The organism is Nostoc sp. ChiVER01, assembly GCF_034531155.1.
GTDB lineage: Bacteria > Cyanobacteriota > Cyanobacteriia > Cyanobacteriales > Nostocaceae > Nostoc.
In genome coordinates this window covers 260,201-317,871 of record NZ_JAVRBS010000005.1, presented here as the reverse complement: position 1 = coordinate 317,871, position 57,671 = coordinate 260,201, and the positions used below count along the sequence as shown (strand labels likewise).

Here is a 57,671-nt window from a genome sequence, read left to right as displayed (position 1 = left end):
CGAAAACGAGGAAATTTCTAACCATTTAGATGAAAGGGTGACACGAGTGCATCCAGACGATCTTGACTTGGTAACACAAGCAGTTCAAGACCATTTTGCTCAGAAAACGCCCTTTTACGCTACCGAGTATCGAGTTTTATGTAAAAACGGTACTTACAAATGGATTTTAGATCGAGGTCAAGCACTCTGGGATAAAGATGGTAACGTAGTGCGGATGACAGGTACACAAAAAGATATTACTGAGCGTAAACAAGCAGAGGAGACACTAAGTAACCTGTTGGAGGAACTAGAAATCAAGGTTGAGGAACGGACAACAGAGTTAACAATAATCAACCAATCACTACAGGCAGAAATTACTGAGCGCCAGCGAATAGAACAAGCATTACGAGAAAGCGAACAGCGATTTCGTGCTACATTCCATCAAGCTGCTGTTGGCATCGCCCATGTAGCAATAGATGGAAGGTGGTTGTTAGTTAATCAGAAGCTTTGCAATATTCTCGGTTATACATCTGAAGAACTACAGTTGCTAACTTTCCAAGATATTACTCATCCAGATGATCTTGATGCCGACCTGAAATATGTTGATCAGATTTTAGCAGATAATATTCAAACTTATGCCATAGAAAAGCGCTATTTCCGCAAAGATAGCTCCATTGTTTGGGTTAATCTCACTGTATCTTTAATGCGCGAACCTAGTGGGGAGCCAAAGTATTTTATTTCTGTGGTCGAAGATATTAGCGAACGGCAAGCCGCACTGCGCGATCGCCAGCAGTGGGAGGAGCAAATTCAAGCTTCACTCTTAGAAAAAGAGGTGTTATTAAAAGAAATTTACCATCGGGTCAAAAATAATTTACAGGTTATTTCTAGTCTGTTAAGCTTGCAATCTGCTTATATCAAACATCCAGACGATTTAGTAATATTTAAACAAAGCCAACAGCGAATTGCATCAATGGCTTTAGTTCACGAAAAATTATATCAGTCTCAAGACTTGGCAAAAATTAATTTTGGTGAATATATTCAAGATTTAGTAGCAAGTTTATTTAGTGCTTATGAAGTCAATGGAGATGCGATCGCTCTGAGAGTAAATATCGATGAGCAAGTATTTCTCGGCTTAGATACAGCAATTCCTTGTAGTTTGATTATCCATGAACTTGTATCTAATTCTTTAAAATATGCATTTCCAGCAGGTAGAAATGGTACGATTTATATTGGAATGAGCGAAAATACTGAGCATGAGATTACACTTATCGTTAGTGATGATGGAATTGGTTTACCATCAAATTTCAATTTTAAAAATATGGCATCTTTAGGCTGGCAGTTAGTAGATGCTTTAACCAATCAAATTGCAGGTAATATCGATATCCAAGGTGCTAACGGGGTAGAGTGCCAAGTGAAATTTACAATATAAAATGACTAATGACAAAAGCAAAAATTTTAGTTGTAGAAGATGAAGCTATTGTTGCTAAAGATTTGCAACATCGACTGATAAAATTCGGTTACACGGTTCCTGCTATAGCTTCTTCAGGAGAAGAAGCTATTAATAAAGCAGTGGAAATATCCCCTGATTTAGTACTAATGGATATTAAGCTAAAAGGATCGATGGACGGAATAGAAGCTGCCGAAGAAATCTATAAACGTTTGGATATTCCAGTAATTTATTTGACTGCTTATGCAGATGAAAATACATTAAGCCGAGCTAAGATAACTGAGCCTTTTGCTTACCTAATCAAGCCTTTTAAAGAGAGAGAACTACAAATAAATATTGAAATTACTCTGACTAAACATGGTTTGGAAAAGCAATTAAAGGTAAATAAAAAATGGCTAGATGCACTTTTAAAAAGTATCAGTGATGGTGTAATTGCTAGCGACATGCAAGAATTGGTAACTTTTATGAATCCGGTTGCTGAAAATCTAACCGGATGGAAACAGGAAGAAGCTTGTGGTAGAAATTCATCAGAGATATTTAATATTGCTAATGCAGAAACTCATGACTATATTGAAAGTCCGATTGGAAAAGTCCTTCAAAATGGTACTATCATCAGTATCCCAGCAGAAACTATTCTGATTACTAAAGACGGTAGACAAATACCGATTGATGACAGTGCTGCACCAATAAAAGATGATCGAGATAATATTACAGGTGCAGTATTAGTTTTTCGAGATGTTACTGAGCGCAAACGAGCAATTGAAGCGCGTAAAAAACAAATTGAGCAAGAGCAACTTCTGGTGCAATGGGAAGAGATAAATCGACTCAAAAATGAGTTTTTAAATCTAGTTTCCCATGAACTGCGATCGCCTCTGAGTAATATAAAGTTAATGATTCAAATGATCCAATTATCTCCTGTTACTGAAGAAGCCCAACACTATCTAGAACTAATGGAAGGTGAGTGCGATCGCGAGCTAGGATTAATTAACGATCTACTAGACTTACAAAGGCTAGAAAGCTCATCCTATACGGTGATGACACCTGATTCCTTGATCTTACAACAGTTATTACCTTGGGTTATTGAGCCATTTAAAATCCGTGTTCAAGAACATCAGCAAACTCTACAGATAAATCTCCCTTCAAATCTCCCACCATTGTTCTCAGATGGCATTAGCTTGGAACGAATTTTAGTAGAATTGGTTAATAATGCTTGTAAATATACCCCTGCGGGTGGTGAAATTGTCCTAAGTGTACGTCACAATTCCTTGGAAGTGCCTGCAAAAACTATTATTACTATCAGTAATTCAGTAGAAATTTCTGTAACAGAGTTACCACGAATCTTTGAAAAATTTTATCGCACTCCCAATGCAGACATCTGGAATCAAGGTGGATCGGGATTAGGTTTAGCTATAGTACAGAAATTAGTCGAACAACTGCAAGGAAACATTCAACTAGAAAGCAATAATGGATGGACAACATTTACTGTGACATTAACTGATTTATAGGTTTTTAGCTTCTATTAAAATTTTTACAATATATAGCTAAAAGCATACATCTATACGTCTATACGTCTATAAAACCATTTATGTGTCATAAAAATTCTAGTAGATAGTATGAGATAATTAATCCAAATTATTAAATTCAGAAAAATGTCATTAGATATATCTTCCACACCTCAAGGGTTTAGTGCATTTATTACTAATTTAGGAATACGAGATTTAACTGATGATTTTGTATTTATTAAATCATCAGTTCCTTGTGTTGCTGATGGAGTCTTTACTCAAAGTCTTTTTGCTGGGCCAAGCGTGACTATTAGCCGTAATAATTTAAAAGATTCACAAGCACAAGGAATTGTTGTTATATCTAAGAATGCAAATGTCGCTAATGGTTCTGTTGGCATCGCTGATGCCCAAGAGGTTCTGCAATTAGTTGCAACTGAAACTGGAATTGCTACACATAATATTGTGATAGCTTCTACAGGTGTAATTGGCAGACGTTACCCAATTGAAAAAATCCGGGCAGGTTTATTAGGATTGGGCAAAAAACTGACTAATGCTGATTTTGATGCCGCAGCCCGTGGTATTATGACCACCGATACAGTACCAAAATTAGCAACACGGCAAATAGGCAATGCCAAGCTGGTAGGAATTGCCAAAGGTGTTGGTATGATTGAGCCTAATATGGCTACCCTCTTAACTTTCTTTTTTACTGACGCGGCAATTTCTGCAAATAGCCTTCGTTCTATTTTTCGCTCTACTATAGATAAAACCTTTAACTGCTTGAGTGTAGACACTGACACTTCTACTAGTGACTCTGCTGTGATTTTAGCTAATGGAATAGCCGGTGAAGTTTCAGAAGCAGATTTTGCCAGTGCATTGCAAGAAGTTGCACAAGAATTGGTGCTGAAAATTGCCAGAGATGCAGAAGGCGCTACCAAAATTATTGAGGTAACTGTAGATTCAGCGATTAATTATGCACAAGCCAAAACAGTAGCTAAAGCAATTGTGAATTCACCATTAGTCAAAACCGCCGTTTATGGAGCAGATCCGAATTGGGGACGAGTTGCTATGGCTATAGGCAAATGTGAAAATGAACAGCAAATAAATCCAGAACGAGTTGTTATTAGTTTTGATAACGTGAAAGTTTATCCTAATAGCTTAACTGATGAAAATCTGGAACAGTTGCGGCAAATAATGTCCCAAAATAACGTAAAAATTCATGTTAGCCTCAATATTGGTGACGCCTCTGCAACTGTATGGGGTTGCGATCTTTCTGAGGGCTATATAGAAATTAATGGCAAATATTCAACTTGATTAACTAGAAAAGACGCGAAATTTTGCGTCTTCACATAGGTTGATACTACGGTTAATCGGAATCCAGCACGCCAGCAGTTTTGTAGGGTGTCTTATGCCGTAAGTAACGCACCATCCTATATTTTCGGTGCATTATGGACATTAGCCCTAACGCATCCTAACAAATTCAAGCCTGGATGAGGTTTTCCTACTTGTGTGGGTAGCCCAGCCAGCAATGAGAGAAATGGCATCAGTCAAAATGCGCTTATGTGCCTTATCTCATGCAATTCTAGGGTGATGGCATTAGTCCTCATCTAAAGATGGATAAATGGCGCAAGTACATTAAGAACTAATTGCTTTGTCAAAAAAGTTGACACAAGTAGTCGTTATGTATTATAGTATATTACATAAAGAATGAGTTAGATTAAAAAGGTTTCCTAGCCAGTACAGGGCGGTAAAAATAAAATTACCATTTGTACTCAATTAGTTAATATTACGAGAAAAATTTTTCAAAATCTCATACTTAACCTTAAATAACTCGATTAACGCTACATAACTAATAAATATGGATTTTGACTATTTTAGAAGTAATGAAGGCACTCCGACAAATAATACCCGACAAAGCTTGCTTGCTAGTGGTTGGCGACCGTTTAACCGAGAATTAGACTGGGAGTTTTTGTGGCAACTGTTGTATAGTGACTCCCGCGAATTAACTCAAAAAAGTTTGAATTTAGTGAGTAATGTTGCTGATGTTTTGGGACGAAATAATTATGCTTGGTGGGCTAACTTATTAAATGTTGTATCTGAAAATACTCGCTACGAAGTCGAAAAGTTTTGGAATTACATCACGCCAGATCCTCAATCACCAGATCATCGATATAAAGATGTTTTGAGTACGGAAACGCCTATCGTTCAATTCGTTAGTCGTAGTAGCATTCCCATTGATTATGTTCTTAATCGACTACAAGAAATTACTGTATTACGAGTTTTAGGAGTGTTAGGTAATCCTGACATTATTACCCAATATTACTCAGAAAGAGATTTTTATTTTCCTGTTGATAAATTTGTTAGCTGGGAACGCTTAGACGTTATCAATACTGTTTATGCTTACTGGTCGAAGTATGACGTTTGGTTACAAATTGATCCCTACGATCGCGGGCGACGACAATATAGTTTAATGGCGAAAAATCTTGCGCCATTAATTAACAAAGCAACTTACGACTTAGCAGTGATGCTGAGTGGATATCAAAGTCGTGTAGGCAAGGTTCACAGTCAATTTAACATTCGCACATTTCCAGCAGATATCCAAAACTTTACTGATTCTGTACAACAAGCGATTCTGAATCAAAACCAGTTAGCAGTCGTTGTACATGGGCAACCAGGTACTGGTAAAACAGTCTGGACACAAGCAGTAGCAAAAGAAATTCTTGTACCTTTGGGATATGTAATTTTTATTTTAGATCATGATGCGATCGCTAACTTTGTGCCACCGACTTACATAGAGCGTATATGTATTGTTATTAACGAAGCTGATAATCTAGCGCAAAATCGTGCTTCTGAGGTAGCGCAGTACAATAACAAAACCGAACACATTCTGAGTTTGCTAGATGGCACTTTATATCAGAGTGTAATTGATGAGTCTGGTATTCAGATGCAGCAACGCTTAGTTGTGTTGATGACTTGTAACACTACTGAAAGATTAGACCCAGCCATGTTACGTAAGGGCAGGGTAGATTTAATATATGAGTTTACGCAACTATTTATTTGAATTTGAAGTTTCAGCAGTTTTGCCAAAGTTTTACCTGTTTTTGGGATACGAGTTGATGCTCTTTGCGCCAAGCTTGGGGAGGTAAACCGTGATGCTGGCGAAACTGGCGGGAGAAATGAGACACATCCTGATAGCCCAATGCTTTCGCTATCTTCTCGACTGTCTGATCGTTATTTTGAAGTAGAAAACGTGCTCCCGCCATCCGGCGTTTGACAATCCAACAGTTTACAGTCTCGCCTGTTTGCTTTGCTACTCTGTTAGTTAAATAAGCAGGTGAGTAACCAACAGCAACAGCCACATCACACAAAGTAATTCCTAGATGATAATTAGCTTCGATAAAGTCAAAAACTTCTTTTAATTGAGGAATGTAGGGAAAAATTGACTTGGGAGGGATCATGACTTCTGTATCAGGGGCTTCTCTACCAGAGGCTGACGCTCCTAATGTCGCTACCGCTTCGCTATTGCCGACACCTTCAGCGATCGCTGTGGTATTATCTGCAAATATTGATTGTGGAGCTTTTTCTAATTTCATAGCCCACCAGTATTGGAGAGTGGCTTGTTTTTGCAGGCGAATAGCGATCGCTCTTAGTAATTCGTCTAGTGTAGAGGGTTTAGTAAGATAGTCGTCTGCTCCCAATTCCATAGCTTTGCGAACATCTGCTTTGGTACTACTACCAGTCAGAAAAATGAAAGGAATAATTGCTGTAACAGGATCTTGGCGTAGCGTATTTAAAACGCTATAACCATCCATATCAGGCATTGTGATATCGCAAATTACTAAGTCGGGTATATGCTCTTGTGCTTGTTGGATACCAGCAAGGCCGTTGTCAGCACCTATCGTATCAAAACCTTTAGCCTCAAGACCCATTAAATAAAGATTGCGGGTAACGTTATCATCTTCAATAACGAGAATTTTCTTTGGTGATTCTTGCATAGCTTTGTATTATCATAACTGTTAACAGAAGCTGCTTACTATACTCTTTAGTGAGTATGTAAATAAGCGTGAGATTAATTATTTCGTTCCGAGAGTTATGATTGTTAAGCTATTAATTAAGAATTATCTTAATTTCAACATTCACAACTCGGAACTACTAAACTCTGATTTGATTAATGGCAACATCACAGTAAACGTAGTACCCACATCCACTTGACTTTCGACAAAGACTTGACCGTGATGTAAATCTACAAGGGTTTTAAGAATTGATAACCCTAATCCAGTACCAGGTATATGATCAATATTAGTCCCACGGTAAAATGGCTCAAATATTCGTTGTTGATCTGCTACTGAAATACCGATCCCCCTATCTTTGACCTGAAAAATTACTTTCTCATTTTTGCAAGAAAGTTTCAAATCGATTGCAATGTTCGAGGTAGAATACTTTATTGCATTGTCGAGTAAATTCTTCAAAATCGGCTCTAACAGTTTTTTATCTATGCAAGCTGTTAAAGAGTTATCTTGACTGACAAAATTAATCGGAATTTGGCTAACACTCATCTGCATTTGGGCAACTAAATCTTTACAAAACTCAACTAACTCAAGTGGTTTGGGTTCACAGTTTATTTTTGCTGCTTCTGCTTTAGAGAAGAACAAAATATCATCCATCATCTGGCTGAGTTGTTCGGTAGCTTTTTGAATGTGATCTAGTAATGGTTGTATTTTCTTTTGTGTACGTTTGTCTACTTCTTCCTTTAGTAAGCTATTAGAAAATGAAACAATATTTAGTGGTGTACGGAATTGATGGCAAACCATAGAAAGAAAACGCGCTCTCAGTTCGCTAAGTTGTTTGGCTTGTTCTAAAGCTTGGTTAAGACTTAATTCTGCATATTTGTAATCGGTAATATCGATGCCTGCAACCATTTCTACTGGTTTTCCACCAAAATCCAGCCCTCCATCTAGCATTGCAACCGCGCAAGCTAGCCAGCGCTCCGTACCGTTTTTTGTCAGAATACTCATCTCCTGATATTCAAAGTTAGTTGCTTCACCCTGCTTACGTATCTGCCTGCCTTTTTTGCTTTTAATCAGTCTGCGAATATCAAAGCCTGTTAGCAGTTCCTCTCTTGTGTAGCCAGTGAGTTGCTCTACTGCCGGATTTATGTAGCAAAGTCGCGTGCCTTGAATCAGAAAAGTGCTAACATCTGTTGTTTCTGCTAAAGTCCGAAATCTAGCTGCATTCAACCGTAATGCTTCTTCAGTCTGTTTGGATTGAGTAATATCCCAAATACTCCAGACTCTACCAATAATTTTGTTATCGAGCCACTGAGGCTTGGAATAGTGTGCAAAAACTCTTCCATCATTCAACTCCAGAATGTCGTAGCTCTCGAAATCAGATTGGCTAGACACTTCCCAAATCAGCCGACTAAAGGCTTGGGGATCTTTAAGTTGGTTTTCAAAAAAGGCTTTGCATCGAGGGCATTTCTTAGATAATATTAGGGACTCCGGGATCTGCCACATATCCACAAATTTCTGATTCAAGCTCAGAATATCTCCCTCAAAGTTAACTGCAACAATACCAATGGCAGTAGATTCGAGAGTAGAACGAAGCAAAGACAGAGATGTTTCTAGTTCTACTTCTTTTGCCTTGAGTTGAGAAAATTCCTGTTGCAAATTGTCTTTGGCATCCCTTAATTCATCAGTCCACTTTTGCACGCTCAGTTCTACTATTTCATCACTTATCTCACGAGCAAAAGCACAGCCAAATTCCATATCTTGTTGTTTGACATGGCTAATAGATATTTCTACCAGGAATATCCGACCTCTTTTTGTTCGGTAACGAGATTTAAAGGTAAGGGAATTTTGTGAGCTAATATCTGACCAATTGTGTAGAGCAAAATCCACATCTATATCATGCAGCCTCATGGAAAGTAATTCTTCACGAGAATACTCAGTCATCCGACAAGCGGCATCGTTGACGTAGAGAAACTGTGCGTTTTCTCCTAAACAGAAGGCAGCATCTACAGCGTGATTTATTAAAAAGTGAGCAAACTTCATCTCTACTTCTGGTTGTAGCACCCATTGATTATTTGCTCTAGCTAATGTAGAATCGCCAGAATTCATATTCCTACTTCCTCCTGGTAATCAATCAGTACCATAGCCATTAATGAGTTAATAGTCATAATTTACTAAAATCTTTGGCGCACCGTTAGGTTGTTCAAGAATAAGATTAGTTAGTAAATTAAAAAATATTACTAATCCTGTTAACAAAACTTATTATACCAATAAAAAGCGAATTATTAAACCAATCTTCGGTTAAAAAAAACTAAATATTTAAAATTTATTCCTGTCCCAAGCAGATTTTTATAGCAACGCAAAATATAGACGAATCAAATCAAGATTAGCCAATAAACTTTATTACATAAGAATTCAAAACTCCTAATGTATATAAGTAGAAAAAATAAATATTTTACATTTAAACTAGTCCTGCACCAGAGCCAAATTAACTTTATCGTTCACCAATCATGCGTTTTGACGAACTATTGGTGTCGAGTCGTTTAATTTTCAACATAAAGAGATTTGCACTGCTGGGCTTGGCTTAAATGAACAAATTTTATTGATCAACTTATTTTCTTAAATTATCTTAACCTACTCTCTCAGGGATTTAACTACAAATCGATATCTTTAGTCATCCGTCCTCAGGAATACATTTGTATTAGAGAGATCGCGGTTTTTTGCGTATTGTTTGTAGTTTTTAGTTATACATAAAACAAATGCATTGATAGTGTACGTATTTTAGGATAATATCATACATCATAAATCATCATTTTTATCAATAGCTCACCTATTTAGTATCTAGCCATCTCTCAAAAGAAAGATAACAGTTAAATAATTATGTATTTCTCGTTACAAAGAATTGCATCAATAAGTTGTTAGTGGCAATATAAAGGTTCGCCAAACTGTTGTAGTTAAGCTCATGCTTTAACTCGGATAGTTTGTAACGGCGAGTTGAAGAGTGAATAATCAAGCTTTTTTCTGGACTGTTGACAGCTTCGGGGTGAGGCTCCAAAACTAGGAATTACTCACAAAAAACGCCCGAAACCCTTTCAAAACATGACTTTTAAGGTTATTTCGCTTGGAGAAAGTCGTGTAGGGTAGGGGAAATCTAAAAGCGAAAGAATTGACAACTAAATCAAAAAATTTTCTATTGTACATTTGATAATGTGTATTTGCAGCGATGCCTATGGCGGGCTACGCCTACGCAGTTTTCAAAATGACTAAGTTGGAAATGTCACAATCACGATAAAAGCAAAAGAATTAACATTTTTATCAAAAGATTTTCCATTGCAAATAGGTGTTGATTATAGTAAGCATCGCAAATAAGCACCTCTGCAATCGGATAATTAATGAAGTCAGCGTTATTAAACTTAACTATATTGAGTTTTGTAAAGTTTATGAGAAGCGTTTGAATTAAGGTTATTTGCTAGTTTATAGACCTTTATATGGTTTAGTTTTTCCCCACCAACCTACTTAAGCACTATAGTCATCATAGTAAAAACGAAAGATTTGACACCCTCATCAAAGAATATTTGATTGCACAACAGTCTTTATGTCCCTTATTCTGGTGACAAGAAGCACAGTATTGATTGCTGTATGCTTTCGGTAAAAGTTTTTGGTAATGCGCTCACAAGCATCAATCAGCAGCGATTAACCGTTTCTATGAACGACCAAGCTAGGTCATAGCTGTGAAAGCAACAGAGTCGTTTGTATCAAATATTTCTATCCCTGTGATTGTAAACTAGAAAGCCTTTGTGTAATTTTATGTAACTGCGTGAAACTAATGAGTCAAAACTATACTGGTTCAAACTCTCCTCTAATCACTACTGAGCCATACAAAGAATATCCAGCAAACAGATATGTAGAATCTGTGTCTGACGTTTCTCGTCAGGTTGATAAATCGGAGGATAACAACGAAATTCAGCCTTTCTTAAATGACGAAACACCCGCAGCGCTCTCAGTTGCCGATGCGATCGCTCAGATGCTGGTAAATTTGGGAGTAAGCAACGCCTTTGGTGTCGCAGGTGGGGCGATGGCAAGCCTTTGGGGGGCGCTATCAAATAGCAACATCGACGTGTTGAACTTCCGCCATGAATCAGGAGCAGCATTTGCAGCAACCGAAGCATACTTTGCCAATAATCGCCCTGCTGTAGTTTTTACCACAGCAGGGCCGGGGATCACTAATGCTCTCACCGGATTATTTGCGGCTCGTGGTGAAGGTGCAAAGGTGATTTTGTTGTCGGCTTGCACCTCAGCACCGCAGCGTGGACGTTGGGCAATTCAAGAAACCAGCACTTACACATTGCCCAGTGGGGGAATTTTTACCCCAGGAGCCTTATTCAACTATGCAATCACTATTGAATCTGCGGCTCAACTACCGCAGATTTTCCGCAAACTTGCTTTAGCTATGGCGCAACCAGGCGGATTTGTTGCCCATTTGAGCGTCCCTACCGCAGTGCAGACAAGTTTAGTTGATGAGAATATATCCTTGCCTCAACTAGATGTTACTCCATTTGGGATGACTGCTTCTAAAGAAGCGATCGCGAAATCTGTAGAGTTATTATCATCTGGTCCCTTTGCCATCTGGGTTGGTTTCGGTGCGCGTGACGCAGCAGAGGAAATCCTTGAACTCGCTGAAAGAACGGGAGCAGCCGTTATGTGTTCACCTCGTGCTAAAGGTATCTTCCCGGAAGATCATCCCCAGTTTGTCGGTGTCACAGGTTTAGGCGGTCATGCTTCCGTCTTAACTTATATGGAACAACAACCTCCACTACGCACACTCGTATTAGGAACTCGCCTTGGTGAACCGACTTCCTTCTGGAGTTCGGCGCTAGTTCCAAAAGAAGGTTTTATCCATGTAGATATTGATCCTGAAGTGCCAGGTGTAGCCTATCCCCACGTTGAAACTTTCGCAGTTCGGTCTGATATCAAAGCTTTTGTGGAAGAGTTATTGCAGCAATTACCAGATGCTCCTGATTCCACAATGCCACTACCTCGTCCACAACCCAAAGCAATTGAACCTGCACCAGAGGTAGATTATCCAGTGCGGCCAGAAGTATTGATGGCAGCAATTCAAAAGATGATTGTTGAAGATACCGATGCCATAGTCATGGCGGAGTGTGGTAACTCCTTTACTTGGTCAACTCATCTATTGCAATTTTCCGAAGCCAATCGTTACCGAGTCAGCACCGGAGTTGGCGCAATGGGTCACGCCGTCACCGGAGTATTGGGTGCAGCATTGGCGAGCAAGAGCAAAGCTGTAGGTATTGTTGGCGATGGAGCAATGCTGATGAATAACGAAATCAGCACAGCTGTGAAATACAAAATTCCTGCAATCTGGATTGTACTCAACGATGCGCGTTACAACATGTGCCATCAAGGGATGAAAATCTTGGGATTAAAAGGCGCAGATGCAACACTTCCACCAACAAACTTCGCCATGATTGCTCGTGGTATGGGAGCAGAAGCGCTTGTAGTCGTCAGAGAGTCAGAGATCGAAGCAGCATTACAACAAGCGATCGCATCAAACGTTCCCTTTCTGCTCGATGTCGTGATTGATGCTGATCGACCAGCACCCTCTGGTGCACGTAATAAAAGTTTAGCAGCACAAGGAGTCAAATCAAATTCGGCTAAAAATCCAGCCAAGCAAATCTCATTTCCAATGGTTTAAAAGTTAAACCTGACAATTTCTTTCAATTGTTATAGACACGAAAACATCTCAATAAAGTAGACTTTCCAATCCATTTTGGATTAGTCCATTTAGTAAAAGACATAAGGATGAATCTAGAAATGGCAAAGACTTCAATTCCAGCTAAAAAACTATACCCAATCAACTGGAAATTTTGCTTTTTAAACCTTAAGTCTTTTCTTAACTTCATCCAATATTAATATTCGAGAATGTTTTTGTGTCTATATCTTTACATTTTGTAATGCAAATTACTTTCTCTAACCAATACCAAACAATATCGAGAGGTGAAAATGCTGTTATTTGAAACTGTTAGAGAAATGGGTCACGAACAAGTTCTCTTTTGTCATGGTAAGAATCCTGAAATTAAAGCGATTATTGCTATCCATGACACGACCTTGGGCCCAGCGATGGGAGCTACAAGAATTTTACCTTATCTTAACGAAGAAGCTGCTTTAAAAGATGCGCTTCGTCTGAGTCGTGGGATGACATATAAAGCCGCCTGTGCCAACATTCCGGCTGGTGGCGGAAAAGCAGTTATTATTGCTAATCCTGAAAATAAAACAGATGATCTCTTAAGAGCTTACGGACGTTTTGTTGATAGTCTAAATGGGCGTTTTATTACCGGACAAGATGTTAATATTACCCCTGACGATGTACGGACAATCAGTCAAGAAACTAAACATGTTGTTGGGGTATCAGAAAAATCTGGCGGCCCTGCTCCCATAACATCACTAGGAGTTTTTCTCGGAATTAAAGCTGCTGTAGAGTCGCGTTGGCAAAGCAAAAGACTTGATGGCATGAAAGTTGCAGTTCAAGGTCTTGGAAATGTAGGTAAAAATCTCTGTCGGCACTTACATGAGCATGATGTCAAGCTTTTTGTAAGTGATGTAGATCCAGTAAAAGCAGAAGAAGTAAAACGGCTTTTTGGCGCAACTATTGTAGAACCCGCCGAGATTTACTCTCTTGATGTAGATATCTTTTCTCCTTGCGCTTTAGGAGGAATTCTTAATAGTCATACAATTCCTTTCTTAAAAGCTTCTATTATTGCTGGTGCAGCGAATAATCAGTTAGAGAATGAGCAACTACATAGTCAAATGCTTGCCAAAAAAGGGATTATTTATAGCCCTGACTATGTAATTAATGCTGGAGGGCTAATCAACGTTTACAACGAAATGATTGGCTATGACGAAGATAAAGCTTTTAAGCAAGTGCATAACATTTATGACACCCTACTAGCAATTTTTAATATTTCTAAAGAGCAGGGAATTACTACCAACGATGCTGCTAAACGATTAGCAGAAGACCGGATTCAGAGCGGTAAGCGAAACAAGACTAAAGCAGCGATCGCAGCTTAATTATTATCTTAAGGAGTAATAAGTGGAAAAGAATACCTTTGCAACATCAGCTTATATTGCTACTTCACCAGAGAGCGCCTTTGAGTATCTTTGTAGTTTAAAGAACTTAGACGAATGGACGCTTTATAGCCGGATGAAAGAGCAAATTGACGAAGATACCTGGCTTGGAACTGCGTCTGGTTATCACAAAAACCTCTATTATCATGTTAAGAAATTAGAAAATCCGCTTTTCTACGGTATTGAGTGGCATTGTGGATTAGAGTATCAGAAATATTTTCAGGTTTACCCTGTTTTGTTATTTCCCACTGACTACATTGAGCCGGGAACAGATGAAAAAGGTGTATACTTCCATTGGTTGAGCTTTGTCGATCCCAAACGACAAACTCAGATGATTATGCAGGGAATTCACACGGTACATACTTCCGAGTGTCGTTCTCTCAAAGGTAATTTGGAACGCAAAGCTGGTCTAACCTCAGCAGCCAAAGGTCGCTACTTTATCGATACAGATACCATCTATGTTGATGCCCCAATTGAAATCGGCATTGAATACTTAAAAGACCTACGGAACATAGATGAGTGGGCACATTTACTGCGCCCAAATGGTGATATTACTTCTGAATCAGGTGAATTCAAAGATGAATATGACCAGAAAGTAAAAGTTTCCGTCCGGGTTCATAGTCTGAGCAAATACTACTTACTAGAACAAGAACACTTTTATCCAGACTACGAATATTATCAGCGTTCTGTAGCGTTACTCATTCCAACCGCATACTCATTCGCTGACCCCGAAGCTTCAGGTTTCATCCTACATCGAATCACATTCTGGAAAACAGATGGAACCGTCACTCACGGCAAACTTCAAATTGAAGACTTTGGCGCTGAGAGCATGAACATCAAACGTTTACTAGAAGCCAAAGCTGGCAACCTCAAATCATTTGACCGAGGAATGAGCTACCTCCCAAAAACTCCAGAAGCACTAGTTACCAACTAAAATCTCAGCGTCCCTTTGCGTTCCTCTGCGTTGAAAATTCTTACCTCAATTCCCTGCAACACATGAAACTGAAACAACTTACCATTACCTTCCTCACTTTTTGTGTTGCCGCTTTTTCTGGAATCAAAGCTGCCTCAGCCGCATCCTTTTCAGTAATCGCCGACGGTCTATATAGCCCTGGAGGTCTAAGCTTTAGCCCTGATGGTAATCTCTATGTCACAGAGGCGGGAATAGGGGGAAGTGGAGGTTGTGTTCCACCGTCAAGCGGTCAAGGTGATTCATTATGCTATGGCAAAAGTGGGGCAGTTACCAAAATTGAGAATGGTAAAACCGAACGCATACTTACAGGACTTCCTTCCTTAGCATTACCAGATGGTACTGGAGCCGCCGGGCCTCGTGATATCAAATTTGATGCTCAAGGTAAACCTTATATTCTGATTGGGTATGGCGCTAATCCGACCTTTCGCGATCGCAATTTAGGTAACACAGACCTCGGTAAAATCATCGCTCCCGACTTTAACACCAATTCCTGGAAGAGTGTTGCCGATTTAGGTAACTATGAACTCGCCAACAATCCCGATGGTGGTGATGTCGATAGCAATCCTTTAGGTTTCCTGATAGATGGCAATAAATTAGTTGCAGTTGATGCCGGTGCAAATGACTTACTCAGCGTTAATACTGATGGTAGAAATCTGCAATCTATTACCGCATTCTCTAAAGATGTATTGACTAATCCAGTCTTTCCACCTTCTGGAACACCATCCAATGAACCAGCACAAGTGCCATCTGAAGGTGAAGTGGTGCGATCGCAGTTTGCAAGCCAAGCAGTACCTTCAAGTGTGGCAAAAGGCCCTGATGGCGCTTATTACATCAGCCAATTTACAGGTTTTCCATTCCCAGAAAATGGGGCAAAAATCTATCGAGTTGGTGCTGATGGCAAGCCAACAGTATATGCAGATGGCTTTACCCAACTGACAGACTTGGAATTTGATACCAAGGGCAATTTGTATGCTTTGCAGTACGCCAATCAGTCAGCTTGGAAGGGTGATTTTGATGGTTCTGTGATCAAAATAGCTCCCGATGGGACACGCACAACTCTTTTGAGTGGGGATGGATTAGAGTCGCCTAGCGCTTTGACTATTGGTGCTGATGGTGCGGTATACGTCACAAACCGAGGCGATCGCGCTGGAGATGGACAAGTTCTCAGAATTGAAAATATCAAATCTGTCCCTGAACCGAGTTCTGCTTTAGGCATATTAGCGATCGCTGCCTTTGGCGTTGGTTGCTTGCACAAAAAGAGAGCTATTAAACCTCCTATAAATGGAGCCGTGGCGCTCAAGTAAAGAGTTTCAAACCAATCCTGCCTTCCTCAAAGACTGCACGTTGTCTTTAAAACCATAAAGTTTTCCACTTAACTTAATTCTCAATCTCTAAAGGTATGAAACTCAAGTCATTTGCTCTTACATCTCTTACATTTTGTTTTACTGCTATTTGTGGAACAGCATCTGCACAAGCTGCAAGCCTAACGCCAATTGTTGATGGAGTTAGTAATGCACGGGGTGTTAGCTTTGGCCCTGACGGCAGTCTCTACGTAGCAGAGCCAGGTATTGGAGGAAACGGAAATTGCCAACCATCTCCGAGTACCCTATTTCAGCCTATCTGTGCTGGTAACACTAGTTCACTGGTCAAAGTTGCACCAGATGGCACCAAACAGCGTCTATTTAATAACTTTGAGTCTCTAGCAGAGCAACCTACTGGCAACCAAGGCGCTGGTATTGAAGATATACAATTTGATTCTCAAGGGAATGCTTATCTTCTGACTGGCTTTGCTGGTTATCCAGGAAACCGCGATTTAGCAACACTTAACCTTGGTTCTAAATCCTCTATCCCACCACAGCAACTTGCAACTTTCCCGCCATCAACACCCGATAAGGTTTTAAATACATCGCTTCTAGCACAACTGTACAAAGCTGACTTGAAGACGGGATCTCTGACCAGTATTTTTGACTTTGCTAAGAATGAAATCACCAAAAATCCAGACAAAGGGGATGTAGTTACCAATCCTTATGACCTGGCTATTAGTGGCGATAATGCTTATGTCGTTGATGGGGGCGGAAACACTGCTTACAAAATCAAGCTTGACGGAAGTAAGTCCGAGGCGATCGCAATTCCTAAAAATATTATTAGTAAGTCAGATTTGCCACCAGGATTACAATTACCTCCTGGGCTATTACAGGAGCTTCCAGGAGGAAAAATAGCAATTCAATCAGTACCCACAGGTGGCGCAATTGGCCCTGATGGAGCTTTATACGTTGGCGAATATACAGGTTTTCCTTATCCAGCAGGTAAATCACGGATTTTCCGCATTGGCGATGATCTCAAACCAGAAGTTTTTCTGGATGGATTTACGCACATCACAGACCTAACCTTTGATCAAAAAGGCGATTTGCTCGTCTTACAGTTTAGCGACAAGTCCCAGTTAGGGGGTGACATCACAAATCTACCTGGTTCTCTGATCCAAGTTGCTCCTGACGGCACTCGCACAACACTTGTTGCAGCAGGTCAAGGGCTAGATTCGGCTGATGGAATTGATGTTAGTTCTGATGGCAAGATTTATATTACCAATCGCGGTGTCGGCCCAGGACGAGGGGAGGTTGTTCGGGTAGATGGTCTTGTTCAAAAAGTCCCCGAACCTGGTTCAGTAGTCGGCTTAATAGCACTTGCTAGTGTAAGCGCAACTGCTGCTTTCGCCAAGCGCAAACGCCAAGACAAGTCGGGTGAATTGCTACCCAAAGCAGAGATAGTCTAATTCCTCTTTACCTGGTATCAGGTACTTACAAAATAGGCTGCTGCCTCACACAGAAAGTTGCATTTCAAATAGGAGGCAGCAGCCCGAATCTTAGGGTTCCCGAACTAGGACTGGGAACAAAATTAGTCTAGGAAAGAGTATACACTCATACAACCAGGACTTCAAACTCATGGGATTAGTCAAAAATTTCTCAATCGGCATTCTTGGTACTGGGTTCATAGTGTTGGCAGCAGCAGCCCAAGCCAAGGCTGTAACATTAACTTACGACAGAAGTATCGGCGAACCAGGCTTCGGCCCTGGGCAACTGTTTGTTCCCCAAGGGATAGCGGTGGATAGCCAAGGGAATACTCTTATATCTAACGGACGCGGTGTTAACCCGGATGGTACTCCTAACTATAACCTCGGTGACAAAATTGAAAAATTTAGTCCAAGCGGTCAGTATATTGGAGCAATTGGCTCCGGCGGCACAGGGCCTGGGCAGTTTGACGAGCCAACAACTGTAGACTTTAATCCCGTAACAGGGGATTTGTATGCAGGTGATGTTTACAACAACCGCATCAATCAATTCGATTCTCAGGGTAACTTTATTAGATCCTTTGCAAATGGAGAATTTACCCCTCGTATAAATGATAGGCTTTTCTTTGGGCCATCTGGTGTAACATTTGACAAAACTGGCAATGTTTACGTTGGTGATTTTAACGGCGAAAGAATCCTTAAATTCACACCTGACGGAAAGCAAATTGGTGTGATTGGTGGCACTGTGGGCACTGGACTTGGAGAAACTCAAGGTGTAGCAGGTATCAGAATTTCCCCAGTCAGTGGAAATATCTTTGTAGCTGACCAGTATAACAACCGCGTTAAAGTACTCGATCCAAATGGAAAACCTCTGTACACATTTGGTTCAGCAGGTAGCGGGCCTGGACAACTTCTTCAGCCAATTGGCATTGAAGTGGACGACCAAGAGAATGTTTATGTAGCTGATTCTATCAACAGCCGTGTTCAGGTATTTGATAAAAACGGTAAATTCTTGACTTCTTACGGTAAACCAGCCCTAGATGCATCAGGCAACCCAGTCCCGCCTCCAGCATTAACTGGCCCTCCTTTTGGCAATCCCCTTGACCTCACTCCAGGCAGATTTAACTGGACAGGTGGTACAAGCCTCAAAGATGGCAAGCTTTATGTGGGCGATTTCTTCCAAGGTCGCGTCCAAGTGTTAAACGTAGAAGGCACAACTAAAGTACCTGAACCTAGTTCAGCATTGGGTTTAGCATTGCTCGGATTTGGGGCTGCTACCATCACATTGCGGAAACGTAGACAACAAAAGCCAGTCTTGAGTTTAGAGAAGTAACTGCAAAAACAGTGCTGAGTTCTGATGCTTGAGTAACAGTTTCGTCGGGTGCGTTAGCCAAGGGTATAACGCACCATCTCGATAAATTCGATACCGTATTCTCGGCGGTAACATACCCTACGAAAGTTTCTACGAAAATTTCAGGTTATTAAATCCGGAACAAGGGAGATAAAAACTGGATAACACTAATAAAGTCAATATTATTAAGGTGCTTTCAGCGCATTAAGAGTTCATGCAAATTCTGATTTATTCATACAATTATCATCCAGAGCCAATTGGTATTGCACCTTTGATGACTGAACTAGCAGAAGGGCTGGTAAAGCGAGGGCATCAAGTGCGGGTAATCACAGGTATGCCTAACTACCCTCAGCGTCAGATTTACGATCGCTATCAGGGTAAGCTATACGTTACTGAACATAAAAATGGTGTCAAAATTCAGCGTAGTTACCTGCGGATTAAGTCTAAACCTAACCTTGTAGACAGGCTATTGCTAGAGTTGAGCTTTGTTTTTACAAGCTTACCACAAGCCCTTAAAGGCGAGCGACCTGATGTAATACTCTTAACAGTGCCGCCGTTACTAGTTTGTTTACCTGCAACCTTAATAGCTTGGCTATATAATTGCCCAGTAGTGCTGAATGTGCAAGATATCCTCCCGGAAGCTGCTGTGCGTGTTGGGCTAATTAAAAATAAGTTGATGATTCAAGCTCTGGAAGCTTTAGAAAAATTTGCCTACCGAACTGCACATACCATTAGTGTGATTGCCGATGGCTTTGTAGATAATTTAAAAAATAAAGGTGTACCTGCTAATAAAATTGCCTGTATTCCAAATTGGGTGAATCTAAATTTTATCCGCCCTTTGCCGAAAGAAAATAACTCTTGGAGAGCTACCCATCAACTTAATGATAAATTTGTAGTGCTTTATTCAGGTAATATTGCTCTGACCCAAGGTTTAGAGACAGTAATCGAAGCAGCATCTCGGTTGCGTCATATTAATGATATTGTCTTTGCGATCGCAGGTGAATCTCAAGCTCTCGAAAGGTTACAAAAACATTGTCTTGCTTGTGGTGCAGATAACGTTTTGCTGTTACCCTTGGAACCGCGAGAAGAACTCCCACAAATGTTAGCAGGTGCGGATGTGGGGTTGATTGTGCAAAAAAGCAATGTGATTTCTTTCAATATGCCTTCTAAAATACCACTGCTGTTAGCTAGTGGTCGCCCAATTGTTGCTTCAGTTCCCGCAACTGGGACTGCTGCCAAAGCTATCAAAGAAAGTGGTGGCGGTCTTATCGTTGAGCCAGAGTCAGCAAATGCTTTAGCAAGTGCGATATTAGATTTATATAAACAGCCGGAATTAGCAGCGCAATTAGGGCGCAAAGGAAGAAAGTTTGCAGTAGAAAACTATTCCTTTGAGCAAGCACTAGACCGTTATGAAGAGTTATTTTATGATGCGATCGCCAAAAAAGCAACAAATTTGGATCTCTTACCCGAATTGAGTTCTAAGGAATCACTTGTTGATCAAGACTTTTTGGTACATACCTTACCCCTTGTAGGCGAAAAAACTAATCATATCGGACTAATTAAAACCATGTCCCTTGTGCGCGTAGTCTCTCAAGGACAAATGACAAATGACAAATGACAAATGACAAATGACAAATGACAAATTCAGATCAGCTTAAAAAAACTGACCAGAGCTTGATCGCCCTACTTAGCGATCGCATATCATTATTAGCAGCATCAGAACAACCTTCTTTAGATAAACAACTGGCTGATGTGGCTCCTCTACTTGCTGAAGCTGGTATTCCTGAGTCTGTTTGGGCGAGTGTAGTAAATAGTTGTCATGCTACTCTGATTCCTAAAGCTGCAACAAATCATGTCAGTTCCCGACAAATTACCATCATCGGTGGACGCGGCAGGATGGGAAGATTATTTAAAGAGCAGCTTTCACTAGTAGGTCACAATGTTAGCGTTCTCGAACATGAAGATTGGGAATACGCAGATAAACTGTTAAATCAGGCAGAATTAGTAATAGTAAGCGTTCCTATTGAACATACAGTTGATGTTATCAAGCGTGCAGCGAAATACCTTAGCTCAAATACAGCTTTGTGTGACATTACGAGCGTAAAAACTCAGCCAAATCAAGCGATGCTCGAACATCATTCCGGCCCAGTCATAGGTTTACATCCAATGTTTGGGCCAAATATAAAATCGTTTTTGGGACAAAAGGTGGTAGTGTGTCCAGGTCGAAATGATGAGTCGTTTCAATGGTTATTAGACTTTCTTAAAACTAAAGGTGGAGAATTAATTTTTTGTACGCCTGAAGAACACGATCAAATGATGGTGATTGTTCAAGCAACACAGCATTTTTGTAGATTTAGCCTTGGTGTTTTCTTAGCACAACTAAAAGTCGATATAGAGCAAAGCTTAACAATGTCAACACCTAACTATCGTCAAGAAATTGATATTGTTAAACGTTTGTTTTCTCAAAATCCTAATTTATGTGTTGATATTATGCTAGCTACAGAAGAAAGGTGTAATGCAATTAGCTATTTGGCTAATACCTACAATCGGTTGGCGAAACTGGTAGCTAGGAAAGATAGAAACGCATTAATTAAGGAATTTGAAACTACTCAAAGATTTTTTGAAGAAAAAATCAACACTTTTTTACAGCCTTTAAACACAACGGCTATCCAACGAGATTTAAAACCTCAAATCCACACAAATATTAGCATTTGATACCATTTTTAAGTGAGGCAGTGCCAAATCTTCTTTCTTTACTTTGTGTCCTTCTCTAACGAGACGCTGCGCGAATGCGCCCTTCTCTACGAGACGCTACGCGAACGCGGTTCGTTCCTTATATAGTTTGGCGCATCTTCATACAGAATTGGTATGAGTAACAAAAACTATGTTGATAGAAATCTTTCACGATCCCGTTTGCCCCTGGTGTAGAATAGCTATAAAGCATCTGTTTGATGCATTGGCAAAATGGTCAGAAAAAGAAGTAGATATCCGGTGGCATCCTTTTATTCTCGACAATACTATTCCTGCTGACGGATACGAATTTCACAGCTTTATGCAAAATAGAAAAGGTATAAAAGCCCAAGAACTGCAATATCTGTTTGAATCTACGCAATATGCAGGTGAAGCGGCTGGAGTCAAGCTAAATTTTGAAAAAATCCGTTTGGCTGTTAATACTAAACTTTCGCATCGGCTGATTACACTTGCACCAGCAAAGGTAAAAAACGATGTTGTAGAAGCCATTTATAAAGCTTATTTTGAAGATGGTTTGAACATCGGAGATATTGAAGTTCTGATTGCCATAGGTAGAGCTTACCAAATGGATTCTAGGGAATTACGTCTGCAATTGAGTGATGATGCTGCAATTAAAGCTTTCGTAGCGGAATCAATATTTGCACGACCAAATGGCATTAATAGCGTGCCGTTCTTCATTATTAATAATAAAGTCAAGATCAATGGTTCTCACTCAGTAGAAACATTTGTTCAAGCTTTGAATCGTGCCACACTTGTAAATATATCAGCAAAAACATGGTAGTTGACATTAAGCAAAAAAGTAGATTCAGTCTACAACCAATTCATCAACGTGTTTCGGTTACTTTCAACTATGAGGTTTATTTCACCAAAAACTTATTTGAGTTGAAAAACCCCACCTTAGCCCAAGTGATTACAGCAGATGGGGAGACAAAGCCGAAGAAAGTTGTAGCGATAGTAGACGCAGGTATATTGCAGCATCACCCGGAATTGGTTAACCAATTAGTAGCGTATACCAAGTTTTATGCAGAGATACTAGCGATCGCAGCCGAACCAATGATAATTTCGGGAGGAGAAGCTGCTAAAAATGATGGCACTTTAGTAGAGCAAATCCAGCAACAGATTGAAGCAGCCGGATTATGTCGCCATTCTTACGTGTTAGCGATCGGCGGCGGGGCTGTGTTGGATTTGGTAGGATATGCAGCCGCAACTGCTCACCGGGGAATTCGTCTGATTCGGATTCCGACGACAGTGCTAGCACAAAATGATTCTGGGGTTGGCGTAAAAAACGGCATTAACGCTTTTGGTAAAAAGAACTTTCTTGGCACATTTGCGCCACCTTATGCAGTTATCAATGATTCTGCCTTTTTGACAACCTTAGATGATCGCGATTGGCGTTCTGGAATCGCAGAAGCAGTCAAAGTGGCGTTAATTAAGGATGCTAGCTTTTTTGATTATATCCACTCTCACAGCGCAGCCCTGGCACGGCGAGACATGGATACTATGCAACAAGTTATTTATCGTTGCGCCCAATTGCACCTAGAACATATTGCCAATAGCGGCGATCCTTTTGAAATGGGTTCGTCTCGTCCCCTGGATTTTGGACACTGGGCGGCTCATAAACTGGAGCATTTGACAAATTATCGCTTGCGTCATGGTGAAGCAGTTGCGATCGGTATTGCTTTGGATAGCACTTATTCCTATTTGGTAGGATTGCTGGATTGCTCACAATGGCAACGGATATTAAGTACTTTGTCGGCGTTGGGTTTCACGTTGTATGTGCCAGAACTGGTTGAGAAGTTATCACAAGTGGAACATCCTAATTGTTTGTTCCGGGGTTTAACTGAGTTCCGCGAACATTTGGGGGGAGAATTGACTTTGATGCTGTTACAAAGGATTGGGAAAGGAGTTGAGGTTCATGAGGTGGATTTGTTTTTGTATAGGCAGGCAATATCGCTGTTGAAGGAGTTTTAGGATGGATTTGAAACGCAGAGGTACGCTGAGGGAAGCGCAGAGGAACGCTGAGGTTGTAAGAGGATTTACTACTTTTGAGGGAGGCGGTTGTTTTGAAATGTTGTTTTGAAATATGGCTATCAGGAAATGTACTAGAGAAGCAGTATAAAAAGCGAATAAATTGACATTTAATCGAAAAATTATTCAATGTCTTCTCTGCTTGATATCTAGTATTCTTAAACAAGAAGCGAAAAAGTTTTTCATTACATCTTTTAAAAGAATACGCAGATTTGGATAGTTTGAATTAAATTGACATCGGATTATCTGGATTTGTTTTTAATTTGAAGATAGTTATCAATAATGATTAGCTTTTGACTAATAACTCTTCCAGAGAATTTTCCCATGATCTTTGATTCCCGTTCCTACAAAACTCTTGGCGGTGTACTTGTTTCTCGCTCCATCACAGAAGTTAAGATGGACACTGCTCTCGAAGACATTCTATTCCACTTAAATTCTCAGCGTGGAGGTTTGTTAAGGAGCAGCTACGAATATCCAGGCAGATACAAAAGATGGGCGATCGGATTTGTCAATCCACCATTGGAATTGACTACACAAGATAATGCTTTTACTTTGATAGCGTTGAATGAACGCGGTCGGGTACTTTTACCATTACTCTTAGAGTGCTTATCTAACTCAATACAACTTGAGAAAGTTAGCCTAGACAATAATAGTGTTATAGGCTTTGTTAAAACTACAAAAAAACTATTTGCTGAAGAAGAACGCAGTAAACAACCTTCAGCATTTACAGTTGTCCGTGAAATTTTACACACTTTTTCTAGTCAAGAAGACGAGCATTTAGGATTGTATGGTGCATTTGGTTATGACTTAGTTTTTCAGTTTGAACCAATTACTCAACGTCTAGAACGTCCAACAGACCAACGAGATTTAGTACTTTATCTACCTGATGATTTGATAGTTGTTGACTACTATCAACAACGCGCATTTCGTCTACAATATGAATTTGAAACAGCGCATGGCAAGACTAATGATCTGCCTCGAACTGGTGAATCTGTAGACTATCGGGGAAAACATCTTCTGCCAAATCAAACTGCTGACCATAAAGTAGGTGAGTATGCCCAAAAAGTTGAGGGTGCGCTCGATTATTTTCGCCGAGGCGATTTATTTGAAGTAGTTCCTAGTCAAAACTTTTTTGAAGGATATGAAGAGGAACCTAGTAAACTATTTGAAACTTTAAAAGAAATAAATCCTAGTCCTTATGGGTTTATTTTTAATTTAGGTGGAGAATATCTGATTGGCGCATCTCCAGAAATGTTTGTGCGGGTTGAAGGTAGGCGGGTAGAAACCTGTCCCATTAGTGGCACTATTAGCCGAGGACAAGATGCTCTTGACGATGCCGTGCAAATTCGTCAGTTACTCAACTCCCACAAAGATGAAGCTGAGTTGACCATGTGTACTGATGTCGATCGCAATGACAAATCCCGAATCTGCGAACCTGGTTCAGTACAAGTGATTGGTCGTCGTCAAATAGAATTATATAGCCACCTGATACATACAGTAGATCATGTAGAAGGGACACTGCGATCGCAATTTGATGCCTTAGATGCCTTTCTATCGCATACATGGGCTGTTACAGTCACAGGCGCACCCAAAAGAGCCGCAATAGATTTTATTGAACAGCATGAACGTAGCGCCCGACGTTGGTATGGTGGCGCAGTTGGTTATTTAAATTTCAATGGAAATTTAAATACTGGATTAATTCTGCGGACAATCCGATTAAAAGACTGCATCGCCGAAGTGCGAGTTGGTGCTACTGTCCTTTATGATTCGATACCGCAAGCAGAAGAACAAGAAACAATTACCAAAGCTGCTGCTTTATTTGAAACAATTCGCCGTGTAAAAGAAAACAGTCAAAAAATTGATGAATCCAGTTCTATAAAATCAACTAAAATCCTTCCAAATGGGGCAAATGGCAAACGCATCTTGCTAATAGACTATGAAGACTCATTTGTTCATACCCTAGCCAATTACATTCGCCAAACTGGTGCAACCGTTACTACACTGCGTCATGGTTTCTCAGAATCGCTATTCGATACAGAACGCCCTGACTTAGTTGTATTATCTCCTGGCCCTGGTAGACCAAGTGATTTTCGGGTTCCTCAGACCGTCGGTGCGCTTCTTCATCGCAAAATTCCTATTTTCGGAGTTTGTCTAGGATTGCAAGGCATTGTTGAAGCATTTGATGGAGAATTAGGAGTCCTCAACTATCCCCAACATGGTAAATCCTCAAGGATTTTCGTCACCGATTCTAATTCCGTAACCTTCAAAAATTTACCACAATCTTTTCCAGTCGGTAGATATCACTCATTATTTGCCCTACCGCAACGTTTGCCAAAAGAACTTAAGGTGACAGCGATTTCTGATGACGACGTAATTATGGGCATTGAACATCAGACACTTCCCATCGCCGCCGTTCAGTTTCATCCAGAGTCAATCATGACTCTAGCCGGAGAAGTCGGTCTAGAAATCATTAAAAATGTGGTGCGTGCATACACGCAATCATTAGTTATTAGTTAGGAGTTGAGAGTTGAGAATATGGAGAAATTCTTAACTCAAAAACTCATAGATAACTCATAATTAACAACTTCTAACTCTTAACTCCTCTCCCCACTCCCCTAGCATTTTATGACTAACCAAGTTGCCCCTCCCCGCCATATTCTTGAAGAAATTGTGTTGCATAAAAGGCAAGAAGTTGCACAAATGCAGCAAGAATTGCCTTTAGCTGCCTTGCGACAACAGTTAAATTCAGCCCCGACTGTGCGGAACTTCTTGGCTGCTTTGCAAGAAAATCCTAATCAACCTAGCTTAATTGCCGAGGTAAAAAAGGCATCACCTAGCCGTGGCATTATCCGCGCAGATTTTGATGCAGTAGCTGTTGCTCAAGCTTATGAACGAGGTGGTGCAGCTTGTTTATCAGTTTTAACTGACCAAAAGTTCTTTCAAGGCAGTTTTGATAATCTGCGAAGGGTGCGTAAGCAAAGCTCGCCGGAGGCATCGCAAGTAGCATTACCCCTACTGTGCAAGGAGTTTATTATTAACCCCTATCAAATATATTTAGCACGAACAGCAGGTGCAGATGCAGTCTTATTGATTGCTGCCATTTTATCAGATCAAGAACTTCAGGGTTTTTTGCAACTAATTCATGATTTAGGCATGAATGCGCTGGTAGAAGTTCACACCTTGGATGAACTTGATCGAGTGTTAAAGCTTGACGATTTACATTTAGTAGGAATCAATAATCGCAATTTAGAAGATTTTACCCTTGATATAGGCACAACACAGCAACTTTTAGCACAGCGCCAACAACAGTTACAAAGTTTGGATATCACCGTCGTCAGCGAGTCTGGACTGTATACACCTGCTGATTTATCTCTTGTCGCTGAAGCTGGTGCGCGTGCGGTTTTGATTGGAGAATCTTTAGTTAAACAAAGCGATGTAGAACAAGCTGTGCGTATGCTAAGACTTGATGCTCCCTAACCTTACTGAAAAATTAAAGCAAGTCTTTCTAAGGCGGTTGAGTGGATGTTTGGGAAAATAGGTTTCTTGCAGAATGCGGGTAAAGGGGACATTTAAGGGGCAAAATTCCCTTTTCCCTTCCCCCTTAACCCTTTCCTTATTCCCTAACGGAGCTAAAAGACTCGACGACAAAAAATCTAGCCTGGGTATCGCTAATTGCTAAGTGTAAATTATTCCAAAACTATTAACCAATCATTAACTAATTTTCAACATGACTTCTATCTCAGCTTCCTTTCAAACTTTACGCGATCGCCAACAGTGTGCTTTAATCCCCTTTATCACAGCAGGCGATCCTAACTTAGAAACCACCGCCGAGGCTTTACGTATCTTAGATCGCAATGGTGCAGACTTTATCGAGTTGGGCGTTCCCTACTCCGACCCTCTAGCAGATGGGCCAGTGATTCAAGCAGCAGCAACCCGCGCTTTGCAAAATGGCACAAAATTAGAGCAAGTGCTAGAGATGTTGCACATAGTGATTCCCAGCTTAAAAGCGCCGATAATTCTATTTACTTACTACAATCCCATTTTGCACCGGGGTATTAAGTCGTTTTTGGTGCAAATTGCCACTGCTGGAGTGCAAGGGTTGGTAGTACCGGACTTACCCTTAGAAGAGGCAGAAGAATTAATCCAAACTGCTGCATCTTTTGGAATTGAGGTAATTTTACTCGTAGCTCCTACCAGTTCTAGAGATAGAATTGAAGCGATCGCTCATCAATCTCAGGGTTTTATTTACCTGGTGAGTGTTACAGGTGTTACAGGTATCCGCGCTCAAATTCAAGACCGCGTAAAGTATTTATTAAAAGATTTGCGAAGCGTCACCGATAAACCCATCGGCGTTGGTTTTGGCATCTCAAGGCCAGAACAAGCACATCAAGTAAAAGAATGGGGTGCAGACGCAGTAATTGTTGGTAGCGCCTTTGTGAAACGTTTAGCTGAAGGTAGCCCAAACGAAGGACTGCAAGCTGTAGAAGAATTGTGTCAGGAACTCAAAGCAGCAATTACTCCAGTATCCCTGCAACAAGTTGTTTCTGCAAAATAAAAAAGCTCTATTTTTTCTTTCTCTGCGTCCTTGGCGTCTTGGCGGTTCGATAAAGAATAACGAACCGCAAAGATCGCAAAGGAAAAAATACAAAGGAAATCTTAGCTATGAAACTCCTGCTGAAATCTGTCAAAATACTAATTTATAGCTTACTTCTAGTTAGCACTTGTGCTATTACAGTCTTCGCCCACGATCGCATTGACCACGGACAATACCAATACCATTGGAATCACAATGTTGGACAATACGCTCGCCCAGCTGTAAGAAAGAACGTAACTGACCTGACATCAGCAGAGAAAGCAGCCTTTGTCAAAGCTATCAAAACCTTAAAAACTACAATTCCCGCAGGTAGCAAGGTCAGTATTTACGACCAATTCGTTGCCATACATATAGGCGCAACACGCTTGATTCATAACCATAAAGGACATTCCAATGGTTCTGTTCAAGAACTTGCTCATGAAAATGCCGCATTTTTCCCTTGGCATCGAGAATATATTCGCAGATTTGAACAAGCACTGCAAGCAGTAGACCCAAATGTTACTCTCCCATACTGGGATTGGACAGACCCCAAATCACTTGATGTAGTTTTTAACGATGATTTTCTTGGTTCTAATGGTCAAGGAGTAACCATCAAAATTCCAAATCAAGGAAACTTTACAGGCGGGACTGTACCTGGGGCTTTTTCTGCTGCAAATGGCTGGGTTATGAATCCAGCATTAAACATTGACCTAGATACCAACACATCATTAGGTACATCACTTGTTCGCTTTCTACGGCTACCTCCTGCCACCGATTACCCTGTGCCCAAAAAAGATGTTGAGCGTGCCCTAGCTCTTAATGATTATTCTCTATTTCGCGCTGCTATGGAAGGATTTATCTCTGTAGATGAGCAGGGTAAAGTCACCCCAGGAGGATTTATCCACAACTACATTCATGGTTTAGTTGGTGGGGTGCAGATAGACGCAAGCACAAGACCCATAAAGTTTAAAGGCTTGGGTACTATGAGCAATATACCAAGTTCGCCTTATGACCCAGTGTTTTGGTTGCATCATGCCAACGTAGACCGCCTCTGGGCCCAATGGCAAGAAAACGGTCATCAAGGTAGCAATTTTTATCCTCCCGATGGTCATAGTCAGCCTTACGGACACAACCTTAAAGACCTAATGTGGCCTTGGGACGGCGGTATGTCTACCCCCAAAGCTACCGCGTTAGGAGATTTAGTATCCCTATTACCAAATTTTGACTCTAAAGATTTGGTGCGCCCTATAGACGTTTTGAATCACAGGGAATTGGGCTATACCTACGAAACCCGTGAAAGGGAAACGCGAAAAGAATTTTATCTGTGGGATAAGTTCTAAAAAATTAGAACGAAAGTAAAAAATATTTGAACATAAAGGATTTTCAACTGTGGTAAGCATCCAAGACATCAACGCTATCATTTCAACTACGCCTGTGCTACCTGACCTTTTAGGCAGGTTTGGAAAATTCGGCGGTAAGTATGTCCCTGAAACCTTAATGCCTGCATTAACTGAGTTAGAAGCGGCATTTAATCAATATTGCAATGAGCCGAGTTTTGAAGCAGAACTGCAAAACTTACTGCGCGATTATGTGGGACGACCCAGCCCATTATATTTTGCTGAACGCCTAACAACAAACTACGCTAGATCAGATGGCACGGGGCCGCAAATCTATTTAAAGCGCGAGGATTTAAATCATACAGGCGCTCACAAAATTAATAATGCTTTAGCTCAGGTGTTGCTAGCTAAACGCATGGGTAAGCAAAGGATTATTGCAGAGACAGGTGCAGGACAACACGGCGTAGCAACTGCAACTGTATGTGCTAGGTTTGGTTTGAAATGTGTAATTTACATGGGCGTCCAGGATATGGAACGCCAAGCCCTGAACGTGTTCCGCATGAAATTAATGGGGGCAGAAGTTCGTCCAGTGGAGGCAGGTACAGGAACTCTTAAGGATGCAACTTCTGAAGCAATTCGGGATTGGGTGACAAACGTAGAAACAACCCATTACATCCTGGGTTCTGTTGCTGGGCCTCATCCCTACCCAATGATTGTCCGTGACTTCCACGCGATAATTGGTATAGAAACTCGCGCTCAGTCCCAAGAGAAATGGGGAGGATTACCAGATATTCTACTGGCTTGCGTGGGTGGAGGTTCCAATGCGATCGGCTTGTTTCATGAGTTTGTACATGAACCTTCAGTGCGCCTAATCGGAGTGGAAGCGGCGGGTGAAGGTGTAGATACAGAAAAACACGCTGCTACCTTGACAAAAGGAAAGATAGGTGTATTGCACGGTGCAATGAGCTATTTACTGCAAGATGATGATGGTCAAGTCATCGAAGCCCATTCAATTAGTGCCGGATTAGATTATCCTGGCGTTGGCCCTGAGCATAGTTATTTAAAGGATCTTGGTCGCGCCGAATATTACAGTGTTACCGATAAACAGGCACTAAAAGCGTTGCAAAGGCTTTCGCAACTCGAAGGGATTATCCCAGCCTTAGAAACTGCTCATGCGATCGCATATCTCGAAACCCTTTGTCCTCAATTAGAAGGCAACCCCCGCATCGTCATCAACTGTTCCGGCAGAGGTGACAAAGATGTGCAAACAGTCGCAAAAGTCCTTATTCCTTAATTTTGACAAAGATGTGCAAACCGTCGCAAAAGTCCTTATTCCTTAATTTTTTCTTTTTGTCATTAGTCATTAGTCATTTGTCATTCGTGAATGCCCCATGCCCCATGCCCAATGCCCATCAAGAATATGATCGCAGTAACGCAAACTCCATCCGATAACATCTCTATCCCTCCTGAGTTCTACAACTGGCCAGCTTTATTACAACAGTTATTAAATCGGCAATCCTTGACAGTTTCCCAAGCTGCGGATTTGATGCAAGGTTGGCTCACCGATGCCATTCCTCATGTCCTATCAGGAGCGATTTTAGCCGCAATTCAAGCTAAAGGCGTATCCGCCGAAGAATTAGTCGGCATGGCCAGTGTCTTACAATCCCAGTCCCCATTCCCCAGTCCCCAGTCATCAGCCCCCCTAATTGACACCTGCGGAACTGGTGGAGATGGCGCTTCAACCTTTAATATTTCCACTGCTGTTGCCTTTGTTGCCGCCGCCGCCGGGGTAAAAGTTGCCAAACATGGCAATCGTTCCGCATCCAGCAAGACTGGTTCGGCTGATGTATTGGAAGCTTTGGGTATAAATCTCAACGCCACTCCAGAAAAAGTGCAAGCCGCAGTGGGTGAAGTCGGAATCACCTTTTTGTTTGCTCCAGGTTGGCATCCTGCACTTAAAGCGATCGCTACTTTGCGAAAAACTTTGAAAGTGCGGACTATTTTTAACTTGCTCGGCCCGCTAGTAAATCCTATGCGGCCAACAGGGCAAATTATTGGTGTCAACGATCCGCTTTTACTAGAGGAAATTGTTCAAGCTTTATCCCAACTGGGATGTCAGCAAGCGATCGCAGTCCACGGACGGGAACGTTTAGATGAAGCTGGTTTGGCAGATGTCACTGACTTAGCTGTACTCCAGGATAAAAAAGTCCGTTCTCTAACACTCAATCCTCAAGAACTTGGTTTGAGTTTTGCACCAACTGCGGCGTTATGCGGTGGAGATGTCCAAGAAAATGCCGAAATCTTGAAGGCAGTTCTCCAAGGTAAAGGTACTCAAGCGCAGCAGGATGTAGTTGCTTTAAATACAGCCCTCGCACTGCAAGTTGGTGAAGCCATTCATGGGGAAACTGATGTTTTAGTCGGTTGTGTTAAAGGTATTATTCTTGCCAAAGAAATTCTGCAAAGCGGCGTAGCTTGGACAAAACTAGAACAACTTGCAGAATTTTTGCGCTAGACTACCCTCGCCTACGAAGAGCTACGGTGTACACGCAAGTCTTTTAAAGTTGCCCTACACCTCGACCTGCAATGCCAATGCATCGACCTGCAATACCAATGCATCGACCTGCAATACCAATGCATCGACTTGCAACGCCAATACATTGACCTGCAATGCCAATGCATCGACCTGCAATAACAATGCATCGACCTGCAATAACAATGCATCGACCTGCAATAACAATGCATCGACCTGCAAAGATTAGCCTACTCAAACTATACGGAAGGAAAAATAGATGATTATCATACTTAAAAGCGGTACACCTGTTGAGGAAATTGCTCGCATCAGCCAAGAAGTGAGTGAGACTTGGGGAGTCACGGTAGAAAAAAGCGTTGGCACCCATAAAGTTGTCTTAGGGCTAATTGGTGATACCACTAGCATCGATAAATTACAAGTTCAGGAATTCAGCCCTTGGATTGAGCAAGTATTACGGGTGCAACAACCTTTCAAGCGCGTAAGCCGAGAATTCCGACATGGAGAAGCCAGCGAGGTTGTTGTACCTACACCTAACGGTGATGTCTATTTCGGCGAACTTCACCCCATCGTAGTAGTAGCCGGGCCTTGTTCCGTTGAGAATGAAGCGATGATTGTCGAAACGGCAAAACGCGTCAAGGCAGCAGGAGCGCAGTTTCTGCGTGGCGGAGCTTACAAACCCCGCACCTCACCTTATGCCTTTCAAGGTTATGGTGAAAGCGCTTTAGATTTGTTAGCAGCAGCGCGAGAAGCTACTGGTTTGGGTATCGTCACAGAACTTATGGATGCTGCCGATTTATCAGCAGTGGCAAGAACAGCTGACATAATCCAAATCGGAGCGCGGAATATGCACAACTTTTCGTTGCTCAAAAAGGTAGGCGCTCAAGATAAACCAGTGTTACTCAAGCGCGGGATGTCTGCCACAATTGACGAGTGGTTGATGGCGGCAGAATATATTTTGGCATCTGGAAATCCAAATGTAATTCTTTGTGAACGCGGAATCAGAACCTTTGATGGCAAATATGCCCGGAATACTTTAGATTTATCAGTGCTGCCGGTATTGCGATCGCTTACCCACTTACCGATAATGATTGATCCTAGTCATGGTACTGGTAGGTCTGAATATGTTCCATCTATGGCAATGGCTGCGATCGCAGCTGGTACAGATGCCTTAATGATTGAAGTTCATCCCAATCCCGCAAAAGCTTTATCTGATGGGCCCCAATCTCTCACCCCTGATAAATTTGACCGCTTAGTTCAAGACATGTCAGTTCTGGGCAAAGTAGTTGATCGCTGGTCTACACCTGTATTTGGTAGGGTTGGTGAAAGCCGCGTTCTCTTGACGCCAGAACTCTCAAAGTAGATAGAACCCAATACTTGTCGGTTAAGGGGAAAAGGGGAAGGTGGGGTCCCCTCTGGGGATAAGGGGCGGGGGAAATGGGAAATAAAAAACCTTTAACCTTTAACCTTTTCCCCAAACTTAATTCCGAGTTGAAAATCCAAAACCCGAGCAGTATTGAGATAGAGCCTAATCTTAGACGATTTTTTGCAAATGGTTCAACCCGATCAACGGATTTTTTAGACGAAAGAATCTGTTGATCGGGTTTTTATAAACTACCTGCGCTTTCAATTCTCTATTAAGTAGAGTAATTAATAATACTCAACCCGTAAACCCGGCGAATATATGACTAAGCAATTATGCTAGCTAAATTACTCGATCTAAATCTCTTCAGAAATTTAGAAATCTAATTAATAGCCCTCGATAGTATAACCAGCAGATTGAACTATCTGTTTAATTGTCTCTTCAGAAGCCGCAGTGTCTACAGCTACGGTTTTTGCATTAACGTCCACATCTACTTTGGCATCAGATTCCATCGTTTGAATAGATTTAGTGATTTTCTTGGCGCATTCATCACCTTTAATATCTGGAACTTTCAATTTAATTGCCATCACTTACCTCTTTCCGTCAACTGGATTTTTCTTTAATAAATATAATAACGGCTGAGATAGTGAGCGCACATCTTACTATAGTCAGGGAATTGGGAATCCCAAAGATAGTAATGAAAAATAGCTATGCTTAAATAATTGCTGAGATTATTTATAGATAATCTGACTAAATTAAATGCCAAATATGTAAGCTAATTTATGAAAATTCACTTAGTATAACTAACTTCTAAAAGCCCGCTTTTTTTGTTTGCTCTGAAGACTCCACTAGAGATTACAGATTATTCTATAGGCGTTTTTATTTGACATAGTTGTTCAGGCAGTGTTGCCTGAACATACAAATGTTTATACGTAAGTCACAAAATCTTTTTATCTGTAGTCTTGAACTATTTTTATGCTCCAGGTAGTTCTGCCTAATTTTAGATGCATATATATATTCAGAAAGCAGCTATCTTGTGGCATATATTAGACATCTGTTGAAATTAAATATTGGCAGGAGTGTTAGGGGCTGGCCTATATACTGGTTTTCGGTAGATGCCTTTGTTCACCTCTTAATACCAATTCTTCAAAATGAGACAATAGATGTAAATCAGAAAAGTCTTGCTGCATCTAAGTTTCTTAATTGCGAATTGGTATAACTTTACTTCGTTGCGTTGAGGAAAAGTACTCCCACAATTTAGTTGAAATAGGACGGTTACAGAGAAAGCGGGATGATTTAGCAACTTCCAAAATCTCCCCCAGCCGCAAGGCTACCTATTTTTTTTGAGTTCGTGTATACTTCTTACGACCTTTGTTACTAAATTTCTAGGTGTAAATCTTACGCTTTCAGTTAATATCTTATTTCTCATCCCAGGAACGATAACAGTTTTGTTTTTCATTAAACCCCGATAACCAATCTTAGCAACGGTTTGCATATCCATCATTCTGTTAATGTTAGGAATCTTTGAATCTTCCATTGCTGATGGTTGTTGAAATTCCGATGCTGTTAGCCCTGGACAAAGAACAGTCACGCTGACACCTGTACCCTCTAATTCATTAGCGATCGCTTCAGAAAATGATAATACATAGGCTTCAGTAGCAAAATAAACTGCCCTTAAAGGCCCTGGTTGAAAAGCAGCAGATGAGGCCACATTTAATATTTTTCCATAGTTTTGCTTTACCATATCCTTGAGCAATAACTTAGTTAAATGAGTCAGACTCACTATATTTACCTGGAGCATTTTCAGTTCAGTGGTGAGGTCTGTTTCATTAAATTCTCCATAAGTACCAAAGCTAGCATTGTTAATCAGCACATCAATTTTTATCGATGCTTGCTGTAATTCTCTGAAAATTTCTTTTGGAGATGTTGGGATAGATAAATCCTGAGCAAAAATTTTCACAAAAATGCCAAACTTTTGCGGAAATTCATCTAGAATTTCAGTAAGTTTTTGTTCATCTTTATCTACTAACACAAGATTATAACTATGACGAGCAAAAATTTGAGTTAATTGATAGCCTATTCCACTAGCCGCTCCTGTAATTAGAGCAGTTTTTTTTTGCCGACTTTCAGATATTTTATTCATGCTAAAAAAAAATGGCAATTGTGAGTTTGTTAATTTAAGTTTTCTAAAAATTACTACAGTAATATATAATATTTGCTGTAGTAATTTTTATGCAGACAATAAATGATGCTATCCACCTGAAATGAGTATGTTTCAATCAAGCATATTTGGCACAAATATAAAAATCTGTATCTATATAAACAAGAGCAAAAATATTTAATATTGTCATCAATGCCACAGTATAATTCCGTTGCCATAACTGACGTGCAAGCAGCACAAGAGCGAATTTTGGGGATTGCCAACCACACGCCTGTACTGACTTCTAGAATTGTTAACGATCGCACTAATAGCCAAGTATTCTTTAAGTGCGAAAATTTTCAACGCACGGGGGCATTTAAATTTAGAGGTGCATACAATGCCCTAACCCAACTATCGGTAGCACAAAAACAAACAGGCGTTATCACCTATTCATCGGGAAATCACGCCCAAGCGATCGCTTTAGCTGGGCAATTACTCAATATTCCCACCACCATTATCATGCCTGATGATGCTCCGGGTGTTAAACAAACTGCCACTCGTGGCTATGGTGCAGAGATAATTTTATACAATCGCCAAGAAACAAACCGGGAAGAATTAGCCCAAAATTTAGCAAGTAATCGCAATCTCACTCTGATTCCCCCTTACGATCATCCTCATGTAGTCGCCGGACAGGGAACAACTGCTTTAGAACTGATCCAAGAAGTTGGTGAATTGGACTTATTATTAGTTTGTTGTGGTGGTGGCGGATTACTTTCAGGGTGTGCGATCGCAGCCAAAGCACTTTTACCAAATTGTAAAGTAATCGGCGTAGAGCCAGCCCTTGCCGACGATGCTACCCGTTCTTTTCACACCAAAACTCTGCAAACAGTCAAAAATCCTAATACCATCGCTGATGGTGCGCGAACTCCCAGCCTTGGTAAAATTACTTTCCCCTTAGTGCTGCATTACGTCGATGATATGGTGACAGTATCGGAAGAAGCGATTCTTCGTACCATGTTTTTCTTGTGGGAACGTTTGAAAATTGTCGTTGAACCTACCGGAGTACTTGCAGCAGCAGCCTTACTCGAAGGTGTGGTGACAGCATCAGAAGCGAGGATTGGTGTCATCATTAGCGGTGGAAATGTAGATTTAACACAAGTTGGTAAATTGTTTTCTGTGGGATTAGATTGAACACAGTGTACCCCGCCCAAATCATCAAATCTCTGTTAGTCCACATCGAGGTTGCTAGATTACCTGCTTTTGCCTACAGGGAATTTGAATGATAAACTCTGCGCCCTCTCCGGGTGCAGAAATGCACTCTATTGTACCGTGATGTTTGTCTACTACGATTTGATAAGTGATTGATAATCCTAAACCAGTACCTTGTCCTACAGGTTTAGTGGTGAAAAAAGGATCAAATATTTTTTGTCTGACACTTTCACTCATACCTATCCCATTATCCTTAATAGAAATGAGGACTAAATCAGAATTGACTACTTGGGTACGAATAGCGATCGCACTATAATTACTCTTAATTTCCTCTGCGTTTTTTTCCTGATTGAACTTTTGTAAAGCATCAATTGCATTATTCAGAATATTCATAAATACCTGATTAAGTTGCCCAGCATAACATTCAACTTTTGGTAAATCACCGTAATTTTTGATAATTTCAATTGCAGGCTTACCTGAATTATCTTGAAGACGGCTTTGCAAAATTAGTAAGGTACTATCAATTCCCTCATGAATGTTAACAGGTTTCATACCAGCCTCATCTAACCGAGAAAAATTACGCAATGTCAGCACAATTTCCCGAATACGTTCCGTGCCACTTCTCATAGAAGATAAAGTTTTAAGGATATCTTCTTTAATAAAATCAACATCAATATTCTCTAAAAACTCTTTTATTTCTGGTGCTAAGTCTGGATAGGTATTTTGATAAATATTAATTAAGCTAAGTAAATCTTGTGTATAATTATCAATGTAGTCTAGGTTGCCATGAATAAAGCTTACAGGATTATTAATTTCATGAGCAATACCAGCAATCATTTGTCCCAAACTGGACATTTTTTCTGTCTGAATAAGCTGGGTTTGAGTTAGTTTTAATTCGTGTAGTGTTTCCTTTAATCGCACATTATTTTCATTTAACTCTCTAGTTCTTTCCTCTATCTTATCTTCTAAGTTAGCGTAGAGTCGGGCATTTTCTAAAGAAATAGCTGCTTGCGAAAAAAGAATCTTTAATATTCGTATTCTATCAGAAGTAAATGCTCCTACTGTTAAATTATTTTCTAAATAAAGTAACCCAATCAATTTACCTTGATTAACGATACAAGTACACATCAGCGATTTAATTTGATGGTCAATAATATATAAATCTCTTGTAAAATTTCCTTCACTGCTAGCATCAGATAAAATTACATCTTTTTGCGTTCGTGTCACATAGTCAATTACAGATATAGGTAATTGCTGACTATTTTTTAATGGTAGTGATTGACCAACGGTTAAATCATCTTTCTCTACACTCGCTTGAGCTTCAATAAATAATTTTCCTTCTTTCTCGAGAAGCAAAATACCAGTCTGAGCACCAGCATTCTCAATCACAATTGTCATTAATTTTTCTAACAGATTTTCTAATAAAATTACTTCTGATAAAGCTTGTGATGCTTTAATAACTGTGATTAAATCTAGCCCGCTTGATTTTTCATTAGCAGTGGAAGTAGTAATAGTATTACTTGTAAACCCTACTTGAGAGGGAGTAGAAACCTGAGTAATTAACTCTGGATATTTTAATTCCAAATCCTTAAATTTAGCACTTGCTCCCCAACGACGATAACCATAGTGTGCCTTTGTCATGTATAACGAAGCAAATTCATTTCTTCCTAGACTGAGATAAAATTCTGCCGCACATTCATAAGCTAGCGCCTCTTCATGAAGATATCCAGACTTATGAGCGCCTTGAATAGCGCGATCGTAGTGTTCCATCGCTACTAATGCTTGTCCTAAAAATCGTGCTTTTTCTGCTTCTACTAATTCATATTTGTGCTGATTATTTACAGGTGCATGAGCCGCCCATTCTTTTAATTGTTTTTGGTTTTCTTCTACTTTATCCATAGCAGTTTTTATCTCTGTTTGAGAAGTAGTCTTTGAACAGAGAGCCAACAATGCTAAAGAGTAATAAAACTTATATTGAGGTAGATAAGTGGTTCCACTAGCTGCAACTTCATACTGTTGTGCTAATTGAGCATTTTTAACAGACTGACTATAATCTTTAAAGAAATAACTTAAAATACTTTTGGCAAGATAAGTATAAAAAATGGCTGTAATATTTCCTGCCATTCTCTGCATTACTGTTTCATTAAAACTATCACCATCTAAACAAGATTTATTATGCTGTCTTTGAACTAGCTCGATGACCATCTGTTTTAATATCAGTAAACAAATTGTAAAATGCTCTTGCTGTATTTTTTGCGCTAAATTAATATATTGTTCTAATCTTTGTTGAAGAATGTCTAAATTTTCTCCAATCCAAAAAGGATGCCAACAAACTAACAACCCATTATAACCCACATACTCAATATCCCCTGTATCCAAACCACTTTGGACACCATGCTCTAAAGGTTCTATAGTTGATTGAATATGTTCTTTCCAATGTCTAACAAAAATATTAAATAGTGCATACACTTTAGATTTAATTTCACTAGCATTGAATTGGTCTAATATTTGTAAAGATAATTTCCCAAAACGATATCCTGATTCAATATCCTTAAGAGGCCCACATAAAATTAGCCCATAAAAACCATAGGCATAAGCTGCAAAAGATGAATTGCCATACTGCACACATAAATCAACCATCGTAAAAGCAATCAGTGGTAAAAGTGCGGGATCTGCTAAATAAGCGGGAGGCATGGCTGTCATTAGTATCCTCATGGCAGCTAGCTTATGAGCATCAGTCATTTCTGGCAAGTTGACTAATTCTTCAATTGTTAACTCTGCTGGTGGAGTTTGAGACAATGAAACTCCCAGCATCTCTAGCACCTGCAAATCTAAATCTAATGCTTCTCGCATTCGATTTTGAGCAACATAAAACTGAATCTTTTTCTCATATACTTTCACAGCATCAAGAATATTTTTAGTATTACTTATAACGCTAGTAAACAATGCTTCTGCTTGCTCAAAATTTGTATTTAAGTATTCTGCTTCTACTGTTTCTACATGAAGTTCAAGAGTTAAATCATAATAGTTTTGCCAACAATCGATAGCAAGTAAGCTTAGACCTTGCTTTAAAAACCTTACAGCAGATTCGTAAGCAGCAGAATCTTTAGCTTTACGTCCTGCAATAAGATTGAACTCAGCTAGTTTATATCTTTCTTCGGAAGAATTAATTAACTCATTACCGATATTCAACTGGTTAACAATATCGAAGATTTTTTCTTCTAGCAAGCCTTCTTTTATATTCTTTAATAACAGTCTACCAATATTTAAATGAATCTCTTTTTTTTGCTCATCAGGTATTAACGCATAAGCTGCTTGTTGCACGCGATCGTGAATAAATTTATAATCAATTACAAAAACATCAAGATGATTTAATAAATGTGGTTGTTTATAGCTATCACTTAAAGGTATGACTAAACCAGCTTGTAGTGCTTCCCAAATATCTAATGCTGTGTCATTCTGAGAACTTTCATTAATATAAGCCAGTATATTAAAATTAAATCGATTACCAATACAGGCAGCTATTTTTAAAATCTTTTGTGTAGTACCTTTAAGTTTTTGAATTTTACCAATCATTAATTCAACAACATTATCAGTAATTTCTAGCATCTGAATGCGCTGAATATCCCATTGCCATTGACTAGTAATTAAGTTAAAAAAAAGCAGATTTTCTAGATGAATAAACTTGAGTAATTGATTGATAAAAAACGGATTGCCAGCAGTTTTATTAAAAATTAATTTTGCCAAATCTTGAGATTCTTTTAAATTAGATTTTAGGCTATCGCTAACTAACTGACAAACATCAGTAATTTTTAAATTTTGACAATGAATAATCTTAATAGAGCTACTATTTCTTTCGATTTTCCGCAAAGCTAACATTAGAGGATGACTGGGATCAACTTCATTATCTCGATATGCTCCAATTATTAATAAATATTGAATTTCCGTATCTGTAGCTAATAACTGAATTAATTTTAATGAAGCTAAGTCTGCCCATTGTAAATCATCTAAAAATACCACTAATGGATGCTCTTTTTGAGCAAACAAATTGATAAATTTTTGAAAAAATAAGTTAAATCGGTTTTGTGACTCTGCTGAAGATAGTTGTGGTACTTCTGGTTGTTTACCGATAATGAATTCTAGTTCAGGAATAACATCAATAATAATTTGAGCATTTGGAACTAGAGCCTCTAAAAGTTTTTCTTTCCAAGTTGCTAATTTTGCTTCATTTTCTGTTAGTAATTGCTGCATTAGCTCTTGAAATGCTTGAATTAGCGAAGCATAAGGAATATTGCGTTGAAATTGCTCAAATTTACCAGCAATAAAATAGCCTCTGTTTTTGATAACAGGTTTATGAATTTCATTCACTAATGCTGATTTACCAATACCTGAATAGCCTGCAACTAATATTAATTCTTTGTTTCCTTGATTAACTCTTTCAAAAGCAGACATTAAGATATCTATTTCTGCTTCTCGTCCATACAACTTTTCGGGAATTTGTAGTTGGCTAGATTGATCCTGCTGACCAATTGGAAATTCAATTATAGAATTAGTTTGCTCTAACTGACTAAGACAGTTTTCTAAATCAGCTTTAATCCCAAGAGCACTCTGATATCTTTCCTCAGCAGTTTTACTGAGTAATTTCATAATAATTGCAGAAATTACTTGAGGGATTTCTGGGATTAGCTGAGATACTGTTATAGGTTGTCTGGCAATATGACAATGAACTAACTCCATTGGATCAATTACTTGAAACGGTAACTGATTTGTAAGCATTTCATAAAAAGTTACACCCAACGAATAGAAGTCTGTACGGTAATCAACTGTTCGATTCATTCTTCCTGTTTGCTCTGGAGACATATAGGCTAAAGTTCCTTCAAGCAAATCAGGATTACTGAGTTTGGGTTTTTCTTGCAAAAGTAGTGATGAGATAGAAAAATCAATAATTTTAACTTGATGAGTTTCTAAATTAACAATAATATTCTGTGGTTTAATATCTTTATGAATAATATAATTTTGGTGTAATTCACCTAGAGCTTGGGTAATTTGAATACCTATTTTTAAAAAATCAACTAACTCAATTGTTTCTGTTTGGATAATTTTTTCGAGAGAACTATTATTAAAGTTTTCTAACACAATGGCAAAACCATTGTTGTATTTTTCTAAGCTATAAGCTTGAATAACTCCTGAGATATCTAAATTTTTGATTAGCTCATATTCATGTTTTAAGGCTGCTATATCTTTCAGATCAGGATATTCTGTTTTTAGAAGTTTAATAACCACTAGTTTATTATCTTTATTTCTACTAGCTCGATAAACAGCAGTTTTTGCTCCTTCATAAATTAATTCTATAATTTGGTAATTTGGTAATGTAATCATCATTTATATTAATGCCTTAGATAAATTTTCAAAAGTTTTAAATAATTATTTTATTCTTCATAGGATAGCAAATACATTTTTAATGTTTGTGTTATGCCAAACATTAAAAATGTATTATTCTACCGAGTTATCTAGGTTGAGAAAACCTATATAATGCCAAATTTTATTGAGTTTGTCAAAATGTACCTCATTAAATTAGATATACTTTTATAACCAAGAATCCCACTCACCAATAATTTTTTTGGTGTATTTTATATGGAAGCATTGATATAGAATAGCTCGTGTTGCTTGCATTGCAGAAATTACTGTAGCTTCCACGCAACCAGAATTGTAACCGTTGTTAATCCAGTCGCCAGCTAGGTAAAGGTTATCAAATCCAGATTCATCAGTTTTGAGTCGATACTTGGTACTTCCAGGTACAGAAAGTACATAGCGTTCTGATGGGTTAATGTTAATTCGCCAGTATTGAGCTTTAAAGCGTTCTACTCCTTGACGGTTTTGAAAATCTACTAGTAAATCCCAATTTAAACCTTGTGGATTTTTAGGGTGAGTAGCATCAGGCCAAAGGTGTCCGATGTAATTGTTAAGGAAGTTAATTGCTTGTTGGTCTACTTTTTTCTGAGCTTTATCTGGAAAATCATATTCTGTGTGGGGAGGAATACCTGGATCTGCAATTACACCGGTGAAATAAGCTACGTTATAAGGATAATGCTCAGAAGGCCAATTTTCTCGTTGTAGTAACTCGCTCATATCTGCATAGACATCGAGTGGTTCAACATAAGCTCCGATCACGGGACTAGATTGTTGCCATCCTAATTGCGGTAAGGTAGGCTTAAGCCATATTTGTCCGCCTTGAGTAGTTACTGTCTGAACTTGAGTTAACATATCGTGCCATTTTTGATGAGCTGGATTTTTTTTGGCATCGACTAGTTCACCGCAAATAGAGGGTAAGGCGGCTATAGAAATTCCCAGCAACACAATATCAAAATCATCGCCTTTGGTGAGGGTAATTTTGTCTACATTTTGCCAAGGTGTCCAATATGACTCAAGGTTAATTTCTTTATCTTGGAGTTTTTGGGCTTCTTCATCGACAATCTGATCGTAAAGAGGTTCACTAGGCCAGCAACGAATGTCTTTAACTTTAATAAGTGGTTGATATTCTTGCTCTGGGTTTTTTAAATTTACTTGCCGAGCCAAAGTGATACTTGCAATTGATTGTTGATCTTTATCCAAGTGTAACTGCTTGGCAACATGAAAGAATTTGAATTTTACACCGCGACTCTTTAGCACTTCATATAGTGGAGTGACGACTACCTCTGCCATCCCTGATTGCATTTTCCACATGATTGCGCCATTGTATTTGAACAAGATAGTGGTGAGGATACGAATGGCTGTTCCTGCTGCTAGTTGCGGTTTATTGGCATTGCCTTCTGGAAAACCATACACTAAATCGTATAAGACGCGAATAAATGCTGATTTAACGCTTGATTCCCTAGCTCCGTGTTTTCTGAGCCAATCTTTGTAGTCATATTCATCTAAACTGTCTATAAAACGAAAATCAATTACCTCATCTACAAATAAACCCCGGATGTTTGCTAATGCTAAATCGATGAATGTGAAACGCCAAAATATGTCAGAATTTTGCCAGTTTTTAGATTCTATATGACTGCTCAAGTGTTCTTTAAAACGGTCTATTAGCTTGAGAATTAGCTGGTGATGTTCACGTCTATGAGTTTTAGGATTTTCAGGCAGTGATTGAGCTAAATTATAGGCAAGCCTTAAGAAGGTTTTTTCAGAAGTCAAGTCTAGGTTTTGAAAGATATCGCCAATGTATTGATTGATATTGTTAAGCCATTTTCCCCAAAAAATAGGTTCTTGAAAAAATAACTGAATCAACTGGCTAGGAAATTGCAAAAGGCTACTATCTGATAAAAATTCCATTACCTCTTTGCCTATTGCTATTTGTTTAGCAACAGATGCTGAGGAGCTTTTTTCAGGATGCAACTGGTAGTAATTCTCAATTTCTGCGTAAGTCTGAATGACGAATTTGATAGTGGTGCAGATATGTTCCCAAAGAGAAGAAGTACCGCCACCTTTCCAGGGAACTAGAGAATTGGTAGGGAAGTTAAAAGACAGATTTACCCAATTTTGATTAATGTATTCTTCTAAGACAATCAGACTGTGGGGTTTGAATGCGTCTTCTATGGTGTTGAAAGGCCCGTTGCCACCAAGTTCATCATAGCATTGGTTGAGTAGACGAAAGGCATTTTCATAGAATCCAAAAAAAATGTGCAGTCCATGTTCTTCGATGCGGTAGTCTGGTTCACAATCAGGTGCATGGGGTTTGATGTTACGTCCAGTTGCACATTTACCACCCAAACGCCAACCTGTTTGATAAATAGTAATGTCGTAGAGACTCTCCCATCCTGGTTGACTGGTTAATTCATAAGCGGTAGTTAATGAGGCCATTCCACCGCCTAAGATAGCGATCTTTTTTGGCTTAAAGGTTTTGGACATGTTTGTTTTTCTTTGCGTGGTAAGGGTAAAGAAGAAAGAGAAGACAAAAGAGATAATTTATACCAATTTGCAATGGGCTAATGCCCCGCTTTGCTGTTTTCATGGCCGCAGGGCTGTACGCAATTAAGAAACATAGATGCAGTAAGACTTTCGTGATTTATATCTGTTGCCTCCTTTTGGAGAATTAGTATTACTCAGTACTGACTCAACGGCTCGCTAGCACTAACAGCACTCACTAATTTTTCTGTGGTGCTTGCCATACAGCTTTTCCATCTTTGAGGGTGAAGTCGAAATGCAGGACGAAACCAAGCTTTATGGGGATATTTACTGATTCGCTACCTGCGGGATAACCTTTGCCTAGTCCTAAGTCTTGGACAATTGGTTGGTTAGCGAAATTATTGATTTTTAATTGAAATTGATCGCCAAAACTATCAAAGCCAAAGAGTTTTCCCCCATAGAAGGTTTGTAGTTGCATGGGCGATTCAATTAGTGCTTGATAACAGGCCTTTTTGCTGTTTTCTACATCGCGGATTTGTTTAAGGGTAACGAGGGGGACAACTCTGTTTATGAGATATTCGAGGATATTAAAGGGTAACTGTAAGCCAGGAATGGCAATCTCGTTATTGTTAAATAATAAGCTAGCGATCGCTCTTATTGCTTCTTCAAAAGTGTCCCATGTTTTGATAACTTGGTGTTTAGCTCCTGTACTGATGCGTTGAACTTCTAGCAGGCGTGCATCTAGAGATTGACTTGTAGGAGAAAAGTCTTTAAATACTAAGGTATCTACGGTTAATAAATCCGGTTCTTGATTTAAGTCAGGAATTTGAAATGTGCCAAGTTGTTTAAAGAAGCCGTAGACTTCTCTACCAGAAACTAGAATGGGAGAATTATTCACATACAAGTAAGGCATAAAGAAAGCTAGGCGTTCGGCAATGAATAAAGCCCCAACTCTTTTACCTACCACTGTTAACATCCAAAAGATGGCTTCTTCTTCATGCACAGTTCCTTTATCATAGTCGGGTGAATAAATAGAACTTAAAGAATCTATCTTGTTGAAAGTCAAGAGGAGATAGTTCGTCGCTGGGCGATATTCAATCTCTCCGTTATTGGGATCGTTGAGATATTTATCACACACCTCTTGTAACTTCGCCATTGAACCTTCAACGACAAAGCCGTACATTTTTGTCCCTTTGATTTCGTAGGGTTGATTAAATGCCTGCCCATCTGCTCGTTCTATATATTTGGCGTATGGTAATTTTTTACCATCTCCCCAAAAGTAATTTTTGAAAAAACTAGTCATATCTTGTTCCATATTTTTGCCTTTTTCCGCTAAATCTTGGAACAATTGATCCGGTTTTTGTTGTATTTGGGTAAGGTAATTTGTGAATTTTTGGGGTTCTTGAAGGAGGGCAGTAAATTCACTGACAGCACCTAAAGCCGTATGGATACTTGTTTGTATTGTCTGCAAAGGGTTGTTGGTGTTCATAAGGTTTTGGGTAATTTCAGCACAAGGCCTTGTTTGAAGTGTTCCCTTTACACTGGCTTTTCTAACAAATTGCTCAGATAGGGAATCGTTGGTGATAAACCGCCAACGATTCGCACCTAATAGCCAATGTCAGAAGGGCTTTCGATGGTTTAGGGGAAAGGGCGCGATCGCACTTGTGAACATCTCGATATATGCAGTTGCTGCAACCCTTAACTGTCAAGTCTTCATCGCATCAACATAATTAGTCATTATTACTAGTATAAAAAGTCTTAATATATTACGGGGTATAATTAGTGGAAACTGTAAAGCGATCGCCCCAAATACTAAAGTAAAAATCAATCAAGTGCTAGAAGTGACTTTTACAGTCCTTTGCCTGAAAAACCAGGAATATCAGGGTTTTGTAAAGAATATTTACAGATGTTAATATTAATTTTTGGGTTTGAGTACGAATATTCAGTATGGTTCCCATAAAGACCGTTGTAAAGAATTCAGAACAAGTGACTCGGTTGTTTTCTCATCTCGAATTTGATGGAAAAAACTTCAATCATCAACCGGGTAGTGTATTGGGAAATACTGCATTGATTGCGGGAACCACCGTTGGGGCTGGTATTCTCGCCCTACCAGCCGTTACTCTGCCGTCTGGGATTGTGCCATCTACATCTGGGCTGATTGCTGTTTGGCTCTACGCTTTAGTTTCAGGGTTACTGATTGCAGAAGTAACTTTAAACATAATACGAACAGAAGGGCATCCGAGTATAGGTTTTTTGGCAGTTGTTGAGAAGATCCTTGGTAAGGTGGGAGGACGACTTGCAGGTGGGGCATATTTATTCATGCACTATGCTCTCTTGGTAGCATACATCGCCCAAGGTGGAGAGATTTTAGGATCTGCAACGGCAAAAATCTGGAGTGTGCAGATATTACCTACGTGGGTGGGTACAACGACTTTCACCCTCTTATTTGGTGGCGTTATGTATCTTGGGCGAGAAAAGTTTATTGAGAAATTAAACAGCGCCTTTGTCGGAATTGTCATCGTTTCCTTTTTAGGACTATTGCTTTTGGCAGGAGGGCACATTCAGAGTACCCAACTGTTATTTCAGAACTGGAGTGCCCTTGGTAGTGCCATTTCAGTGATGTCTGTGGCACTATTTTTCCAAAACGTTGTGCCGTTGGTTGTGACGCAACTTGAAGGAGATGCTCGCAAAATTCGTCAGTCCATTTTTATTGGTTCTGTGATTCCTCTAATTATGTTCTTGGCGTGGAATGCCGTAATTTTAGGAAGCATCAGTCCCGACATGCTACATGGCACATCTAGGGTTTTTGACCCATTACAAGTTCTCCGAGCAGGTGGCGAGGGGGAATGGTTAGCAGTGCTAGTATCCATTTTTTCAGAGTTTGCGATCGCTACATCATTTATTGGATTTGTGTACGGATTGCTGGATTTGCTCAAAGATATTTTCCTAATTGCACAGGGCAAACTTTTTAGTCGCCTACCCCTCTATTCGCTAGCTCTTTTCCCTCCAATGACTCTCGGAACCCTCAATCCCAGCATCTTTTTTACTGCCCTAGATTACACTGGAACATTTAGTATTTCAATTCTAGGTGGCATTATTCCGGCATTAATGAGTTGGAAACAACGTCAAGAACAAGAAAACTCAGATAGTATAAATCAACCACTCGTTCCTGGTGGTAAGGTAACACTCATTATCATAATTGGAGTGGCATTAGCCATGATAGGCAGGCAAATTTTGTTAATTTACACAAACTAAAACCATCAATGAAAATTTTGATGTAACATTAAAGATATATTTTTGTAGTATATTTATGCCAACCAAAATCTTATGAGTGATTCTCGCCTCGTCAAAATTAGTAAATATCTCAGCAAATATTTGCGACACACACCGGATGCAATTGGAATAAAACTTGCTCCTAGTGGTTGGGTTGCTGTTGATGAATTACTTACTGCTTCTGCTAAAAACAAGTTTCCCATTACGCGTCAGGAATTAGAGACGGTAGTTGAATCCAACGATAAACAACGCTTTTCTTTTGATTCTACAGGTACTCTGATTCGTGCGAACCAAGGACATAGTATAAAAGTCGATTTACAATTAGAACCTGTTGTTCCTCCAGATAAGCTTTATCATGGCACGGGACGTAAATCTGTAGAGTCAATTCTACAAACAGGACTTTGTAAAATGTCACGACATCATGTCCATTTATCAAAGGATATTATAACAGCACAAACTGTTGGTACAAGACATGGAAAACCAGTAGTTTTTGCAGTACATAGTGCGGCAATGCATCAGGCAGGTTACATCTTCTATTGTTCTGCTAATGGTGTTTGGTTAGTGGATCGTGTGCCACCTGAGTATCTACAAAAAATTTGAATTTTAATAGTTGTTTATGATGGGTTATAGGATTGTATACGTGATTAAGCAAAATCTAGTTTGATTTATTATTTGATTTCATAAAGGGAGCAGTAGAGCCATTTTTTTGTGTAAAATACAATCATGCCACTAGGATTAAAATAGTTAAATTTGGTGTCAAATGCTGAATAGAGAATTATTAGCTCAAGAAATCGAGTCTTTACCGCCAGAGTTAGTAACTGAAGCATTAGATTTTATTCGCTTCATTAAAGCTAGTCATCTACAAAGGCAGTCGAAACCGGAAGCAAACTTGGATACAGATACATTGAGGGGTTCAAAAGCCAAGGATTTGCTAGAATTTGCAGGTTCTTGGTCAGGAGATGATATTAGAGAATGCCTTCAATTTGTCCATGATACCCGTATGCCTCTACAACCATAAATATGTATTTGCTGGACACTAATCACTGTTCTTTCTTGATTGAAGGTGACTTAAAAGTTGTCAATAACTTTCGTGAAAGAAGTGAGGTGATAATAGCTACTAGTGCTATAGTTGTAGGTGAACTAAGATTTATGGCGCAAAATTCTCAACAGAGAACAGCTAATCTTATGAAAATTGAGGCGTTTCTACAAAGGATTGATATCTATTCAATTGATAAGCAAACGGCTGAAATTTACGGGGATTTCAAATCAGAGATTATCAGGCGATTCGGCCCTAAAGAAAAGCGCAAACGTCAAACTATTAAATTAGTAGAAATTGGTATTAGTGAGAATGACTTATAGATAGCTTCTACAGCGTTACGTCATTCACTGATTGTTGTGTCTTGTGATAGTGATTTTGAACGGATGCGTCAGGTTAGGGAATTTTTGTTAGAAAATTGGGTCTAATTTCTCGAAAACACCTATAGGTGTAAGGTTATTCAAAGGCTTCGCGGAGGATAGTTTGCATGAGTTCTTCTGCAAGTTATTTTCGGCGTTTGATTTGTTCTTTCAGTTGGTCAATTCTTTTCATAAGATAATCGACCTTTTCAACGATCGCTTTTTGTTCTGCAAGCGAAGGAAAGGGAATAAAGCCAGATCGTAAGTCTATCATATTAACGTGTTTAGCTCCCATTCCCTTATGCTTTACGATCATTTGTCGGCTAAAGAATGGAGAAACAACAATTAATCTAAAAATTTTGATTGTATATACTTCCAAGCAAAAGCACCATTTTTTGCATCAATTATATAAAGATACGCTTGAGGCTAATACCAACCTCATCATAGAATTAGTTGTCAAAGCTCAAAATGTGCCCTGAATAGCTCCGCCATCTACTTGCAGCATGACTCCATTCACAAATGATGCGGCTGGTGAACTCAGAAATACAGCAACATTAGCAAACTCTTCTGGTGTCCCAATTCGACCTAAAGGAACTGTCGCACTGACTCTCTTTATTTCTGCTTCTTTTGTTTCACCACTTTTAGCAATCCGCGCGTTGATTAATTCTTCTACCCGTTCTGTATATGTCCAGCCTGGTAGAATGCTGTTGACGCGAATTTTATCGCTACCCAGTTCTTGGCTAAGAGTTTTAGTTAAACCAATCACTGCTAATCGAATGGAATTAGACAACACGAGATTTTGCACTGGTTGTTTAGTTGAGGTTGAGGTGATGGTGAGAATCGCTGGTGTTGTAGATTGGCGTAAGTGAGGTAAAGCGAATTTTACCAAGCGGACTGTACTGAGCAAAGTCAAATTGATAGAAGTTTCCCAAGTTGCCAAATCAATATCATCAAAAGTGCCTGCGGGTGGCCCTCCGGCATTGGTAACGAGGATATCTAACCCGCCGAATTTCTCTACTGTGGCATTTATTACCTGCTCAATATCTGCTTGACTGGTAACATCTGCACGCAGAGATAGCACTTCTGTGCCTGTTTCGCTTGCAATCTCCGCAGCAGTTTTGTCAATTAATTCACTGCGGGCGCAGATGGCAACTTTTGCACCCTCACGGGCAAATTGCCTCGCTGTAGCTTTGCCCAAACCTTTACTAGCAGCAGTCACTAAGGCGACTTTGCCACGGAGTTGCAAATCCATAATGTTGATTCTTTTTGTTTACAGCAATTTGAAGCCAAGGTGATTGAGAACTTCCCGCAAGCGATCGCGTCCTCTCAGTGATTCTACGGTTGCGATTCTTTGGGCTGAGTGTTCTGACCAATCGCCAGGGACATTCATCTTTTGTTCAGTATAGAATTCTTTAATGATCTGGTTGTAATGAGCGATCGCTTCTTCTTGATCTGCCAATTTATAAGTTTCGCGGTGCAGCACAGCTGATTGTGGCAATCGTGGCTTAATTGCTGCTTCTACTTCTGGATTCGGATAGCCTACACACAGCCCAAATACAGCATACACAGAGGAAGGCAAATTCAATATCTCTGCTACCTCTTGCGGGTGGTTGCGGATTCCACCGATATATACTGTTCCTAAACCGAGTGACTCGGCTGCTACTGTTGCGTTTTGCGCTGCCAAACTTGCATCAATTGTTGCCATCACAAACATTTCCAGGTATTCCAGCGCATCATGAGATATGCTGCGACTATCTGCAACGTAACTTAAACGCGCTAAGTCTGCTAACCAAACCAAAAATAAAGGAACCTGCTTAATATGTGCTTGATTCCCCGCTAACTTAGATAACTCCTCTTTGCGTTGTTGATCTTCAACTGCTACTACACTCCAAGTTTGCAAATTAGAAGAAGTAGATGCAGATTGGGCGGCTGTAATTAGCAACTCTAGAGTTCCCGGCGGTAAGGGATCGGATAGATAAGACCGGATTGAACGGTGAGATAGTAGTGCTGTTAGCGAATCATTCCATTCAATTTCGGGATTGAAAGGAATTTCACCGTAGCGCGATCGCAGTAATTCTGTAGGATTAGTCATAATCAATTTTAAGATTCACACTTCGGAAATTTTCAGTTGTTTTATAAGGATAGCTAACTGAAAACTCTTGAGGAACAGGCGCACAGCGCCGTATTCCGTACTTCTATCTTTGGGGGGTATCCATTACTCACATCTTTTTTGACATGGCTATTCTTGTTATCCTATTGTGGAGATGAGATTCCCGCCGATTTTCGTTGAAACACTACTGAAAGATTATTAGCTGGCATTTGGTAAGTTTGTTTCAAGGTGAGATTTTGTGCGCTAGCTGCTGCTACAACATCATCCAAGTTACGTATACCCCACTCTGGGTTTTGGGCGCGTAAAGAGTTGTCAAAAGCTGCATTACTCGGTGCTGTATGTTCTCCACCTTGTTTGAATGGCCCATACAAATAGAGGATACCTCCTGCTTTCAGGATACGACCTGCTCCTGCCATTAGCCCCAGACAGGCTGACCAAGGTGAAATGTGAATCATATTGATGTTGACGATGGCGGTAATTGGCGAGGTATCTAGCCACTGGGTTACTGTTCTTTCTTCCACTGCCCAAACTGGTTCTCTAACATCAAGTTCAAGCGGTGGATAGATATTATTACATCCAAGGTGTTCAGTCCATGCAATAATGCTGGCTCTTCTTTGTGGATTTGTATCTGTTGGTAACCACATACAATCTCTGAGTCTAGATGCAAAAAAGACTGCGTGTTCACCAGTACCACTAGCGATTTCTAAGATCGTGCCCGTCTTAGGCAATACTTGTAAAAGTACTTCTAAAATTGGTTCACGATTGCGCTCGGTTGCTGGTGCGTATTCTCGTGCGTCTTGTAGTGTCATTCGTATCGTTTTTACATATCTGATTTCATCTTAGTAGTTCTTGTCTAAAAACTCTAGGAAACAGAGATTAAAAATTACACAAAGCATTATTAATAACTCTAAGAAAATATGAGCGAATTAGAGCTAAACTGCTTAGAATTTACATTTGATAACAGTAATGTTTCTTGAGTCTCTCCAGAATAAAAATTCAAAAGGAGGCCATCTTTAGTATTGATTATATTTCCTTGAGAAAACATCTCATGTAACCAACTGTCAGCATTAATATCACCCCAACCCTTGAATTCAATCTTATCGGTACCAATTTTAAAATCTTGAATGACATCAAACTCACTTTTTAATAATTTATCGCTAACGTTGAAGAGATTATCAAGACCGAGATTGATACCAATACCAACTAGTAAATTTTGAACAGCACCAAGCTTACTTGCCAAGAAGCTTTCGCCAACATTGAAAACAAATTTGTCATGGCCGTCGCCACCAACTAAAACATCATTTCCAGTACCACCAATCAGAACATCATCACCTGAACCACCATTTAGGCTATCATTGCCTTGTCCACCATCTAGGGTATCATTTCCTTCGCCACCTTCGAGGATATCATCGCCTTCCCTTCCGTCCAGTTTGTCATCCCCTAAGCTGGCATAAATTTTATCTTTACTGTTAGTTCCTTTCAGATTATCTTTTTCAATCGTGCCATAAATAACATCTTTACCTAAATTGTTGATTAAAGTATCTCCGAAAAAATTAATATTATTGGCATTTATTTGTACTATTGTTATGTTGGTATCATGCTTAAAGGTTTTTTGATAACTACCAATGGCTTTTCCTGTAATGGAGTCCTTACCATTATTGCCATCAATATCAGTAGCTTCTGGACGACTCTTGATAGTAACGTTACTACTTTTGCTATATTCTAAATTAGCAATATGCTTAGAGGAAATTAACTTACCTTGGATACCGAAATAATCTAATACTTTAGGTTTATCAGGATTTGTGGTATCTAATGCTAAGAAACTAATTTTCCCCTTAGACTGGTTATATTCAGTAGCAGAATTTTCAATTTCTTTAGCTGTTAATGCTAAGTCTGCGGAGAAATTGAAAGATAATTTTTTATTAGCAGCAACTTTAAAACTAGCAATAACTTGCATGTCAGTCTTGGCACTTCCTGAGAAAGAACCATCTAATCCAATACCACTAATGTCACTAAAGAGTGAAGAAAAAGTCGGGTCATTGTTAAAAACAGCTGCGCCTTGAACTGTAGCAATAGCAATGCCACTGTCAACCAACGTCTTGATCTGAGTGGTAGTCAAAGTTCCTGAGGGCTTTTGACTATAATTTGAGAAAGAAGCAACCCCTGTAGCGTTAGCAAAGTTAGGGTTGGGATTAGGAATTGGATCTACAATTGGCTGTAAAAATAGTGTCTGTGGTCGCATAATATTTTATGTTTATCCTATTAAGTACTTTGTCTACGAAGCTGTATGAGTGTATGCAATCCTACCTTATGGAATTTTGGGTGTAGCGATCGCACTATCTCATCATTCAGCAGTAATGGCGGTTCTCTAGGGCGATCGCATCTATATTAATCTTGACCACAAACAAAGTATTGCTAATATCCTCTATTAATGAAGAGCCATACCTATTTAGTAGTCAGGTCAACGTTTGCTACAATCGCAATTAGCTCATTACCGCCAGGAAGTTCGGCGAAAATTAAAGTATCAAGCTTATTTATCACAGAGGCTGTTTGAAGTTTATAATTCACAGTTGGACTAAGTTGCAACTGATCGATACCCTTCTCAAAGCCCAAAATAGTAGCAAAGTCCTTCTCGCCAGCAGATGTATAATAAGAGCCTTTCGCATCCCCAAGTACAAATACATCTTTCAGGCCATCGCCAGAAATATTTGTAATGTCGCCTTTACTGTTAACCGAACCGCCACCTACTAACACATCTCTCTCAAATGATGTTCCTCTACCAGGGCTAAATCCATTCAAAGTATCACTACCAGAACCCCCTACGAGAAAGTCCTCAAAGAATCCTTGAGGAGCATTTGGAGAGCCGCTACGACCTCCAATCAGATTATCATTACCAGCGCCCCCAAATATTACGTCACTACCGTCAGCTCCATTGAGGGTATCATTGCCAGCATTCCCAAAAAGCAAGTCATTACCAAGACCTCCATTCAGGCTATCGTTACCGCTACCCCCATTCAGGGTATCATCAACGCTAGTTCCTTGTAAGGTTGCCATATTTTTATCTCATAAAGTTGTAGATTGTACTATTCTCTGTGTATCTGTGCTGCTTAAATATTGTTTAGATTTTTGGTTCAAGTAGGGCGATCGCATATATACTACTCTTGACCAAAAACAAGGTCTTGCTAATCTCGTATTCTATTGATGATTAGCCATACCTATCTAGTTAGGTCAACGTTTGCTACAATTGCAATTAGGTCAGCACCCCCAGGAAGTTGGGCAAAAATCAAAGTATCAAGCTTGTTTATCACAGAGGCTGTTTGAAGTTTATAAGTCACAGCTGGACTAAGTTGCAACTGATCGATACCCTTCTCAAAGCCCAAAATAGTAGCATAGTCTTTCTCGCCAGCATCTGTATAAAAAGCGCCTTTCGCATCCCCAAGCACAAATACATCTTTCACGCCATCGCCAGAAACATTTGTGACATTGCCGCTTGCGTCAACCGCACCGCCACCTACTAACACATCTCTTTCAAATAATTTTGCTGTCCCATCACCTTTTGATGTTCCTCCACTAACGCCAAATCCATTCAGAGTGTCACTACCAGCACCCCCTACGAGAAAGTCCTCAAAGAATCCTTCAGGAGCATCAGGAGAGCCGCTAGGGCCTCCAAGCAGAATATCATCACCAGCGCCCCCAAATATTACGTCACTACCCTGACCTCCATCGAGGGTGTCATTGCCAGCATTCCCAAACACAAGGTCATCCCCTGCACTTCCACTCAGCTGATCACTACCACTACCTCCATTAAGGGTATCGTTGCCGAGACTTCCAAGGAGAGTATCATTGCCACTATCCCCATTTAGCAAATCATCACCAAGACTTCCACTCAGCTCATCATTACCGCTACCCCCATTTAGGGTATCGTCACCCAGGTTGCCAAACAATTTGTCATTCCCATCTCCCCCATTCAATAGGGAATTACCACTGATACCTGCAAATATTTTGTCATTACCGCCTCCCCCGGTCAAAGTATCGTTACCACCAAGACCAAAAATCGTGTAACTCTTAGTATTAGCATTTCCTCTTGGAACATTTAATTGATCGTTGTCGTTAGTTCCTTGTAAAATGCCACTCAGACCTCCAGATGTATTGTTATTAAGGCTTCCCCCTGTTAAGATATCGTTAGTACGATTAAAAAGATTCGCTATCTTATCATTATTAATGTTTCCTATATCGTTGCTGCCACTTGTTTGTATAGATACCATATTCTTTACCTCGCAAATTCTTAGTTGAAGTTGCCAATGTGTAGTGGATAATTATCGAATACCGTTTCACTTTAAGGTTGATACATTTAGGCAAGCAGGGGAGCAGAGGAGCAGGGGAGCAGAGGGGAAAGAATTTGTATCAGGATTTTAGTGAAATGGTAGAAGAGGATGTTTTAAAAGTATTTGGCTGTGATTTAGAGGCACTTTATCGATCTCCCTAACCCATGCCTACTGGTGTGGGGTTCCACCGTTGTATTCTACAAATAAGCAAACTACATGCAGCGTCTTTAAACATAAAAAGGAAGTAGGATGAAAACCCCTGTTTCCATAATGGCTACCCTTTTAATATGAGGAACCGGAATCAAAATTCCCTTAAAAAAGGAGGATTTAGGAGGATCTAAAAGGTTTTTATACTAAAGATATAACTTTTAAAACATCCTCTTAGTTATTTTTGAGCGCTAGATTCATTGCTAAATTATTATTGCATCCAAAAATATTCGATTCGTAAAAACTGCCCTAAAGATAGGCTAATTTAGTCCCTCACAGGAAACTATCAACCATCGAACTTAAGCCTGTAAATCCGAAGTTTTTTAATAGGTTATTACTTGCTCCTATCCCAATCTCATCACCTAAAGATGTATTAAAATCAGTCATTACATTAGAACGCCCTGAAGCAGAAGTTGTTGTACCAAGAAATAAACTACCATCAGCACCTCTGGTAAGTGTATCAGTGCCTAAGTTGCTGAGGAGAGTACCATCATTTTGACCTCCCAATAGCAAATCGTTTGCGTTACTTATAGTGAAGGCATTCGTGGCTATCGCAGTACTTCTATTCGATGTTCCTCCGGGGACGAAAACTTCTTCATTCGTATCAATTGTTAAACCTGTAGGGTAAGTATTGCTGACTTTCATGTTACCGCCTGCACCCCACCTAGTGAGGTAGGATAGAGCTGTGACAAAAATACTGCTCATTAGATTTCCTCTTGATCCTGCTAGATATACAATATGCATTTGACTAAAAGAGGCAGGGAGCAGGGAATAAAATGGTATGATTTGTCAGCAATAGAGGGTTTCAGAACAAATAAATTTATTTATGCTTAATGTTAGATACTTATTTCAAGATGCATAGCACAAGAAATAATGCGTCTAAGCTTTCAGCAGCCCTAAATTTATTTATGTTTACTGAGTTTACAGTGATCGCAGTCGAACTGCGTAGCCGAAGTATGGGGTTCTCCCCCAAGCTTTCTGCTCCCTGCCCTCTTGCCTGTTGATTTGACAGATAGTTATGATATTAAAACTCAAGTTTGGTAGTTGTTTAGATACTGAACTTTGAAGGCGCTAACCTACTCAACTTGACAATAGGCTTCCTACATTAACAAAGAGGGCGTTGAATAAAGTGGTAACTCTTGCAGCTTTCTAATTAACTGTGTTAACATTAAACCGAATTTAGAAAACTGCTGAAAACTATTTTTACTTATAGTTTTCAGCAATTTTTGAACATCCAAACAGTAGGTTGAGTAGAGTATAAGATAAATCAACAAAACAGTTGCTATGGAGTGTTGATTTTCATGCTCACTCTAACCTGCTTTTGTTTTTAGGCTTCAGTTTAACTAATCCAGTTGG

Annotated in this window: 42 protein-coding genes (1 of these 42 cut by a window edge); 26 read left to right on the top strand and 16 right to left on the bottom strand. The window is 39.7% G+C overall.

Annotation, left to right across the window (positions count from 1 at the left end; genetic code table 11):
- From RMY00_RS36130 to RMY00_RS09835, 4 genes are all read left to right on the top strand, one after another.
- Positions 1 to 1,408, top strand: the 3' portion of a protein-coding gene (locus tag RMY00_RS36130) for a sensor histidine kinase (protein WP_416212056.1). It extends 566 nt beyond the left edge of the window; 1,408 of the gene's 1,974 nt are visible here — the last part of the coding sequence; the start codon falls outside the window, past its left edge; the stop codon is at positions 1,406 to 1,408.
- Between the two features lie 8 nt (positions 1,409 to 1,416).
- Entirely contained in the window at positions 1,417 to 2,931 is a 1,515-nt protein-coding gene (locus tag RMY00_RS09845; protein WP_322647355.1) for an ATP-binding protein, read from the top strand.
- A 144-nt stretch (positions 2,932 to 3,075) separates the two neighbouring features.
- Entirely contained in the window at positions 3,076 to 4,239 is a 1,164-nt protein-coding gene (gene argJ / locus RMY00_RS09840) for a bifunctional glutamate N-acetyltransferase/amino-acid acetyltransferase ArgJ (RefSeq protein ID WP_322647354.1), read from the top strand.
- A 544-nt stretch (positions 4,240 to 4,783) separates the two neighbouring features.
- Positions 4,784 to 5,986, top strand: coding sequence for an AAA family ATPase (locus RMY00_RS09835; RefSeq protein ID WP_322647353.1), 1,203 nt, complete (start codon positions 4,784 to 4,786; stop codon positions 5,984 to 5,986).
- Positions 5,987 to 5,996: 10 nt separating this feature from the next.
- Here RMY00_RS09835 and RMY00_RS09830 read toward each other — a convergent pair whose 3' ends face one another.
- Positions 5,997 to 6,920, bottom strand: a complete 924-nt coding sequence (locus RMY00_RS09830; RefSeq protein WP_322647352.1) for a response regulator — start codon at positions 6,918 to 6,920, stop codon at positions 5,997 to 5,999.
- A gap of 141 nt (positions 6,921 to 7,061) precedes the next feature.
- A complete protein-coding gene (locus RMY00_RS09825) occupies positions 7,062 to 9,041 on the bottom strand; it encodes a scytonemin biosynthesis sensor histidine kinase (protein WP_322647351.1) in 1,980 nt (659 codons plus the stop codon).
- Positions 9,042 to 10,758: 1,717 nt separating this feature from the next.
- Here RMY00_RS09825 and scyA point away from each other — a divergent pair.
- The 16 genes from scyA (at position 10,759) to trpD (ending at position 32,385) form a co-directional block, all read left to right on the top strand.
- Positions 10,759 to 12,645 (top strand): scytonemin biosynthesis protein ScyA, encoded by a 1,887-nt coding sequence (gene scyA, locus RMY00_RS09820; protein WP_322647350.1) that lies wholly within the window; start codon positions 10,759 to 10,761, stop codon positions 12,643 to 12,645.
- Between the two features lie 308 nt (positions 12,646 to 12,953).
- Positions 12,954 to 14,018 carry a tryptophan dehydrogenase ScyB gene (scyB, locus tag RMY00_RS09815; protein WP_322647349.1) on the top strand — a complete coding sequence of 355 codons (1,065 nt, stop codon included), beginning with the start codon at positions 12,954 to 12,956 and terminating at the stop codon, positions 14,016 to 14,018.
- A gap of 22 nt (positions 14,019 to 14,040) precedes the next feature.
- Positions 14,041 to 15,009 carry a scytonemin biosynthesis cyclase/decarboxylase ScyC gene (gene scyC, locus RMY00_RS09810; RefSeq protein ID WP_322647348.1) on the top strand — a complete coding sequence of 323 codons (969 nt, stop codon included), beginning with the start codon at positions 14,041 to 14,043 and terminating at the stop codon, positions 15,007 to 15,009.
- Positions 15,010 to 15,071: 62 nt separating this feature from the next.
- Positions 15,072 to 16,352: a ScyD/ScyE family protein gene (locus RMY00_RS09805; RefSeq protein WP_322647347.1), complete on the top strand. Its 1,281-nt coding sequence runs from the start codon at positions 15,072 to 15,074 to the stop codon at positions 16,350 to 16,352.
- Between the two features lie 95 nt (positions 16,353 to 16,447).
- Positions 16,448 to 17,818 (top strand): ScyD/ScyE family protein, encoded by a 1,371-nt coding sequence (locus tag RMY00_RS09800; RefSeq protein WP_322647346.1) that lies wholly within the window; start codon positions 16,448 to 16,450, stop codon positions 17,816 to 17,818.
- A gap of 169 nt (positions 17,819 to 17,987) precedes the next feature.
- Positions 17,988 to 19,166, top strand: coding sequence for a scytonemin biosynthesis PEP-CTERM protein ScyF (gene scyF / locus RMY00_RS09795; protein ID WP_322647345.1), 1,179 nt, complete (start codon positions 17,988 to 17,990; stop codon positions 19,164 to 19,166).
- Between the two features lie 232 nt (positions 19,167 to 19,398).
- The gene (locus RMY00_RS09790) at positions 19,399 to 20,802 is read left to right on the top strand and encodes a glycosyltransferase family 4 protein (RefSeq protein ID WP_322647344.1); all 1,404 of its coding nucleotides are present in this window, start codon (positions 19,399 to 19,401) and stop codon (positions 20,800 to 20,802) included.
- Between the two features lie 17 nt (positions 20,803 to 20,819).
- The gene (tyrA, locus tag RMY00_RS09785; RefSeq protein WP_322647343.1) at positions 20,820 to 21,899 is read left to right on the top strand and encodes a bifunctional chorismate mutase/prephenate dehydrogenase; all 1,080 of its coding nucleotides are present in this window, start codon (positions 20,820 to 20,822) and stop codon (positions 21,897 to 21,899) included.
- A gap of 169 nt (positions 21,900 to 22,068) precedes the next feature.
- The gene (locus RMY00_RS09780) at positions 22,069 to 22,716 is read left to right on the top strand and encodes a DsbA family oxidoreductase (protein ID WP_322647342.1); all 648 of its coding nucleotides are present in this window, start codon (positions 22,069 to 22,071) and stop codon (positions 22,714 to 22,716) included.
- Positions 22,710 to 23,906, top strand: a complete 1,197-nt coding sequence (locus tag RMY00_RS09775) for a 3-dehydroquinate synthase (protein WP_322647341.1) — start codon at positions 22,710 to 22,712, stop codon at positions 23,904 to 23,906. Before RMY00_RS09780 ends, RMY00_RS09775 begins: the two co-directional genes overlap by 7 nt.
- Before the next feature lie 381 nt (positions 23,907 to 24,287).
- Positions 24,288 to 26,480 carry an anthranilate synthase gene (locus RMY00_RS09770; RefSeq protein ID WP_322647340.1) on the top strand — a complete coding sequence of 731 codons (2,193 nt, stop codon included), beginning with the start codon at positions 24,288 to 24,290 and terminating at the stop codon, positions 26,478 to 26,480.
- Positions 26,481 to 26,588: 108 nt separating this feature from the next.
- The gene (trpC, locus tag RMY00_RS09765) at positions 26,589 to 27,440 is read left to right on the top strand and encodes an indole-3-glycerol phosphate synthase TrpC (protein WP_322647339.1); all 852 of its coding nucleotides are present in this window, start codon (positions 26,589 to 26,591) and stop codon (positions 27,438 to 27,440) included.
- Positions 27,441 to 27,690: 250 nt separating this feature from the next.
- A complete protein-coding gene (gene trpA / locus RMY00_RS09760) occupies positions 27,691 to 28,518 on the top strand; it encodes a tryptophan synthase subunit alpha (RefSeq protein ID WP_322647338.1) in 828 nt (275 codons plus the stop codon).
- A 107-nt stretch (positions 28,519 to 28,625) separates the two neighbouring features.
- Positions 28,626 to 29,876 carry a tyrosinase family protein gene (locus RMY00_RS09755; RefSeq protein WP_322647337.1) on the top strand — a complete coding sequence of 417 codons (1,251 nt, stop codon included), beginning with the start codon at positions 28,626 to 28,628 and terminating at the stop codon, positions 29,874 to 29,876.
- 58 nt (positions 29,877 to 29,934) lie between these two features.
- Positions 29,935 to 31,167, top strand: a complete 1,233-nt coding sequence (trpB, locus tag RMY00_RS09750) for a tryptophan synthase subunit beta (RefSeq protein ID WP_322647391.1) — start codon at positions 29,935 to 29,937, stop codon at positions 31,165 to 31,167.
- Between the two features lie 126 nt (positions 31,168 to 31,293).
- Positions 31,294 to 32,385 (top strand): anthranilate phosphoribosyltransferase, encoded by a 1,092-nt coding sequence (trpD, locus tag RMY00_RS09745; protein ID WP_322647390.1) that lies wholly within the window; start codon positions 31,294 to 31,296, stop codon positions 32,383 to 32,385.
- 54 nt (positions 32,386 to 32,439) lie between these two features.
- Here trpD and RMY00_RS09740 read toward each other — a convergent pair whose 3' ends face one another.
- Complete coding sequence (locus RMY00_RS09740) at positions 32,440 to 32,625, bottom strand: hypothetical protein (protein WP_322647336.1); 186 nt, start codon at positions 32,623 to 32,625, stop codon at positions 32,440 to 32,442.
- 37 nt (positions 32,626 to 32,662) lie between these two features.
- On the opposite strand from RMY00_RS09740, the gene aroF reads away from it, so the two are divergent.
- On the top strand, positions 32,663 to 33,763 hold the full coding sequence (aroF, locus tag RMY00_RS09735) for a 3-deoxy-7-phosphoheptulonate synthase (protein ID WP_322647335.1): 1,101 nt from the start codon (positions 32,663 to 32,665) through the stop codon (positions 33,761 to 33,763).
- Between the two features lie 386 nt (positions 33,764 to 34,149).
- Here the strand turns inward: aroF and RMY00_RS09730 are convergent, their stop codons facing one another.
- Both RMY00_RS09730 and RMY00_RS09725 read right to left on the bottom strand, forming a co-directional pair.
- Entirely contained in the window at positions 34,150 to 34,350 is a 201-nt protein-coding gene (locus RMY00_RS09730; RefSeq protein ID WP_109008297.1) for a heavy-metal-associated domain-containing protein, read from the bottom strand.
- A gap of 743 nt (positions 34,351 to 35,093) precedes the next feature.
- Positions 35,094 to 35,906 carry an SDR family oxidoreductase gene (locus RMY00_RS09725; RefSeq protein WP_322647389.1) on the bottom strand — a complete coding sequence of 271 codons (813 nt, stop codon included), beginning with the start codon at positions 35,904 to 35,906 and terminating at the stop codon, positions 35,094 to 35,096.
- A gap of 210 nt (positions 35,907 to 36,116) precedes the next feature.
- Here RMY00_RS09725 and RMY00_RS09720 point away from each other — a divergent pair, with 210 nt between their 5' ends.
- Positions 36,117 to 37,094, top strand: coding sequence for a threo-3-hydroxy-L-aspartate ammonia-lyase (locus RMY00_RS09720; protein WP_322647334.1), 978 nt, complete (start codon positions 36,117 to 36,119; stop codon positions 37,092 to 37,094).
- Between the two features lie 54 nt (positions 37,095 to 37,148).
- Here the strand turns inward: RMY00_RS09720 and RMY00_RS09715 are convergent, their stop codons facing one another.
- From RMY00_RS09715 to RMY00_RS09705, 3 genes are all read right to left on the bottom strand, one after another.
- Positions 37,149 to 42,491, bottom strand: coding sequence for an AAA family ATPase (locus RMY00_RS09715; RefSeq protein ID WP_322647388.1), 5,343 nt, complete (start codon positions 42,489 to 42,491; stop codon positions 37,149 to 37,151).
- 207 nt (positions 42,492 to 42,698) lie between these two features.
- The gene (locus RMY00_RS09710) at positions 42,699 to 45,008 is read right to left on the bottom strand and encodes an NAD(P)-binding protein (protein WP_322647333.1); all 2,310 of its coding nucleotides are present in this window, start codon (positions 45,006 to 45,008) and stop codon (positions 42,699 to 42,701) included.
- Positions 45,009 to 45,243: 235 nt separating this feature from the next.
- Complete coding sequence (locus RMY00_RS09705; RefSeq protein WP_322647332.1) at positions 45,244 to 46,494, bottom strand: hypothetical protein; 1,251 nt, start codon at positions 46,492 to 46,494, stop codon at positions 45,244 to 45,246.
- A 458-nt stretch (positions 46,495 to 46,952) separates the two neighbouring features.
- Between RMY00_RS09705 and RMY00_RS09700 the strand changes: the two genes are divergently transcribed.
- From RMY00_RS09700 to RMY00_RS09685, 4 genes are all read left to right on the top strand, one after another.
- A complete protein-coding gene (locus tag RMY00_RS09700; RefSeq protein ID WP_322647331.1) occupies positions 46,953 to 48,260 on the top strand; it encodes an amino acid permease in 1,308 nt (435 codons plus the stop codon).
- A 72-nt stretch (positions 48,261 to 48,332) separates the two neighbouring features.
- Positions 48,333 to 48,878: an RNA 2'-phosphotransferase gene (locus tag RMY00_RS09695; protein WP_322647330.1), complete on the top strand. Its 546-nt coding sequence runs from the start codon at positions 48,333 to 48,335 to the stop codon at positions 48,876 to 48,878.
- Positions 48,879 to 49,038: 160 nt separating this feature from the next.
- A complete protein-coding gene (locus RMY00_RS09690) occupies positions 49,039 to 49,296 on the top strand; it encodes a DUF2281 domain-containing protein (protein ID WP_322647329.1) in 258 nt (85 codons plus the stop codon).
- Between the two features lie 35 nt (positions 49,297 to 49,331).
- Positions 49,332 to 49,637, top strand: a complete 306-nt coding sequence (locus tag RMY00_RS09685) for a type II toxin-antitoxin system VapC family toxin (RefSeq protein WP_322647328.1) — start codon at positions 49,332 to 49,334, stop codon at positions 49,635 to 49,637.
- A 181-nt stretch (positions 49,638 to 49,818) separates the two neighbouring features.
- On the opposite strand, the gene RMY00_RS09680 is transcribed toward RMY00_RS09685, so the two are convergent.
- From RMY00_RS09680 to RMY00_RS09645, 8 genes are all read right to left on the bottom strand, one after another.
- Complete coding sequence (locus tag RMY00_RS09680; RefSeq protein WP_322647327.1) at positions 49,819 to 50,052, bottom strand: restriction endonuclease subunit S; 234 nt, start codon at positions 50,050 to 50,052, stop codon at positions 49,819 to 49,821.
- 84 nt (positions 50,053 to 50,136) lie between these two features.
- Complete coding sequence (locus RMY00_RS09675; protein WP_322647326.1) at positions 50,137 to 50,925, bottom strand: SDR family oxidoreductase; 789 nt, start codon at positions 50,923 to 50,925, stop codon at positions 50,137 to 50,139.
- 18 nt (positions 50,926 to 50,943) lie between these two features.
- Positions 50,944 to 51,765, bottom strand: a complete 822-nt coding sequence (locus RMY00_RS09670; protein ID WP_322647325.1) for an NADPH-dependent oxidoreductase — start codon at positions 51,763 to 51,765, stop codon at positions 50,944 to 50,946.
- A 161-nt stretch (positions 51,766 to 51,926) separates the two neighbouring features.
- On the bottom strand, positions 51,927 to 52,592 hold the full coding sequence (locus tag RMY00_RS09665; protein WP_322647324.1) for a DUF938 domain-containing protein: 666 nt from the start codon (positions 52,590 to 52,592) through the stop codon (positions 51,927 to 51,929).
- Positions 52,593 to 52,690: 98 nt separating this feature from the next.
- On the bottom strand, positions 52,691 to 54,025 hold the full coding sequence (locus RMY00_RS09660; protein WP_322647323.1) for a calcium-binding protein: 1,335 nt from the start codon (positions 54,023 to 54,025) through the stop codon (positions 52,691 to 52,693).
- A 203-nt stretch (positions 54,026 to 54,228) separates the two neighbouring features.
- Entirely contained in the window at positions 54,229 to 54,837 is a 609-nt protein-coding gene (locus RMY00_RS09655) for a hypothetical protein (protein WP_322647322.1), read from the bottom strand.
- 161 nt (positions 54,838 to 54,998) lie between these two features.
- Positions 54,999 to 56,048, bottom strand: a complete 1,050-nt coding sequence (locus tag RMY00_RS09650; protein WP_322647321.1) for a calcium-binding protein — start codon at positions 56,046 to 56,048, stop codon at positions 54,999 to 55,001.
- Positions 56,049 to 56,588: 540 nt separating this feature from the next.
- Positions 56,589 to 57,020 (bottom strand): hypothetical protein, encoded by a 432-nt coding sequence (locus RMY00_RS09645; protein WP_322647320.1) that lies wholly within the window; start codon positions 57,018 to 57,020, stop codon positions 56,589 to 56,591.
- Positions 57,021 to 57,671 lie beyond the last annotated feature (651 nt).

What these genes read in the sequence shown, in the direction of transcription:
- trpA (WP_322647338.1), top strand. Translation starts at nt 27,691, where the DNA reads ATGACTTCTATCTCAGCTTCCTTTCAAACTTTACGCGATCGCCAACAG.
- RMY00_RS09660 (WP_322647323.1), bottom strand. Translation starts at nt 54,025, where the DNA reads ATGCGACCACAGACACTATTTTTACAGCCAATTGTAGATCCAATTCCT.
- scyB (WP_322647349.1), top strand. Translation starts at nt 12,954, where the DNA reads ATGCTGTTATTTGAAACTGTTAGAGAAATGGGTCACGAACAAGTTCTC.
- RMY00_RS09805 (WP_322647347.1), top strand. Translation starts at nt 15,072, where the DNA reads ATGAAACTGAAACAACTTACCATTACCTTCCTCACTTTTTGTGTTGCC.
- scyA (WP_322647350.1), top strand. Translation starts at nt 10,759, where the DNA reads ATGAGTCAAAACTATACTGGTTCAAACTCTCCTCTAATCACTACTGAG.
- RMY00_RS09845 (WP_322647355.1), top strand. Translation starts at nt 1,417, where the DNA reads ATGACAAAAGCAAAAATTTTAGTTGTAGAAGATGAAGCTATTGTTGCT.
- RMY00_RS09715 (WP_322647388.1), bottom strand. Translation starts at nt 42,491, where the DNA reads ATGATTACATTACCAAATTACCAAATTATAGAATTAATTTATGAAGGA.
- RMY00_RS09695 (WP_322647330.1), top strand. Translation starts at nt 48,333, where the DNA reads ATGAGTGATTCTCGCCTCGTCAAAATTAGTAAATATCTCAGCAAATAT.
- RMY00_RS09665 (WP_322647324.1), bottom strand. Translation starts at nt 52,592, where the DNA reads ATGACACTACAAGACGCACGAGAATACGCACCAGCAACCGAGCGCAAT.
- RMY00_RS09655 (WP_322647322.1), bottom strand. Translation starts at nt 54,837, where the DNA reads ATGGCAACCTTACAAGGAACTAGCGTTGATGATACCCTGAATGGGGGT.
- RMY00_RS09770 (WP_322647340.1), top strand. Translation starts at nt 24,288, where the DNA reads ATGATCTTTGATTCCCGTTCCTACAAAACTCTTGGCGGTGTACTTGTT.
- RMY00_RS09830 (WP_322647352.1), bottom strand. Translation starts at nt 6,920, where the DNA reads ATGCAAGAATCACCAAAGAAAATTCTCGTTATTGAAGATGATAACGTT.
- RMY00_RS09700 (WP_322647331.1), top strand. Translation starts at nt 46,953, where the DNA reads ATGGTTCCCATAAAGACCGTTGTAAAGAATTCAGAACAAGTGACTCGG.
- RMY00_RS09705 (WP_322647332.1), bottom strand. Translation starts at nt 46,494, where the DNA reads ATGAACACCAACAACCCTTTGCAGACAATACAAACAAGTATCCATACG.
- tyrA (WP_322647343.1), top strand. Translation starts at nt 20,820, where the DNA reads ATGACAAATTCAGATCAGCTTAAAAAAACTGACCAGAGCTTGATCGCC.
- RMY00_RS09775 (WP_322647341.1), top strand. Translation starts at nt 22,710, where the DNA reads ATGGTAGTTGACATTAAGCAAAAAAGTAGATTCAGTCTACAACCAATT.
- RMY00_RS09780 (WP_322647342.1), top strand. Translation starts at nt 22,069, where the DNA reads ATGTTGATAGAAATCTTTCACGATCCCGTTTGCCCCTGGTGTAGAATA.
- scyF (WP_322647345.1), top strand. Translation starts at nt 17,988, where the DNA reads ATGGGATTAGTCAAAAATTTCTCAATCGGCATTCTTGGTACTGGGTTC.
- RMY00_RS09645 (WP_322647320.1), bottom strand. Translation starts at nt 57,020, where the DNA reads ATGAGCAGTATTTTTGTCACAGCTCTATCCTACCTCACTAGGTGGGGT.
- RMY00_RS09835 (WP_322647353.1), top strand. Translation starts at nt 4,784, where the DNA reads ATGGATTTTGACTATTTTAGAAGTAATGAAGGCACTCCGACAAATAAT.
- RMY00_RS09725 (WP_322647389.1), bottom strand. Translation starts at nt 35,906, where the DNA reads ATGAATAAAATATCTGAAAGTCGGCAAAAAAAAACTGCTCTAATTACA.
- trpD (WP_322647390.1), top strand. Translation starts at nt 31,294, where the DNA reads ATGATCGCAGTAACGCAAACTCCATCCGATAACATCTCTATCCCTCCT.
- RMY00_RS09710 (WP_322647333.1), bottom strand. Translation starts at nt 45,008, where the DNA reads ATGTCCAAAACCTTTAAGCCAAAAAAGATCGCTATCTTAGGCGGTGGA.
- RMY00_RS09790 (WP_322647344.1), top strand. Translation starts at nt 19,399, where the DNA reads ATGCAAATTCTGATTTATTCATACAATTATCATCCAGAGCCAATTGGT.
- RMY00_RS09675 (WP_322647326.1), bottom strand. Translation starts at nt 50,925, where the DNA reads ATGGATTTGCAACTCCGTGGCAAAGTCGCCTTAGTGACTGCTGCTAGT.
- RMY00_RS09800 (WP_322647346.1), top strand. Translation starts at nt 16,448, where the DNA reads ATGAAACTCAAGTCATTTGCTCTTACATCTCTTACATTTTGTTTTACT.
- RMY00_RS09730 (WP_109008297.1), bottom strand. Translation starts at nt 34,350, where the DNA reads ATGGCAATTAAATTGAAAGTTCCAGATATTAAAGGTGATGAATGCGCC.
- RMY00_RS09650 (WP_322647321.1), bottom strand. Translation starts at nt 56,048, where the DNA reads ATGGTATCTATACAAACAAGTGGCAGCAACGATATAGGAAACATTAAT.
- RMY00_RS09755 (WP_322647337.1), top strand. Translation starts at nt 28,626, where the DNA reads ATGAAACTCCTGCTGAAATCTGTCAAAATACTAATTTATAGCTTACTT.
- argJ (WP_322647354.1), top strand. Translation starts at nt 3,076, where the DNA reads ATGTCATTAGATATATCTTCCACACCTCAAGGGTTTAGTGCATTTATT.
- RMY00_RS09670 (WP_322647325.1), bottom strand. Translation starts at nt 51,765, where the DNA reads ATGACTAATCCTACAGAATTACTGCGATCGCGCTACGGTGAAATTCCT.
- RMY00_RS09690 (WP_322647329.1), top strand. Translation starts at nt 49,039, where the DNA reads ATGCTGAATAGAGAATTATTAGCTCAAGAAATCGAGTCTTTACCGCCA.
- RMY00_RS09825 (WP_322647351.1), bottom strand. Translation starts at nt 9,041, where the DNA reads ATGAATTCTGGCGATTCTACATTAGCTAGAGCAAATAATCAATGGGTG.
- aroF (WP_322647335.1), top strand. Translation starts at nt 32,663, where the DNA reads ATGATTATCATACTTAAAAGCGGTACACCTGTTGAGGAAATTGCTCGC.
- trpC (WP_322647339.1), top strand. Translation starts at nt 26,589, where the DNA reads ATGACTAACCAAGTTGCCCCTCCCCGCCATATTCTTGAAGAAATTGTG.
- RMY00_RS09720 (WP_322647334.1), top strand. Translation starts at nt 36,117, where the DNA reads ATGCCACAGTATAATTCCGTTGCCATAACTGACGTGCAAGCAGCACAA.